General features: G+C 60.1%; 52 protein-coding genes and 2 pseudogenes (2 of these 54 running past the window's edge). 30 read left to right on the top strand and 24 right to left on the bottom strand.

Annotated elements, in window-relative coordinates; all coding sequences use genetic code 11:
• Positions 1 to 543: pseudogene (locus tag CKW17_RS30785) on the bottom strand (cache domain-containing protein) (its annotated part extends 480 nt beyond the left edge of the window); the annotation flags it as partial.
• Positions 544 to 837: 294 nt separating this feature from the next.
• On the opposite strand from CKW17_RS30785, the gene CKW17_RS17280 reads away from it, so the two are divergent.
• Positions 838 to 1092, top strand: a complete 255-nt coding sequence (locus tag CKW17_RS17280; RefSeq protein ID WP_003220802.1) for a hypothetical protein — start codon at positions 838 to 840, stop codon at positions 1090 to 1092.
• Positions 1093 to 1122: 30 nt separating this feature from the next.
• Entirely contained in the window at positions 1123 to 1692 is a 570-nt protein-coding gene (locus tag CKW17_RS17275) for a lipocalin family protein (protein WP_038359998.1), read from the top strand.
• A 112-nt stretch (positions 1693 to 1804) separates the two neighbouring features.
• Here the strand turns inward: CKW17_RS17275 and CKW17_RS17270 are convergent, their stop codons facing one another.
• On the bottom strand, positions 1805 to 3175 hold the full coding sequence (locus CKW17_RS17270; protein ID WP_095120751.1) for a formimidoylglutamate deiminase: 1371 nt from the start codon (positions 3173 to 3175) through the stop codon (positions 1805 to 1807).
• A 146-nt stretch (positions 3176 to 3321) separates the two neighbouring features.
• Here CKW17_RS17270 and hutC point away from each other — a divergent pair, with 146 nt between their 5' ends.
• From hutC to CKW17_RS17180, 18 genes are all read left to right on the top strand, one after another.
• Complete coding sequence (hutC, locus tag CKW17_RS17265) at positions 3322 to 4032, top strand: histidine utilization repressor (RefSeq protein ID WP_162130175.1); 711 nt, start codon at positions 3322 to 3324, stop codon at positions 4030 to 4032.
• Entirely contained in the window at positions 4029 to 4598 is a 570-nt protein-coding gene (locus CKW17_RS17260) for a HutD family protein (protein ID WP_095120750.1), read from the top strand. The genes hutC and CKW17_RS17260 overlap by 4 nt, the downstream gene beginning before the upstream one ends.
• Before the next feature lie 448 nt (positions 4599 to 5046).
• Positions 5047 to 6729: a urocanate hydratase gene (hutU, locus tag CKW17_RS17255; RefSeq protein WP_095047181.1), complete on the top strand. Its 1683-nt coding sequence runs from the start codon at positions 5047 to 5049 to the stop codon at positions 6727 to 6729.
• 152 nt (positions 6730 to 6881) lie between these two features.
• Positions 6882 to 8354 carry a cytosine permease gene (locus tag CKW17_RS17250; protein WP_095120749.1) on the top strand — a complete coding sequence of 491 codons (1473 nt, stop codon included), beginning with the start codon at positions 6882 to 6884 and terminating at the stop codon, positions 8352 to 8354.
• Between the two features lie 70 nt (positions 8355 to 8424).
• Positions 8425 to 9393, top strand: a complete 969-nt coding sequence (locus tag CKW17_RS17245; protein ID WP_095120748.1) for an ABC transporter substrate-binding protein — start codon at positions 8425 to 8427, stop codon at positions 9391 to 9393.
• Positions 9394 to 9476: 83 nt separating this feature from the next.
• Complete coding sequence (locus CKW17_RS17240; protein ID WP_007949591.1) at positions 9477 to 10328, top strand: proline/glycine betaine ABC transporter permease; 852 nt, start codon at positions 9477 to 9479, stop codon at positions 10326 to 10328.
• Entirely contained in the window at positions 10325 to 11155 is an 831-nt protein-coding gene (locus tag CKW17_RS17235; RefSeq protein WP_008080602.1) for a glycine betaine/L-proline ABC transporter ATP-binding protein, read from the top strand. Before CKW17_RS17240 ends, CKW17_RS17235 begins: the two co-directional genes overlap by 4 nt.
• 134 nt (positions 11156 to 11289) lie before the next feature.
• Positions 11290 to 12813 (top strand): histidine ammonia-lyase, encoded by a 1524-nt coding sequence (hutH, locus tag CKW17_RS17230; protein WP_095120747.1) that lies wholly within the window; start codon positions 11290 to 11292, stop codon positions 12811 to 12813.
• 118 nt (positions 12814 to 12931) lie between these two features.
• Positions 12932 to 14464: a histidine ammonia-lyase gene (gene hutH, locus CKW17_RS17225; protein WP_095120746.1), complete on the top strand. Its 1533-nt coding sequence runs from the start codon at positions 12932 to 12934 to the stop codon at positions 14462 to 14464.
• 362 nt (positions 14465 to 14826) lie between these two features.
• The gene (gene hutI / locus CKW17_RS17220) at positions 14827 to 16032 is read left to right on the top strand and encodes an imidazolonepropionase (RefSeq protein WP_095120745.1); all 1206 of its coding nucleotides are present in this window, start codon (positions 14827 to 14829) and stop codon (positions 16030 to 16032) included.
• A 10-nt stretch (positions 16033 to 16042) separates the two neighbouring features.
• On the top strand, positions 16043 to 16846 hold the full coding sequence (hutG, locus tag CKW17_RS17215) for an N-formylglutamate deformylase (RefSeq protein ID WP_095120744.1): 804 nt from the start codon (positions 16043 to 16045) through the stop codon (positions 16844 to 16846).
• 261 nt (positions 16847 to 17107) lie between these two features.
• Positions 17108 to 18079 (top strand): prolyl aminopeptidase, encoded by a 972-nt coding sequence (gene pip / locus CKW17_RS17210; protein WP_008080611.1) that lies wholly within the window; start codon positions 17108 to 17110, stop codon positions 18077 to 18079.
• Positions 18076 to 18513, top strand: a complete 438-nt coding sequence (gene dtd, locus CKW17_RS17205; RefSeq protein WP_095120743.1) for a D-aminoacyl-tRNA deacylase — start codon at positions 18076 to 18078, stop codon at positions 18511 to 18513. Before pip ends, dtd begins: the two co-directional genes overlap by 4 nt.
• A gap of 304 nt (positions 18514 to 18817) precedes the next feature.
• Positions 18818 to 20602: a glucan biosynthesis protein G gene (locus CKW17_RS17200; RefSeq protein WP_163004807.1), complete on the top strand. Its 1785-nt coding sequence runs from the start codon at positions 18818 to 18820 to the stop codon at positions 20600 to 20602.
• Complete coding sequence (gene mdoH, locus CKW17_RS17195; RefSeq protein ID WP_095120741.1) at positions 20595 to 23165, top strand: glucans biosynthesis glucosyltransferase MdoH; 2571 nt, start codon at positions 20595 to 20597, stop codon at positions 23163 to 23165. The genes CKW17_RS17200 and mdoH overlap by 8 nt, the downstream gene beginning before the upstream one ends.
• A gap of 376 nt (positions 23166 to 23541) precedes the next feature.
• Entirely contained in the window at positions 23542 to 24339 is a 798-nt protein-coding gene (locus tag CKW17_RS17190; RefSeq protein WP_034152980.1) for a transporter substrate-binding domain-containing protein, read from the top strand.
• Positions 24340 to 24477: 138 nt separating this feature from the next.
• Positions 24478 to 25437, top strand: a complete 960-nt coding sequence (locus tag CKW17_RS17185; RefSeq protein ID WP_095120740.1) for an amino acid ABC transporter permease — start codon at positions 24478 to 24480, stop codon at positions 25435 to 25437.
• On the top strand, positions 25430 to 26164 hold the full coding sequence (locus tag CKW17_RS17180) for an amino acid ABC transporter ATP-binding protein (protein ID WP_095120739.1): 735 nt from the start codon (positions 25430 to 25432) through the stop codon (positions 26162 to 26164). Before CKW17_RS17185 ends, CKW17_RS17180 begins: the two co-directional genes overlap by 8 nt.
• Positions 26165 to 26296: 132 nt before the next feature.
• Here CKW17_RS17180 and CKW17_RS30780 read toward each other — a convergent pair whose 3' ends face one another.
• The 11 genes and pseudogenes from CKW17_RS30780 to ubiE all read right to left on the bottom strand — a co-directional run bounded on the left by CKW17_RS30780 (position 26297) and on the right by ubiE (position 34521).
• Positions 26297 to 27010, bottom strand: a complete 714-nt coding sequence (locus CKW17_RS30780) for a methyl-accepting chemotaxis protein (protein ID WP_371850961.1) — start codon at positions 27008 to 27010, stop codon at positions 26297 to 26299.
• 141 nt (positions 27011 to 27151) lie between these two features.
• Positions 27152 to 28096: pseudogene (locus CKW17_RS30775) on the bottom strand (methyl-accepting chemotaxis protein); the annotation flags it as partial.
• 315 nt (positions 28097 to 28411) lie between these two features.
• Positions 28412 to 29119, bottom strand: a complete 708-nt coding sequence (locus CKW17_RS17170) for a 16S rRNA (uracil(1498)-N(3))-methyltransferase (RefSeq protein WP_095120737.1) — start codon at positions 29117 to 29119, stop codon at positions 28412 to 28414.
• Positions 29116 to 29907: a twin-arginine translocase subunit TatC gene (tatC, locus tag CKW17_RS17165; RefSeq protein WP_007909342.1), complete on the bottom strand. Its 792-nt coding sequence runs from the start codon at positions 29905 to 29907 to the stop codon at positions 29116 to 29118. Before tatC ends, CKW17_RS17170 begins: the two co-directional genes overlap by 4 nt.
• Positions 29904 to 30362: a Sec-independent protein translocase protein TatB gene (tatB, locus tag CKW17_RS17160; protein WP_095120736.1), complete on the bottom strand. Its 459-nt coding sequence runs from the start codon at positions 30360 to 30362 to the stop codon at positions 29904 to 29906. Before tatB ends, tatC begins: the two co-directional genes overlap by 4 nt.
• A gap of 10 nt (positions 30363 to 30372) precedes the next feature.
• Positions 30373 to 30654: a twin-arginine translocase TatA/TatE family subunit gene (locus CKW17_RS17155; RefSeq protein WP_003220847.1), complete on the bottom strand. Its 282-nt coding sequence runs from the start codon at positions 30652 to 30654 to the stop codon at positions 30373 to 30375.
• A 25-nt stretch (positions 30655 to 30679) separates the two neighbouring features.
• Positions 30680 to 31012, bottom strand: a complete 333-nt coding sequence (locus tag CKW17_RS17150; protein ID WP_003220849.1) for a phosphoribosyl-ATP diphosphatase — start codon at positions 31010 to 31012, stop codon at positions 30680 to 30682.
• A complete protein-coding gene (gene hisI, locus CKW17_RS17145) occupies positions 31005 to 31406 on the bottom strand; it encodes a phosphoribosyl-AMP cyclohydrolase (RefSeq protein ID WP_007909357.1) in 402 nt (133 codons plus the stop codon). The genes CKW17_RS17150 and hisI overlap by 8 nt, the downstream gene beginning before the upstream one ends.
• Before the next feature lie 120 nt (positions 31407 to 31526).
• Entirely contained in the window at positions 31527 to 33131 is a 1605-nt protein-coding gene (gene ubiB, locus CKW17_RS17140; RefSeq protein WP_095120735.1) for a ubiquinone biosynthesis regulatory protein kinase UbiB, read from the bottom strand.
• Positions 33128 to 33751 carry an SCP2 domain-containing protein gene (locus tag CKW17_RS17135; protein WP_007909360.1) on the bottom strand — a complete coding sequence of 208 codons (624 nt, stop codon included), beginning with the start codon at positions 33749 to 33751 and terminating at the stop codon, positions 33128 to 33130. The genes ubiB and CKW17_RS17135 overlap by 4 nt, the downstream gene beginning before the upstream one ends.
• A complete protein-coding gene (gene ubiE, locus CKW17_RS17130; RefSeq protein WP_008080626.1) occupies positions 33751 to 34521 on the bottom strand; it encodes a bifunctional demethylmenaquinone methyltransferase/2-methoxy-6-polyprenyl-1,4-benzoquinol methylase UbiE in 771 nt (256 codons plus the stop codon). The genes CKW17_RS17135 and ubiE overlap by 1 nt, the downstream gene beginning before the upstream one ends.
• Positions 34522 to 34675: 154 nt before the next feature.
• Here ubiE and CKW17_RS17125 point away from each other — a divergent pair, with 154 nt between their 5' ends.
• The 3 genes from CKW17_RS17125 to CKW17_RS17115 all read left to right on the top strand — a co-directional run bounded on the left by CKW17_RS17125 (position 34676) and on the right by CKW17_RS17115 (position 36542).
• The gene (locus CKW17_RS17125; RefSeq protein WP_077570393.1) at positions 34676 to 34951 is read left to right on the top strand and encodes a polyhydroxyalkanoic acid system family protein; all 276 of its coding nucleotides are present in this window, start codon (positions 34676 to 34678) and stop codon (positions 34949 to 34951) included.
• 234 nt (positions 34952 to 35185) lie between these two features.
• Positions 35186 to 35608 (top strand): phasin family protein, encoded by a 423-nt coding sequence (locus tag CKW17_RS17120; protein ID WP_095120734.1) that lies wholly within the window; start codon positions 35186 to 35188, stop codon positions 35606 to 35608.
• Between the two features lie 10 nt (positions 35609 to 35618).
• Positions 35619 to 36542 (top strand): phasin family protein, encoded by a 924-nt coding sequence (locus tag CKW17_RS17115; RefSeq protein WP_095120733.1) that lies wholly within the window; start codon positions 35619 to 35621, stop codon positions 36540 to 36542.
• A gap of 253 nt (positions 36543 to 36795) precedes the next feature.
• Here the strand turns inward: CKW17_RS17115 and CKW17_RS17110 are convergent, their stop codons facing one another.
• From CKW17_RS17110 to argS, 9 genes are all read right to left on the bottom strand, one after another.
• Positions 36796 to 37416, bottom strand: a complete 621-nt coding sequence (locus CKW17_RS17110) for a TetR/AcrR family transcriptional regulator (protein ID WP_038360043.1) — start codon at positions 37414 to 37416, stop codon at positions 36796 to 36798.
• A gap of 30 nt (positions 37417 to 37446) precedes the next feature.
• Positions 37447 to 39129 (bottom strand): class II poly(R)-hydroxyalkanoic acid synthase, encoded by a 1683-nt coding sequence (gene phaC / locus CKW17_RS17105; RefSeq protein WP_095120732.1) that lies wholly within the window; start codon positions 39127 to 39129, stop codon positions 37447 to 37449.
• Between the two features lie 139 nt (positions 39130 to 39268).
• The gene (phaZ, locus tag CKW17_RS17100; protein ID WP_034152967.1) at positions 39269 to 40123 is read right to left on the bottom strand and encodes a poly(3-hydroxyalkanoate) depolymerase; all 855 of its coding nucleotides are present in this window, start codon (positions 40121 to 40123) and stop codon (positions 39269 to 39271) included.
• Between the two features lie 94 nt (positions 40124 to 40217).
• Complete coding sequence (gene phaC / locus CKW17_RS17095; RefSeq protein ID WP_077570403.1) at positions 40218 to 41897, bottom strand: class II poly(R)-hydroxyalkanoic acid synthase; 1680 nt, start codon at positions 41895 to 41897, stop codon at positions 40218 to 40220.
• A 258-nt stretch (positions 41898 to 42155) separates the two neighbouring features.
• Positions 42156 to 42527: a gamma-butyrobetaine hydroxylase-like domain-containing protein gene (locus CKW17_RS17090; RefSeq protein ID WP_095120731.1), complete on the bottom strand. Its 372-nt coding sequence runs from the start codon at positions 42525 to 42527 to the stop codon at positions 42156 to 42158.
• A gap of 83 nt (positions 42528 to 42610) precedes the next feature.
• Positions 42611 to 43948: an ATP-dependent protease ATPase subunit HslU gene (gene hslU / locus CKW17_RS17085; RefSeq protein WP_095120730.1), complete on the bottom strand. Its 1338-nt coding sequence runs from the start codon at positions 43946 to 43948 to the stop codon at positions 42611 to 42613.
• A gap of 54 nt (positions 43949 to 44002) precedes the next feature.
• On the bottom strand, positions 44003 to 44533 hold the full coding sequence (gene hslV / locus CKW17_RS17080) for an ATP-dependent protease subunit HslV (RefSeq protein WP_016984593.1): 531 nt from the start codon (positions 44531 to 44533) through the stop codon (positions 44003 to 44005).
• Positions 44534 to 44766: 233 nt separating this feature from the next.
• On the bottom strand, positions 44767 to 45483 hold the full coding sequence (locus CKW17_RS17075) for an SPOR domain-containing protein (RefSeq protein ID WP_007909385.1): 717 nt from the start codon (positions 45481 to 45483) through the stop codon (positions 44767 to 44769).
• A gap of 1 nt (position 45484) precedes the next feature.
• Positions 45485 to 47221, bottom strand: a complete 1737-nt coding sequence (gene argS, locus CKW17_RS17070) for an arginine--tRNA ligase (protein WP_095120729.1) — start codon at positions 47219 to 47221, stop codon at positions 45485 to 45487.
• On the opposite strand from argS, the gene CKW17_RS30580 reads away from it, so the two are divergent.
• Positions 47220 to 47342: a hypothetical protein gene (locus CKW17_RS30580; protein WP_256579857.1), complete on the top strand. Its 123-nt coding sequence runs from the start codon at positions 47220 to 47222 to the stop codon at positions 47340 to 47342. The two genes, argS and CKW17_RS30580, sit on opposite strands and share 2 nt — an antisense overlap.
• 93 nt (positions 47343 to 47435) lie before the next feature.
• Here CKW17_RS30580 and CKW17_RS17065 read toward each other — a convergent pair whose 3' ends face one another.
• The gene (locus CKW17_RS17065) at positions 47436 to 49655 is read right to left on the bottom strand and encodes a primosomal protein N' (protein WP_095120728.1); all 2220 of its coding nucleotides are present in this window, start codon (positions 49653 to 49655) and stop codon (positions 47436 to 47438) included.
• A 287-nt stretch (positions 49656 to 49942) separates the two neighbouring features.
• Here CKW17_RS17065 and rpmE point away from each other — a divergent pair, with 287 nt between their 5' ends.
• The 3 genes from rpmE (at position 49943) to CKW17_RS17050 (ending at position 52437) form a co-directional block, all read left to right on the top strand.
• The gene (rpmE, locus tag CKW17_RS17060; protein WP_016984589.1) at positions 49943 to 50170 is read left to right on the top strand and encodes a 50S ribosomal protein L31; all 228 of its coding nucleotides are present in this window, start codon (positions 49943 to 49945) and stop codon (positions 50168 to 50170) included.
• Positions 50171 to 50184: 14 nt separating this feature from the next.
• Complete coding sequence (locus CKW17_RS17055; RefSeq protein WP_095120821.1) at positions 50185 to 50985, top strand: thermonuclease family protein; 801 nt, start codon at positions 50185 to 50187, stop codon at positions 50983 to 50985.
• A gap of 183 nt (positions 50986 to 51168) precedes the next feature.
• A complete protein-coding gene (locus CKW17_RS17050) occupies positions 51169 to 52437 on the top strand; it encodes a malic enzyme-like NAD(P)-binding protein (protein ID WP_095120727.1) in 1269 nt (422 codons plus the stop codon).
• 316 nt (positions 52438 to 52753) lie between these two features.
• On the opposite strand, the gene CKW17_RS17045 is transcribed toward CKW17_RS17050, so the two are convergent.
• On the bottom strand, positions 52754 to 55198 hold the full coding sequence (locus tag CKW17_RS17045; protein WP_371850960.1) for a penicillin-binding protein 1A: 2445 nt from the start codon (positions 55196 to 55198) through the stop codon (positions 52754 to 52756).
• Between the two features lie 219 nt (positions 55199 to 55417).
• On the opposite strand from CKW17_RS17045, the gene CKW17_RS17040 reads away from it, so the two are divergent.
• The 3 genes in view from CKW17_RS17040 to pilO are tightly spaced (each overlapping or abutting the next) and all read left to right on the top strand, a layout consistent with a single transcriptional unit that may run on beyond the window.
• On the top strand, positions 55418 to 56482 hold the full coding sequence (locus CKW17_RS17040; RefSeq protein ID WP_095120725.1) for a pilus assembly protein PilM: 1065 nt from the start codon (positions 55418 to 55420) through the stop codon (positions 56480 to 56482).
• Positions 56482 to 57048: a PilN domain-containing protein gene (locus tag CKW17_RS17035; RefSeq protein WP_095120724.1), complete on the top strand. Its 567-nt coding sequence runs from the start codon at positions 56482 to 56484 to the stop codon at positions 57046 to 57048. The genes CKW17_RS17040 and CKW17_RS17035 overlap by 1 nt, the downstream gene beginning before the upstream one ends.
• On the top strand, positions 57045 to 57050 hold the start of the coding sequence (gene pilO, locus CKW17_RS17030) for a type 4a pilus biogenesis protein PilO (RefSeq protein ID WP_095120723.1). Its footprint extends 618 nt past the window's final position; 6 of the gene's 624 nt are visible here — the first part of the coding sequence; it begins with the start codon at positions 57045 to 57047; its stop codon lies beyond the right edge, outside the window. The genes CKW17_RS17035 and pilO overlap by 4 nt, the downstream gene beginning before the upstream one ends.

Below are 57050 nucleotides of genomic sequence, written 5' to 3'. Positions count from 1 at the left end.
GTTGATGATCGCGCTGACACTGGTCAGGTCGATGTCGGCACCGGCGACGCCGAGCATTTGCCCTTGGCGCTGTACCGGCGTGGCGACGGTGATTACCAGTTTGCCCGAGGATGCGGCGATGTACGGTTCAGTGACGATGGTCTGTTGCGCGCTGTTCGCCGCTTTGTACCAGCCGCGTGCGCGTGGATCGTAATCCGGCGCGCGATTGCCGGCCGGCACCGAGAACATCACGCCGTCAGCACCGCCGAAATAGCTGAGCTGAAAATTGCCGGTGTAGGCGGGCAGGTCGATGATGCGTTTCAGGCTCGCCGGGGCGTTACCGTCGACGGCCACTTGCTGCGACAACGATTGCAGCAACTGAATGCGGCTTTCCAGCCAGGTCTGGATGTTACTGGTGGTCAGGCTGCCCAGCTCCTGCATCGAGGCTTCGGTGCTGCTGCTCAAGGCTTCGCGCTGTCGATAGTCGTTGAAGAAAATGAAACAGGCGAACGCAACGGCCACCACGAGGGCGGCAGCCAACAAGATCTTGTGGCTGAATTTCATGTTTCTGGTCATCGAATGAACTACCGCGAAGGGGCTGGTCAAGAAAGGGCGGCAATTTGCCACACTCGGGGGCTTTGCGCTGCTCTTATTTCGACCGCGGCGCGCCAAAGATTAGGCGTCTTTGGCGAAAGGCGACGAAATGCTCAATAGCCCTACAAAGTGTCTGATTTATCGGCAAATGCCAGACGGGCGGGCTAATAAATAGCCATTCCCCCACGGAACCAGATGAGGGTTTTCTCTTCTAAGCTTCTGGTTGGCACCATGCCATCCCCCCCTCGTTCCAGGAGTTACACCATGTCGCTGCGATCTATCGCCCTTCTGACGTTTTGCGTGCTGCTGGCCGCATGCAGCAAGGTCAATCAGGAAAACTATTCGAAGCTCTCGGCCGGGATGGCCAAGGCCGAAGTCGAGACCCTGCTGGGCAAACCGACTGATTGCTCGGGCGCGCTCGGTATGTCCAGTTGCACTTGGGGCGACAAGAACAGCTTTATCAGCGTGCAGTACGCCGGTGACAAAGTGCTGATGTTTTCCGGCCAAGGCCTGAAGTAAACCGGGGCTTCGCGCCCACGGAGAAGAAAAATGAAGCGGTTATTGCTGATCCTTTTCGCCGGCCTGGTACTGGCCGGCTGCGCCAGTTCCGGCGTCGACCCGTTGGCGCCGAAAACCGTCAACAGCGTCAATCTCAAGCGCTATCAAGGTACCTGGTACGAGTTGGCGCGCTTGCCGATGTACTTCCAGCGCCATTGCGCGCAATCCGAAGCCCATTACACCCTCAAGCCTGACGGCAATGTCGCGGTGCTCAATCGCTGCCTGACCCCGGACTGGCAGTGGGAAGAGGCCAAGGGCACAGCTTATCCACAGGTGCCGGGCAAGACTGACAAACTTTGGGTGGAATTCGATACCTGGTTTTCGCGCCTGATTCCGGGTGTAGCGAAAGGCGAGTATTGGGTGCTGTACGTCAGCGATGACTACAAGACCGCCATCGTCGGCGACCCGAGTCGCAAGTACATGTGGCTGCTGTCGCGGACACCGACCGTCAACGGTGTGGTGCGTGAAGAGCTGCTGAGCAAGGCGCGTCAGCAGGGCTATGACACCACGCGACTGATCTGGCGCGCGTCGGATCGGCAGATGGCCAAGACCTCGAACTAAAGAACAGCACAAAACCAATGTAGGAGTGAGCCTGCTCGCGATAGCGTTGTGTCAGAGCACAAATAAGTGACTGACACACTGCTATCGCGAGCAGGCTCACTCCTACATTTGGTTATGCGTCGCCCAGGAGGTCGCGCAGGACTTGGGTGAACGCTCGCGCACTGGCTTCTTCCCCGGCATGCCGGCCATCGCGCACCACCCACTGACCATTGACCAGCACATCGCGCACCTGACGATCGCCGCCGGCAAACAACCAGCGATTCAAAATCCCGTCGCCATTGGCCGTCGCCAGATACGGATCGTTGCCATCGAGCACAATCCAGTCCGCACGTTTGCCAACTTCCAGCGCCCCGATCGGCTGCCCCAGCGCCTGCGCACCGCCATCCAGCGCCGCGTCATACAGCGTGCGCCCGACCATCGGCTGATCTGCGCCATACAAACGGTTACGTCGCTGATCGCGCAGACGCTGGCCGTATTCCAGCCAACGCAATTCCTCCACCACGCTGAGCGACACATGGCTGTCGGAACCGATGCCCATGCGCCCACCCTGAGCGAGGAAATCCACCGCCGGAAAAATTCCGTCACCCAGATTCGCTTCAGTGGTCAGGCACAGCCCGGCAATGGCGCGACTCTTGGCCATCAGCGTGACTTCTTCCGGGTTGGCGTGGGTGGCGTGCACCAGACACCAGCGCTGATCGACCTCGGTATTTTCGTACAGCCATTGCAGCGGACGCCGACCGCTCCAGCTCAGGCAGTCATCGACTTCTTTTTGCTGTTCGGCGATGTGAATGTGAATCGGGCATTGCTTGTCGCTGGCCGCCAATACTTCGCTGATCTGCTGCGGCGTCACCGCACGCAACGAGTGGAAGCACAGGCCCAGTGATTGCGCCTCTTGCTGCGCCAACATTGGCTGCAAGCGGGATTGCAGATTCAGGTAGTTTTCGGTGCTGTTGATAAAGCGACGCTGGCCATCGTTGGGCGTCTGGCCGCCAAAACCGGAGTGGCTGTAGAGCACTGGCAGCAGGGTCAGGCCGATGCCGCTTTCACTCGCGGCCTGGCTGATGCGCAGCGCCAGTTCAGCCGGATCGGCATACGGCTGACCATTGCTGTCGTGATGCACGTAATGAAATTCGGCGACCGAGGTGTAACCGGCCTTGAGCATTTCGATGTACAGCTGACGGGCAATCACGCCGAGTTGATCGGGGCTGATTTTTCCGACGAGCCGGTACATCAGATCGCGCCAGGTCCAGAAGCTGTCGTTCGGGTTGCCGGCCACTTCGGCCAGACCCGCCATCGCCCGCTGGAAGGCGTGGGAGTGCAAGTTCGGCATGCCCGGCAGCAACGGACCGCTCAGCCGTTCGGCGCCATCTGCAGTGGAATCGGCCTGGATTCGGGTCAGCACGCCCTCGGCGCTGACCTCAAGACGTACATTGTTGGCCCATCCGTTAGGCAGCAGCGCGCGTTCGGCAAAGAAGGCGGACATGGTTCAGCACCCCATCGTGTGTTATTTGTATATACATATACAGACGTTTGCCTGCCCGGTAAACTCCGGCAAGCTAGCCACTTTCATCCAATGAACAGGGATCAACCGTGCCGACTCCGCCTCCAGTCTCCCCGTTGGCCGCGAACATGGGCGACAGTCCGGCGCCCTTGTACGCCCGCGTCAAACAGATGATCACCCAGCAGATCGACAGCGGAAACTGGCCGCCGCACTACCGCGTGCCGTCCGAAAGCGAGCTGGTCAATCAACTCGGCTTCAGCCGCATGACCATCAACCGCGCCCTGCGCGAGATGACTGCTGACGGCTTGTTGGTGCGCATGCAAGGCGTCGGCACGTTCGTCGCCGAACCGAAGAGCCAGTCCGCGCTGTTCGAAGTGCATAACATCGCCGACGAAATCGCTTCCCGTGGTCATCGCCACACCTGCCAGGTCATCACCCTCGAAGAAGAGGCCGCCGGTTCCGAACGCGCCTTGGCGCTGGACATGCGTGAAGGGCAGAAGGTGTTCCACTCGCTGATCGTGCATTACGAAAACGATATCCCGGTGCAAATCGAAGACCGTTTCGTCAACGCACTGGTCGCACCGGAATACCTCAAGCAGGATTTCACTCTGCAAACGCCTTACGCCTATCTCAATCAGGTGGCGCCGCTGACCGAGGGCGAGCACGTGGTTGAAGCGATCCTCGCCGAATCTTCCGAGTGCAAGTTGCTGCAGATTGAAAAGGGTGAGCCTTGCTTGCTGATTCGTCGCCGCACGTGGTCTGGGCGTCAGCCGGTGACCGCTGCACGTTTGATTCACCCAGGTTCTCGTCATCGTCTGGAAGGGCGGTTTCATAAATGAGTGCACTTAAGGTTTTACGCGCTGAAGGTTACCCGCGCATGCCGTGGAAAAATGGCGGTGGCAGCACTGAGGAAATCACTCGTGATGCGGGTGCCGGTCTGGACGGTTTCGGCTGGCGCCTGTCGATTGCCGACATCGCCGAGTCGGGCGGTTTTTCGACCTTCGCCGGTTACCAGCGGGTAATCACCGTGTTGCAGGGTGATGGCATGACCCTGTGCGTCGATGGCGACGATACGCGCGCGCTGTTACCGCTCGACCCGTTCGCCTTCAGTGGTGAAAGCCAGGTTTCGTGCACGCTGCTTGGTAGCGCGATTCGCGACTTCAATCTGATCTACGCGCCGCAGCGTTACAGCGCGCGCTTGCAGTGGCTGGATGGTGAGCAGCGGTTCTTCAGCTCGGCGGGGACGGTGTTGGTGTTCAGTGTCAGCGAGTTGCTGGAAGTCCGGATCGGTGACAGTGTTTCACAGCTGGGGCGACATGATTGTCTGCAACTGGACGGCAACAGCGGTCTGGTCGAAGTCTCCACCAATGCCGCTTGCTGCGTGATCGAGCTGACTGCGCGCTGATTCAATAATCTCAAAAGATCGCAGCCTTCGGCAGCGCCTACAGGGTGTATATCAATCCCACTGTAGGCGCTGCCGAAGGCTGCGATCTTTTGCTTTTAGGTGTTCCCAACCCACGCACCACTTTGTTACCGAACGCCCCAGCGTGGCGCAAAACCACGCTCACGTAACAAAGTCCCGTCACCCTGAATCATCTCTACGAAAAATTTCATCCACGCCCGAACCCTTGATTCAGGCGCCCTCCAGCCCTGTCCGCAATTTTTCTTGAACGACCCTCCAACAAGTTGGCCGCTTGATTGCATATGCTTGTATGTACAAGTAAAGACGTATGCGTATGAGTCGCTCGAGACTCTCCGCAGCGTCCACTGATTCGCTTGTCGCGCAGCGAAGCGCACAGGCTGCTTGCCCACTGCCAGGGTTGGTTTGAATTGATCGCTGAGGAGTCTTTTTCGTGACTGACAATAAGCCTACAAAGTTTCGCAACGTTGAGATCCGCGCTGCCCGCGGCAACAAGCTGACCGCCAAGAGCTGGCTGACCGAAGCGCCGCTGCGCATGCTGATGAACAACCTCGACCCGGAAGTCGCCGAGAACCCGAAAGAACTGGTGGTTTACGGGGGTATCGGTCGCGCTGCGCGTAACTGGGAGTGCTACGACAAGATCGTCGAAAGCCTGACCAATCTGAACGACGACGAGACCCTGCTGGTGCAATCCGGCAAGCCGGTCGGCGTGTTCAAGACGCACAGCAATGCCCCACGTGTACTGATCGCCAACTCCAACCTCGTCCCGCACTGGGCGAGCTGGGAGCACTTCAACGAACTGGACGCCAAAGGCCTGGCCATGTACGGCCAGATGACCGCCGGCAGCTGGATCTACATCGGCAGCCAGGGCATCGTCCAAGGCACCTACGAAACCTTCGTTGAGGCCGGTCGCCAGCACTACAACGATAATCTCACCGGCAAGTGGGTGTTGACCGCCGGGTTGGGTGGCATGGGCGGCGCACAACCGCTGGCGGCAACCCTGGCCGGCGCATGCTCGCTGAACATCGAATGCCAACAAGTGAGCATCGATTTCCGTCTGAAAAGCCGTTATGTCGACGAGCAAGCCAAAGACCTCGACGACGCGCTGGCGCGCATCGATAAATACACCAAGGAAGGCAAAGCGATCTCTATCGCCCTGCTGGGTAACGCCGCAGAAATCCTCCCGGAACTGGTCAAGCGTGGCGTACGCCCGGACATGGTCACAGACCAGACCAGCGCCCATGACCCGCTCAACGGTTACCTGCCTGCGGGCTGGACCTGGGACGAGTACCGCGCTCGCGCCAAGACCGAACCGGCCGCTGTGATCAAAGCCGCCAAGCAGTCGATGGCCGTGCACGTCAAAGCCATGCTGGAATTCCAGAAGCAAGGCATTCCGACCTTCGACTACGGCAACAACATCCGTCAGATGGCCCAGGAAGAAGGCGTCGAAAACGCCTTCGATTTCCCGGGTTTCGTACCGGCTTACATCCGTCCACTGTTCTGCCGTGGCATCGGCCCGTTCCGTTGGGCTGCATTGTCGGGTGATCCGCAAGACATCTACAAAACCGACGCCAAGGTCAAAGAGCTGATCCCGGACGACGCGCACCTGCACAACTGGCTGGACATGGCCCGCGAGCGCATCAGCTTCCAGGGTCTGCCGGCACGTATCTGCTGGGTCGGCCTGGGCCTGCGCGCCAAGCTCGGCCTGGCCTTCAACGAAATGGTCCGCAGCGGCGAGCTGTCGGCGCCGATCGTGATCGGTCGTGATCACCTCGACTCCGGCTCGGTCGCCAGCCCGAACCGTGAAACCGAATCGATGCAGGACGGTTCCGACGCCGTGTCCGACTGGCCACTGCTCAACGCGCTGCTAAACACCGCGAGCGGCGCGACCTGGGTTTCCCTGCACCACGGCGGCGGCGTCGGCATGGGCTTCTCGCAGCACTCGGGCATGGTGATTGTTTGCGATGGTACTGACGAAGCGGCCGAGCGCATTGCGCGCGTGCTGCACAACGACCCGGCTACCGGAGTCATGCGTCACGCCGATGCCGGTTACCAGATCGCCATCGACTGCGCCAAGGAACAGGGGCTGAACCTGCCGATGATTACCGGAAAGTAATGCTTTCCCCTGTAGGAGTGAGCCTGCTCGCGATGAGGCCGGCACAGTCAGCAAATTTGCTGACTGACACACCGCAATCGCGAGCAGGCTCACTCCTACAAAAGCAAAAGCCAAAAAGAACAAAACCCGGAACAATCCACAGAGGTTGAATCATGGCTGTCAACACCGATCGTGCAGGCAACAAACCGTTGATCGAAAGGCGTTCGATCGACTACATCCCGGAAGCGGAAAGACACGGTCGTCTGTTTAGCCAGTTCACCCTGTGGATGGGTGCCAACCTGCAAATCACGGCGATTGTCACCGGGGCGTTGGCCGTGGTGCTCGGTGGTGATGTGTTCTGGTCGTTGATCGGTCTGTTGATCGGTCAACTGCTCGGCGGTGGCGTGATGGCGCTGCACGCCGCGCAAGGGCCGAAACTCGGCCTGCCGCAGATGATCTCCAGCCGTGTGCAGTTCGGCGTTTATGGCGCGGCGATCCCGATCGTTTTGGTGTGCCTGATGTACCTGGGTTTCACCGCAACGGGGACCGTGCTTTCCGGCCAGGCGTTGGGCCAACTGTTTAATGTGAGCGACAGCGTTGGAATCCTGATTTTCGCTAGCGTAATCGTGGTAGTCACGGTGCTCGGTTATCGGGTGATCCACTGGATCGGCCGTGTCGCCAGCGTGATTGGCGTGATCGCTTTCGTGTTCCTGTTCTGGCGGCTGATGAGCCAGACCGATGTCGGTGCACTCCTGCAAATCCGTCATTTCAGCTGGAGCAGCTTCCTCCTCGCGGTGTCGCTCGCGGCCTCCTGGCAGATCGCGTTCGGCCCTTACGTGGCTGACTATTCCCGTTACTTGCCGAGCAACACCTCGGCGGTGAAAACCTTCTTCGCCGCCGGTGCCGGCTCGGTGGTCGGTGCGCAAGTGGCGATGATCCTCGGTGTGTTCGCCGCGGCTTCGGCCAACGGCCAGTTCGCCGGTCACGAAGTTGCCTACATCGTCGGCCTGGGCGGCACCGGTGCCACCGCTGCGCTGCTGTATTTCAGCATCGCGTTTGGCAAGGTGACCATCTCGACGCTGAACTCCTACGGCAGCTTCATGTGCATCGCGACCATCATCAGTGGTTTCAAGGGTCACCTGACCGTTACGCGTATGCAGCGTCTGGTGTTTGTGCTGGTGATCGTCGGTGCGGCGACCCTGATCGCGCTGCTCGGCCAGCATTCGTTCCTCGGTGCGTTCAAGTCTTTCATCCTGTTCCTGCTCGCCTTCTTCACACCCTGGAGCGCGATCAACCTGGTGGATTACTACTGCATCACCCGTGAGCGTTATGACGTGCCGGCACTGGCCGATCCGAACGGACGTTACGGTCGCTGGAACCTGCTCGGCATCAGCGTCTATGTGTTCGGTGTGCTGGTGCAGCTGCCGTTCATCTCCACCAAGTTCTACACCGGCCCGCTGGTGGCTGCCCTCGGTGACGTGGATATTTCCTGGATCATCGGTCTGGTGCTGCCGGCCGTCGTCTACTACGTGTGCGCGAAAAAATGGCACAGCGCGGTACCCGATCAACTGATTCTGCCGGTCGAGCAGAACAGCGTTGTACAACCTAAAACAAGCGGGGCCGGTCGCGCTGCGGCGCAGGCCTGATTTGGACGTGGACAGGGCTGGATGCCTCTTGACTGCCGTAAGCCAATTCATGATTAGGAGCGTCACAACAATGAAATCGAACAAGACCCTGCTGACCACATTGCTGTCCATGGGCCTGCTGGCCAGTGCCGGTGCGACGCAAGCCGCCGGCTGGTGCGAATCGGGAAAACCGGTGAAGTTCGCCGGGCTGAACTGGGAAAGCGGCATGCTGCTGACCGACGTGCTGCAAGTGGTGCTGGAGAAAGGTTACGACTGCAAGACCGACAGCCTGCCGGGTAACTCCATCACCATGGAAAACGCCCTGAGCAGCAACGATATTCAAGTGTTCGCCGAAGAGTGGGTCGGCCGCAGCGAGGTCTGGAACAAGGCCGAGAAGGCCGGCAAGGTCGTCGGTGTCGGCGCTCCAGTCGTCGGCGCGGTGGAAGGCTGGTACGTGCCGCGTTACGTGATCGAAGGCGACGCCAAGCGCAAGCTTGAGCCGAAAGCCCCGGACCTGAAAAACATCGCGGATCTGGGCAAATACGCCGCCGTGTTCAAGGACGCCGAAGAGCCGTCCAAGGGCCGTTTCTACAACTGCCCGGCCGGCTGGACCTGCGAACTCGATAACAGCGAAATGTTGAAAAGCTATGGCCTGGAAAGCAGTTACACCAATTTCCGCCCGGGCACCGGCCCGGCGCTGGATGCGGCAGTGCTGTCGAGCTACAAGCGTGGCGAGCCGATCCTGTTCTACTACTGGTCGCCAACCCCGCTGATGGGCCAGGTGGATCTGGTCAAGCTCGAAGAAAAACCGGGCGTCGACAAGACCGTAAGCATCAAGGTCGGCCTGTCGAAAACCTTCCACGACGAAGCCCCGGAACTGGTCGCCGTGCTGGAAAAGGTCAATCTGCCGATCGATCTGTTGAACCAGAATCTGGGCCGCATGGCCAAGGAACGTATCGAGTCGCCAAAACTGGCGAAAATCTTCCTCAAGGAACATCCTGAGGTCTGGCATGCGTGGGTCAGTGAAGACGCTGCCAGGAAAATCGACGCGGCGCTGTAGGTCGATACCTCCCGGTCAACCGTGAGGCTGGCCGGGAGATATGCCGTAAACGCTTGATTGAGATTTCTGATTGAGAGCCGCTTATGTTTCCCGAAAGCTTTACCTTTTCCATCGCCGACTGGGTCAACGGTTGGGTCGATTCGCTGGTCACCAACTACGGTGATGTGTTCCGCCACATCTCGGACACCCTGCTCTGGGCAATCGTCAACCTCGAAGGCCTGCTGCGTGCGGCACCGTGGTGGTTGATGCTGGCCATCGTCGGTGTGGTCGCCTGGCATGCCACGCGCAAAGTCGTGACCACGGCGGTCATCGTCGGTCTGTTGTTCCTGGTCGGCGCCGTTGGCTTGTGGGACAAGCTCATGCAGACCCTGGCGCTGATGATGGTCGCGACGATCATTTCGGTGCTGATCGGCATTCCGCTGGGGATTCTCTCGGCGCGCAGCAATCGCCTGCGTTCGGTGCTGATGCCGCTACTCGACATCATGCAAACCATGCCAAGTTTCGTATACCTGATCCCGGTGCTGATGCTGTTCGGTCTGGGCAAGGTCCCGGCGATTTTCGCCACGGTGATCTACGCCGCGCCACCGCTGATTCGCCTGACCGATCTGGGCATCCGCCAGGTTGACGGCGAAGTCATGGAAGCGATCAACGCGTTCGGCGCCAACCGCTGGCAGCAACTGTTCGGCGTGCAACTGCCGCTGGCGCTGCCGAGCATCATGGCCGGGATCAACCAGACCACCATGATGGCCCTGTCGATGGTGGTGATCGCCTCGATGATCGGTGCCCGTGGCCTCGGTGAAGATGTGTTGGTGGGGATTCAGACCCTCAACGTCGGACGTGGCCTCGAGGCCGGTCTGGCGATCGTGATTCTCGCAGTGGTCATCGACCGCATTACTCAGGCGTACGGTCGGCCACGGCATGAGGTGAGCAAATGAGCAACGCAACCGTGAGCAAGATCGAAGTCAAAAACGTCTTCAAGATTTTCGGCAACCGCGCCAAGGATGCGTTGGCCATGGTCGGCCAGGGCAAGACCAAGGATCAGGTGCTGAGCGAGACCGGTTGTGTGGTCGGCGTTAACGACCTGTCGCTGAGCATCGGCACTGGCGAGATCTTCGTGATCATGGGCCTGTCGGGTTCGGGTAAATCGACACTGGTGCGCCACTTCAACCGGCTGATTGACCCGACCAGCGGCGCGATCCTCGTCGACGGCGTGGACATCCTGCAATACGACATGGACGCCCTGCGCGAATTTCGCCGGCACAAGATCAGCATGGTGTTCCAGAGCTTCGGCCTGTTGCCGCACAAGAGCGTGCTCGACAACGTCGCCTACGGCTTGAAAGTGCGTGGCGAGAGCAAGCAAATGTGCGCGGAACGCGCGCTGCACTGGATCAACACCGTCGGCCTCAAAGGCTACGAAAACAAATACCCGCACCAGCTCTCCGGCGGCATGCGCCAGCGCGTCGGCCTGGCCCGCGCTTTGGCGGCAGACACCGACATCATCCTCATGGATGAGGCGTTCAGCGCCCTGGATCCGCTGATCCGCGCGGAGATGCAGGATCAGTTGCTGGAGCTGCAAAAGACTTTGCACAAGACCATTGTCTTCATTACCCACGACCTTGATGAGGCGGTGCGTATTGGTAACCGGATTGCGATTCTCAAGGATGGGAAGTTGATTCAGGTCGGCACGCCGCGCGAGATTCTGCATTCGCCGGCGGATGAGTATGTTGACCGGTTCGTACAGCGGCGTGCTGCGGTGGTTTAGAGAGATTTGTGTTGGCTGGGCTGGCCTCATCGCGAGCAGGCTCACTCCTACAGTTGGAATGCGTACCCCTGTAGGAGTGAGCCTGCTCGCGATAGCGTCGGTGATGCTGCATCAATGTTCGGATGAGGTTAATGATGTCCCAGGCTGAAAAAATCGTTATCACCGGCGCCCCCCTGCGTTGGCAGGACGTGGTCGCCGTCGCCCGTCACGGCGCGCATCTCGAGCTGTCCAGCGACACCTGGGCGCGCATCGAAAATGCGCAAGCCATCGTCCAGCGCATCGTCGAAAGCGGCGAGCGCGCCTATGGCGTCAACACCGGCCTGGGCGGTTTGTCCAACGTTTCCCTGAAAGACGAACAACTCAGCCAACTCTCGCGCAACACCTTGCTCAGCCATGCCTGCGGCGTCGGTCCGGTACTCGCCGACGAGCAGACCCGCGCGATCATCTGCGCGGCGATCCACAACTACAGCCACGGCAAATCCGGCATCCATCGCCGGGTCGTCGAAGCGCTGCTGGCGCTGCTCAATCGCGGCATTACCCCGCAAGTGCCGTCGCAAGGTTCGGTGGGTTATCTGACGCACATGGCACACATCGGCATCGCGCTGCTCGGCGTCGGCAATGTCAGCTATCGCGGCCAGATCACTTCGGCGCAACAGGCGCTGGCCGAGGAAGGCCTGCAACCCGTGCAACTCGGCGCGAAGGACGGTTTGTGCCTGGTCAACGGCACGCCGTGCATGACCGGCCTCAGCTGTCTGGCGATTGCCGACGCAACACGATTGGTCCAATGGGCCGACGTCATCGGCGCGATGAGTTTCGAAGCCCAGCGCGGCCAGATCGATGCGTTCGATGCGGAAATCATCGCGCTGAAACCGCACCCGGGCATGCAGCAGGTCGGCATCAATCTGCGCGCCTTGCTCGATGGCAGTGAAGTGATTGCGTCGAGCAAAGGCATTCGCACTCAGGATGCGCTGAGCATCCGTTCGATCCCGCAAGTTCACGGCGCCGCGCGCGATCAGCTCGATCATGCAATCAAGCAGGTCGAGGCCGAACTCAACGGCTGCACTGATAACCCATTGTTGCTAGGCACGCCGGACAACTTCCGGGTGATGTCGCAAGCCAACCCGCACGGCCAATCGGTGGCGATGGCGGCGGATCTGCTGGCGATTGCCATGGCCGAAATCGGCTCGATCGCCGAGCGTCGCCTTGATCGTTTGGTCAACCCGCACGTCAGCGGTCTGCCGGCGTTTCTGGTGGCCAATCCCGGGGTGAACTCGGGGATGATGATCGTCCAATACGTCGCCGCGTCGCTGTGTGCGGAAAACCGCCAATTGGCGCAACCGGCGGTGCTCGACAACTACATCACCTCGGGCCTGCAGGAAGACCACTTGAGCATGGGCACTAACGCCGCTCTTAAGCTGCATCGTGCGCTGGAAAACTGCACGCAGATTCTCGCCATCGAATATCTGCTGGCGGCGCAGGCGTTTGAGTTCCTCAAGGAACAACGCTTCGGCGTGGGCACTGACCGCGCGTGGCGACTGCTGCGTGAAACGGTTCCTGCCTACGACCAGGATCGCTGGCTGGCGCCGGATATCGCCGCCGCCGCGAGCGTGTTGAAAAAGCCGAATCTGCTGCACAACGTTCTATCGAATTTGCACTGAAAAACTACCCTGCCAGCGTGCCAAGGCGCCGGATGCCCACAAGGCTGAAAGCGACGGATAACGGAATGCTCCGGAGCGAATGGCAAGTTAATAACAAACTCTCAAAAGGAGCATTTAAATGACTGCGCTGAACCTGATTCCCGGCCAACTGAGCCTGGCCCAACTGCGTGACGTCTACCAGAACCCGGTCAAGCTGACTCTCGACAACAGCGCATCGCAGCAGATCGAAGCCAGCGTTGCCTGCGTCGAGCAGATCCTCGCCGAGAATCGCACCGCTTACGGCATCAACACCGGTTTCGGCCTGCTGGCCTCGACGCGCATCGCCAGCGAAGACCTGGAAAACCTGCAGCGCTCGCTGGTGCTGTCTCACGCTGCCGGCGTTGGTCAGCCGATCAGCGATGATTTGGTGCGCTTGATCATGGTGCTCAAGGTCAACAGCCTCAGCCGTGGTTTCTCCGGCATTCGCCGTGTGGTGATCGATGCGCTGATTGCGCTGATCAATGCCGAGGTCTATCCGCACATTCCGCTGAAAGGTTCGGTGGGCGCTTCGGGCGATTTGGCGCCGTTGGCGCACATGTCGCTGGTGCTGCTGGGCGAGGGCAAGGCGCGCTACAAGGGCGAGTGGATGGAAGCTGTCGAGGCGCTGAAAGTGGCCGGCCTGACGCCGCTGACGCTGGCGGCGAAAGAAGGTCTGGCGCTGCTCAACGGTACTCAGGTTTCCACCGCGTTCGCGCTGCGCGGTCTGTTTGAAGGTGAAGACTTGTTCGCGGGCGCACTGGCGCTGGGCGGTCTGACCGTTGAAGCAGTATTGGGCTCGCGTTCGCCGTTCGACGCGCGCATTCACGCGGCGCGTGGCCAGAAAGGGCAGATCGACGCGGCTGCTGCTTATCGTGATCTGCTCGGTGAGCGCAGCGAAGTCTCCGACTCGCACCAGAACTGCGAAAAGGTCCAGGATCCGTATTCGCTGCGTTGCCAGCCGCAAGTGATGGGCGCGTGTCTGACCCAGTTCCGTCAAGCCGCTGAAGTGCTGGCCGTTGAAGCCAACGCGGTTTCCGATAACCCATTGGTATTTGCTGCTGAAGGCGATGTGATTTCCGGCGGCAACTTCCACGCTGAACCGGTGGCCATGGCTGCTGACAACATGGCCCTGGCCATCGCCGAGATCGGCTCGCTGAGCGAACGCCGCATCTCGCTGATGATGGACAAGCACATGTCGCAGCTGCCGCCGTTCCTCGTTGCCAATGGCGGCGTGAATTCCGGTTTCATGATCGCTCAGGTGACAGCAGCGGCGCTGGCCAGCGAGAACAAGGCGTTGTCGCATCCGCATTCGGTGGACAGTCTGCCGACGTCGGCCAACCAGGAAGACCACGTGTCGATGGCTCCTGCGGCGGGCAAGCGTTTGTGGGAAATGGCCGAAAACACCCGCGGCATTCTCGCGGTGGAATGGCTCGCGGCGGTGCAAGGACTGGACCTGCGTAACGGTCTGAAGACCTCGGCGAAGCTGGAGCAGGCCCGGGCGATTCTGCGTAAGGAAGTGCCGTTTTATGAGAAGGATCGGTTTTTTGCTCCGGACATCAATGCGGCGACTGAACTGTTGGCTTCGCGGTGTTTGACTGAGCTGGTTTCGGCGAAGCTTTTGCCTAGTTTGTAAGTGGGTATTCAGGGGTGAGCTTTGTTGTTAGTGAAATCGATCCCCCTCACCCCAGCCCTCTCCCCCAGGGGGGAGAGGGGGAAGGGAGCCGATCTTCAGGGTTTTCAAAGCCTGAGTTCGGCTCAGAATTTTCAGGTCGATGTACCTCGACAGAACAACCCGCTCAGTTCTTTTTCTTCCGTGTGAGAGAGAGTGAAAGGGAGCCGGTCTCGGTGAGCTTCAAGGCCTGAGTTCGGCACAGAAATTCCAGGTCGGCGTACCTCGACAGAACAACCCGGTCAGTCCCCTCTCCCTCCGGGAGAGGGCTAGGGTGAGGGGCTTTTCAGGGTCGCCCACCAAACCAACCCCAACGGAGGCCAACAGTGAAAACCCTCTGGCAACACTGCCACGTCGCAACCATGGCGCAAGGCGTCTACTCGATCATCGAAGATGCGGCCATCGTGACGTCCGGTGCGCTCATTGAGTGGATCGGCCCGCGCAATCAACTGCCATCCGGCGAATACCCGGCGGTCAACGACCTGCAAGGCGCTTGGGTCACCCCCGGCCTGATCGACTGCCACACCCACACGGTGTTCGGCGGTAACCGCAGCGGCGAATTTGAAAAACGTCTGCAAGGCGTCAGTTACGCGGAAATCGCGGCGGCGGGCGGCGGCATCGCCAGCACCGTGCGTGCGACGCGCGAAGCCACCGAAGACGAGCTGTTCATCAGCGCCGCCAAACGTCTGAAAAGCCTGATGCGCGACGGCGTGACCACAGTCGAGATGAAATCCGGCTACGGTCTCGATCTGGTCAACGAACGCAAGATCCTCCGCGTGATTCGTCGCCTGGAAAAAGAGCTGCCGATCAGCGTGCGCAGCACCTGCCTGGCCGCCCACGCGTTGCCACCGGAATACAAAGATCGCGCCGACGACTACATCGACCTGATCTGCACTCAGATGCTGCCAGCGCTGGCCGCCGAAGGACTGGTCGACGCCGTGGACGCGTTCTGCGAATACCTGGCGTTCTCTCCTGAGCAAGTCGAGCGCGTGTTCATCGCCGCACAAAAACTCGGTCTGCCAGTCAAACTGCATGCCGAACAACTGTCGTCGCTGCACGGCTCCAGCCTCGCCGCGCGCTACAAGGCGCTGTCTGCGGATCACCTGGAATTCATGGACGAAGCGGACGCCATCGCCATGGCCGAAGCCGACACCGTCGCGGTGCTGCTGCCGGGTGCGTTCTATTTTCTGCGTGAAACCCAGTTGCCGCCTATGGACGCCCTGCGCAAGCACAAGGTGAAAATCGCCATCGCCAGCGACCTCAACCCGGGCACCTCGCCGGCACTGTCATTGCGGCTGATGTTGAACATGGCCTGCACCTGCTTCCGCATGACTCCGGAAGAAGCCTTGGCCGGGGCGACGATTCATGCCGCGCAGGCGTTGGGCATGGCTGACACCCACGGATCGCTGGAAGTCGGCAAGGTCGCGGATTTCGTTGCCTGGCATATCGATCGCCCGGCGGATCTGGCCTATTGGCTCGGCGGTGATCTGGACAAACGCGTCGTGCGTCACGGCGTCGAATCAAGTCTGTAGGAGGGCGGTTGTGGATAAGGTTCTGAACTTCAAACAAGGGCGCGTGCCGCTGCTGATCAGCATGCCGCATGCCGGGGTGCGGTTGACGCCTGCGGTGGACTCCGGGTTGATCCCCGATGCGAAAAGCCTGCCGGACACCGACTGGCACATCCCGCAGCTTTACGATTTTGCTGAAGAACTGGGCGCGAGCACTCTGGCTGCCGAGTACTCGCGGTTCGTCATCGACTTGAACCGTCCGTCCGACGACAAACCGCTGTATACCGGTGCCACAACCGGTTTATATCCGGCGACGCTGTTCGATGGCATTCCGTTGTTCCGCGAAGGGCACGAACCATCGAAAGAAGAGCGCGCGACTTATCTGGAGCAGATCTGGACGCCGTATCACCGCACGCTGCAAGAAGAGCTGGCGCGATTGAAGGCCGAGTTCGGGTACGCGCTGCTGTTCGATGCGCACTCGATCCGTTCGATCATCCCGCACCTGTTCGACGGCAAACTGCCGGACTTCAACCTCGGTACCTTCAACGGCGCCAGTTGTGATCCGCAGCTCGCTACGCAACTGGAAGCGATTTGCGCACGCCACGGCAATTACAGCCACGTGCTCAACGGCCGCTTCAAGGGCGGCCACATCACCCGCCATTACGGCAACCCGGCGCAGAACATCCACGCGGTGCAACTGGAGTTGTGCCAGAGCACCTACATGGAAGAGTTCGAACCGTTCCGCTATCGCGCCGATCTGGCCGAGCCGACGCGGGTGGTACTCAAAGAATTGCTGCAGGGTTTCCTCTCCTGGGGCCAAAAGCACCACGCGCAATAACGCCATACATCTAACCCCTGTAGGAGTGAGCCTGCTCGCGATAGCGGTGTGTCAGTTACTGAAGTGTTACCTGACCCAACGCTATCGCGAGCAGGCTCACTCCTACAGGTTTTGTATGCGGACCCACTCGCTCTGGTAAATGGCTGACAAGCGGTGACATCGCAGAGGCATGCTCATTGACGTAAATCGGGTTTATGATGCCCAACGGCAGAATAATAGAAGTCCCCCCAGGGATGACCTCGACCCCTTACGGAGCGCGCAATGCAGACTTTGTTTCCGCAGATCAAACCTCACGCCCGGCACGATCTGGCTGTCGATGACACCCATACGCTGTACGTCGACGAAAGCGGCTCACCGGAGGGTTTGCCGGTTGTGTTCATTCATGGCGGCCCCGGCGCTGGTTGCGACGCGCAGAGCCGTCGCTATTTCGATCCGAATCTTTACCGTATTGTCACTTTCGACCAGCGCGGCTGCGGTCGCTCCACCCCGCATGCGAGCCTGGAAAACAACACCACCTGGGATCTGGTCGCCGACCTTGAGCGCATCCGCAAACACTTGGGCATCGATAAATGGGTGCTGTTTGGCGGCTCGTGGGGTTCGACCCTGGCGCTGGCTTACGCACAAACCCACCCTGAGCGTGTGCACGGGCTGATCCTGCGTGGGATCTTTCTCTGCCGCCCGCAGGAAATCGAGTGGTTCTATCAGGCCGGTGCCAGCCGACTGTTCCCCGATTACTGGCAGGACTACATCGCGCCGATTCCGCTGGACGAGCGCGACGATCTGCTCAGCGCCTTCCACAAGCGCCTGACCGGCAACGACCAGATCGCCCAGATGCACGCCGCCAAAGCCTGGTCGACCTGGGAAGGGCGCACCGCGACCCTGCGGCCGAACCCGCTGGTGGTCGATCGCTTCTCCGAGCCGCAGCGCGCGCTGTCGATCGCGCGGATCGAATGCCACTACTTCACCAACAACGCCTTCCTTGAGCCGAACCAACTGATTCGCGACATGGGCAAGATCGCTCATCTGCCGGGCGTGATCATTCACGGTCGTTACGATGTGATCTGCCCGCTCGACAATGCCTGGGAACTGCATCAAGCCTGGCCGAACAGCGAACTGCAGGTAATCCGTGATGCCGGCCACGCGGCCTCTGAACCGGGCATCACCGATGCACTGGTGCGTGCGGCGGGCAACATGGCGCGGCGCCTGCTCGACCTGCCGCCCGAAGAAGCATGAAAGGGCTTTTACAGCGCGTAAGCGCAGCAAGAGTCGAAGTCTCGGGTGAGGTGGTTGGCGCTGTTGATCATGGTTTGTTGGTGCTGGTAGCGGTGGAACCCGACGACACGCGTGCCAGCGCCGACAAACTTCTGCATAAGCTGCTTAACTATCGGGTATTCAGTGATGCGGAGGGCAAGATGAACTTGTCCCTCGCCGATGTCGGTGGCGGGTTGCTGCTGGTCTCGCAGTTCACCCTCGCGGCCGACACCAAAAGCGGGTTGCGCCCGAGCTTTTCGACGGCCGCGCCTCCAGCCTTGGGCGAGGAATTGTTCGACTATCTATTGAGCAGTGCGAAACAGGTGCATGGCACTGTGGCATCAGGTAGATTCGGCGCCGATATGCAGGTGCATTTGGTCAACGATGGCCCGGTTACCTTTTTGTTACAGACCTGAATGCGCTTGAAACACCTTTTTGGGAAATTTCGACTGTTTTTAGGGTGTTTTCGCGATAAATACTTTGTTACCCCTGATGCGTTGTCATGCGGGCTACTAGATAATCGCGCGCACTGGGATCAGCGTTCGCTGATCCATTTTCACTTAGGTAGAGACTTGTCCGGATCCGATTGGGGAATCATTTTGCCCCTGCGGAGTCGGAACAATGCTCGCCAACCTGGCATATAGATAGCTAGCCGTTGGTTTTTTGATCTGTTTTCGGCGAGGGTTGCTCGTGATTGTTAGTCCCTGTAATGCAGCAAAAATGTCTGCCAAACGCATGCGAAGTGCCCTGGTAGCGGGTTCGGCGCTCCTGTGCCTGCTCAGCGCCGGTCAGCTTTGGGCGTTCAATCTTGACGATGTATCGGCGAAAGCTAAAGAACTGGCCGGGCAGAAGTTCGAAGCCCCGCGCAGCAATCTGCCGAACGAATTCCGCGACATGAAGTTCGCGGACTATCAGAAAATCCGCTTCCTCACCGAAAAGGCTGAGTGGGCTGATCAGAAGACCCCGTTCAAACTGTCCTTCTATCACCAGGGTATGCACTTCGATACGCCGGTGAAAATCAACGAAATCACAGCGAACACCGTCGAAGAGATCAAATACGATCCGACGCGCTTCGATTTCGGCGACCTCAAATTCGATCCGAAAGCCACCGAACAACTGGGCTACGCCGGTTTCCGTGTGCTGTACCCGATCAACAAGGCCGACAAACAAGACGAAATCATGACCATGCTCGGCGCGAGTTACTTCCGCGTTGTCGGCAAGGGCCACACCTACGGCCTCTCGGCGCGTGGTCTGGCGATTGATACCGCGCTGCCGTCGGGCGAAGAATTCCCGCGTTTCCGCGAGTTCTGGATTCAACAGCCGAAGCCGGGCGACAAGCACCTGGTGATCTTCGCGCTGCTCGATTCGCCGCGCGCCACCGGTGCCTACCGTCTGATCCTGCGTCCGGGCAGCGACACCATTGTCGACGTCAAAGCGCAGATGTTCCTGCGTGACAAGGTCGGCAAACTGGGCATCGCGCCACTGACCAGCATGTTCCTGTTCGGCGCCAACCAGCCGTCGAAAGTCCTCAACTACCGTCGTGAACTGCACGACTCCAGCGGTCTGTCGATCCATGCCGGTAACGGCGAGTGGATCTGGCGTCCACTGAACAACCCGAAACACCTGGCCGTGAGCAACTTCAGCATCGAGAACCCGCGTGGTTTCGGTCTGCTGCAACGTGGCCGTGACTTCAGCCACTACGAAGACCTCGACGACCGCTACGACAAGCGCCCAAGCGCCTGGATCGAGCCGAAGGGCGAGTGGGGCAAAGGCACCGTTGATCTGGTAGAAATTCCGACCGCCGACGAAACCAACGACAACATCGTTGCGTTCTGGAGCCCGGAAAAAATGCCGGAGCCGGGTCAGCCGCTGGACTTCGCTTACCGCATGCACTGGACCATGGACGAAGCGGCGATTCACGCGCCGGACAGCGCCTGGGTTTCGCAGACTCTGCGTTCGACCGGTGACGTCAAGCAATCGAACCTGATCCGTCAGCCGGATGGCAGCGTTGCCTACCTGGTCGACTTCGAAGGTCCATCGCTGGCCGCCCTGGCACCGGATGCCGACGTGCGCAGTCAGGTCAGTGTCGGCGACAACGCCGAACTGGTTGAGAACAGCGTGCGCTACAACCCGGAAACCAAGGGCTGGCGCTTGACCCTGCGGATGAAGATCAAGGACGCGAGCAAGTCGACCGAGATGCGTGCCGCCCTGGTGCAGCCAATCGTCACGGCTGATCTGGCCAAGTCTTCGGTGCCGGCGTCCAACTCGTCCGTTGCCAAGGCCGACAAGGTTGCCGCCAAGCAACAAGAGAAAATCGACAAGGAAGCCAAAGCCGCCGAGGCCAAACAGGCCGACGCCAAGCCAGCTGCAGATGCCAAGGACAAGGCCAACAAAGACGCCAAGCAGCCTGTTGCTGCCGACGCGGCCCCAGCCACACCGGAATCGGCACCGACTGAAGAAGTCCTGACCGAGACCTGGAGCTATCAGTTGCCTGCCGATGAGTAACTCTCAAGTACAGCCAGAGACTCTGTCCGAGTATCTGGCGCATCTGCCGATGACCGACGAGCAGCGCGCGGAACTCGCGGGCTGCCAGTCGTTCAGCGAGCTGCATGAACGCCTGTCGTCTTCAACGTTCGACGCTCCTGCCGAGGCCGCCCAGGCTTCGGTGGGCAAGCGCCTGACCCTGAGCACCGCCGAAGAGCTGGAAGACGCGGAGATGCTGGTGCTCGACGCCAGCGGTCGCGTCAGCATGAAGGCAACGCCGCCGATCCGTCGGACCAAGGTCGTGCCGGAGCCGTGGCGCACCAATATTCTGGTGCGTGGCTGGCGCCGTATGACCGGCCGCACCAACCCGCCACAACCGCCGAAAGACGAAAACGTCCTGCCGGCCGCGCGCTGGCGCACCGTCGGTTCGATCCGTCGCTACATTCTGTTGCTGCTGATGCTTGGCCAGACCATCGTTGCCGGCTGGTACATGAAAGGCATCATGCCGTACCAGGGCTGGTCGTTCGTCGATCTCGAAGAAGTCCTGCACCAGCCGCTGCTGCAAACCGCTACGCAAGTGCTGCCGTATGCGCTGCAAACCAGCATCCTGATTCTGTTCGGGATTCTGTTCTGCTGGGTATCGGCCGGTTTCTGGACGGCGTTGATGGGCTTCCTCGAGTTGCTCACCGGTCACGATAAATACCGTATCTCCGGCAAAAGCGCCGGCAACGAGCCGATTGCCAAAGACGCGCGTACCGCGTTGGTGATGCCGATCTGCAACGAAGACGTACCGCGCGTGTTCGCCGGTCTGCGCGCGACGTTCGAATCGGTGGCTGCCACCGGTGATCTGGATCGTTTCGACTTCTTCGTTCTCAGCGACAGTAACGACACCGACATCTGCGTCGCCGAACAGCAGGCCTGGCTGGACGTCTGCCGCGAAGCCAAAGGTTTCGGCAAGATCTTCTATCGCCGCCGTCGCCGTCGTGTGAAACGCAAAAGCGGCAACCTTGACGACTTCTGCCGTCGCTGGGGCGGTGACTATAAATACATGGTCGTGCTCGACGCCGACTCGGTGATGAGCGGTGAGTGCCTGACCAGTCTGGTGCGCTTGATGGAAGCCACGCCGGACGCCGGGATCATCCAGACCGCGCCGCGTGCGTCGGGCATGGACACCCTGTATGCGCGCATGCAGCAGTTCGCGACCCGTGTTTACGGCCCGCTGTTTACCGCCGGTCTGCACTTCTGGCAGTTGGGTGAATCCCACTACTGGGGTCACAACGCAATCATCCGCATGAAGCCGTTTATCGACCACTGCGCCTTGGCGCCGTTGCCGGGTAAAGGTGCGTTCTCCGGTGCGATTCTGTCTCACGACTTCGTTGAAGCCGCGCTGATGCGCCGTGCCGGTTGGGGCGTGTGGATCGCCTACGACTTGCCGGGCAGCTACGAAGAATTGCCGCCGAACCTGCTCGACGAACTCAAGCGTGACCGTCGCTGGTGCCACGGCAACCTGATGAACTTCCGTCTGTTCCTGGTCAAAGGCATGCACCCGGTGCACCGCGCGGTGTTCCTCACCGGCGTGATGTCGTACCTGTCGGCGCCGTTGTGGTTCTTCTTCCTGGTGTTGTCGACCGCGCTGCTGGCGGTGAACACGCTGATGGAGCCGCAGTACTTCCTCGAACCGCGTCAGCTCTATCCGCTGTGGCCACAATGGCACCCGGACAAGGCGATCGCGCTGTTCTCGACGACCATCGTGCTGCTGTTCCTGCCGAAACTGTTGAGCATCATCCTGATCTGGGCCAAGGGCGCGAAAGAGTTCGGCGGCAAGTTCAAAGTGACCCTGTCGATGCTGCTGGAGATGTTGTTCTCCATGCTGCTGGCGCCGGTGCGAATGATTTTCCACACGCGTTTCGTCCTCGCCGCGTTCCTCGGCTGGGCCGCGACCTGGAACTCGCCGCAGCGTGACGACGACTCGACGCCATGGAGCGAAGCGGTCAAACGCCACGGTCCGCAGACCCTGTTGGGCTTCTGCTGGGCGCTGCTGGTGATCTGGCTGAACCCGAGCTTCCTCTGGTGGCTGGTGCCGATCGTCGGTTCGCTGATGTTGTCGATCCCGGTGTCGGTGATTTCCAGCCGCGTTGGCCTGGGCCTGAAGTCCCGTGACGAGAGCCTGTTCCTCATTCCTGAGGAATACAATCCGCCACAGGCGCTGCTGGCGACCGATCAGTACACCCACGAAAACCGTTACCACGCCCTCAACGACGGCTTTGTCCGCGCGGTGGTCGATCCACAGCAGAACGCTTTGGCGTGCTCGCTGGCGACCTCCCGTCACGGTCAGGCCGAGCCGATCGAGTGGTTGCGTCAGGAGCGTGTGCGTCACGCGATCAAGGTTGGCCCGGCCGGGCTGAACAATCATGATCGTCTGCAACTGCTAAGCGACCCTGTTGCTCTGGCACGTCTGCATGAGCAGGTTTGGGCCGAAGGTCACGCTGAGTGGCTGGATGCCTGGCGAGCTTCGGTGAAAGCTGATCCGCATGCGCCGTTGCTGCCGCTGCGACCGGTGAGCTTGCAGGCTCAGCCGGCCTGATGAGAAAACCCCGCTGATTCAGCGGGGTTTTTTTATGGCGCCGAAAACCCCCTCACCCTAGCCCTCTCCCAGAGGGAGAGGGGACTGACCGAGTTGGATGTTCGAGATACGCCGACCTGATCTTTCTGCGTTGAATCCATAATCGACTCGATTTTTCAGGTCGGCGTATAGCTTGAGACACCTCGGTCGGCTCCCTCTCCCTCGGGGAGAGGGCTGGGGTGAGGGTCAGCTCTTGATTGTTAAACAAATCGTCCATTAAACCTTGTGCAAAAAAACGAGTGCGTTAGCATCCGTCCCCGAATTGGCGCACCCGGGCTTTTTTGCCCGTCACTGTTGGTTTTCGCGCCGCAAACGCAATGGTTTTGGGGACTTGAAGATGAAGAAGTATCTGTCGATGCTGCTGGTCGGCGTCACGGCACTGGTTGCAGTCAATGCGGCGCAGGCCGGCGCAATCGATGACGCGGTCAAGCGCGGCACGCTGAAAGTCGGTATGGATCCGACCTACATGCCGTTCGAAATGACCAACAAGCGCGGCGAAATCATTGGCTTTGAAGTCGACATCCTCAAAGCCATGTCCAAGGCCATGGGCGTCAAGCTGGAGCTGGTTTCCACCGGTTACGACGGCATCATCCCGGCGTTGATGACTGACAAGTTCGACATGATCGGCAGCGGCATGACCCTGACTCAGGAACGCAACCTGCGCCTGAACTTCAGCGAACCGTTCATCGTGGTCGGCCAGACCCTGCTGATCCGCAAGGAGCTGGAAGGCACCATCAAGTCCTACAAAGACCTGAACACTGCCGACTACCGTATCACCTCCAAACTCGGCACCACCGGCGAAATGGTCGCCAAGAAGCTCATCTCCAAAGCCAAGTACCACGGCTACGACAACGAGCAGGAAGCCGTGCTCGACGTGGTCAATGGTAAGGCTGACGCCTTTATCTATGACGCCCCGTACAACGTCGTTGCGGTGACCAAGGTCGGCGCCGGCAAACTGGTGTTCCTCGACAAACCGTTCACCTACGAGCCTTTGGCGTTTGGTCTGAAGAAGGGTGACTACGACAGCCTCAACTTCATCAACAACTTCCTGCACCAGATCCACGAAGACGGCACCTACGATCGCATCCATGACAAGTGGTTCAAGAGCACCGAGTGGCTCAAGGACATGGAATAACGCGTATCCGCTGATCGTTCCCACGCTCTGCGTGGGAACGCATCCTGTGACGCTCCGCGTCACGATCAGGCAGGGACGCAGAGCGTCCCGAGCGGCATTCCCACGCAGAGCGTGGGAACGATCATCCGAGAACCTGCAATGAAACAGAAAAAAGCCCAATGGCCCTGGCACGTCCTCACCGTGCTGGTGCTGGTCGGCCTGGCGGGCGCGTTGTATTACGCGACGTCGCTGATGTCCTACGAATGGCGCTGGAACCGTGTGCCGCAGTACTTCGCCTATCAGGCCGAGGAAACCCAGCGTGCCACCGACATCTCCACCGTCACCGAACTGGTGCGCAAGGGCAGCAGCGCGCAAGTCACCCTGCGCAACGACGCCGGTGACGAGCAGCACCTGACTGTCGACGAGAACAGCCTGCAATTCGCTCAGGGCGACGATGTCGCTGAAGGTGATGTCGTGGGTGTCACTCGACATTGGGCGGCAGGGCCGCTGTTGTGGGGGCTATGGACAACGCTTTGGCTGTCAGTCGTTTCCGGTGTCCTGGGTTTGCTGATCGGTCTGGTCACTGGTCTGTGCCGGCTGTCGAACAACCCGACCCTGCGCGACCTCTCGACGATCTACGTCGAACTGGTGCGCGGCACGCCGCTGCTGGTGCAGATTTTCATTTTCTATTTCTTCATCGGCACGGTGATGAACCTGTCCCGCGAATTCGCCGGGATCGCCGCGCTGTCGCTGTTCACTGGCGCCTACGTGGCCGAGATCATCCGTTCCGGCGTGCAGTCGATCGCCCGTGGCCAGAACGAAGCGGCGCGCTCGCTCGGTCTGAGTGCTGGTCAATCGATGCGCCACGTAGTGCTGCCGCAAGCGTTCAAGCGCGTGCTGCCGCCATTGGCCGGGCAGTTCATCAGTCTGGTCAAGGACACCTCGCTGGTGTCGGTGATTGCCATCACCGAGCTGCTGAAAAGCGGCCGTGAAGTCATCACCACGTCGTTCTCGCCGTTCGAGATTCTGTTCTGCGTCGCCGGCCTGTACCTGTTGATCAACCTGCCGCTGTCGAAAATCGCCAGCCGGCTTGAGCGGAGGCTCGCGCAAAGTGATTGAAGTCCGCGATCTGGTAAAAGTCTTCGACACCCGTGGGCAAGTGGTGCGTGCGGTGGATAACGTCAGCACCACAGTGGCCAAGGGCGAAGTGCTGGTGGTCATCGGCCCGTCCGGTTCCGGCAAGTCGACCTTCCTGCGTTGCCTCAATGGCCTGGAAGAATTCGATTCCGGTTCGGTGAGCATCGACGGCCTGCAACTGGCCGACCCGAAAACCGACGTCAACGCCTACCGCCGCGAAGTCGGCATGGTGTTTCAGCATTTCAACTTGTTCCCGCACATGACCGTGCTGGAAAACCTCTGTCTGGCACAGAAAGTCGTGCGCAAGCGCGGCAAAAAAGAGCGCGAAGCCAAGGCGATGGAATTGCTGCAAAAGGTCGGTATTGCACAGAAGGCCAACGAATTTCCGTCACGCCTGTCCGGCGGTCAGCAACAGCGCGTGGCGATTGCCCGGGCGCTGGCGATGGAGCCGAAGGTCATGTTGTTCGATGAGCCAACCTCGGCGCTCGATCCGGAAATGGTCGGCGAAGTACTGGACGTGATGAAGAACCTGGCCGTGGAAGGCATGACCATGGTTTGCGTGACCCACGAGATGGGCTTTGCCCGGGAAGTGGCGGATCGAGTGTTGTTCTTCGATCACGGCAAATTGCTGGAAGATGCCGCGCCCGCGGAATTCTTCGATGCACCGAAAGACCCGAGGGCTCAGGCCTTCCTGCGCCAGGTCCTGTAATTTCAGCGTCTCCCAGGACGCCTTCGCGAGCAGGCTCGCTCCCACAGTTGACCGAGTTGTCCAATGTGGGAGCGAGCCTGCTCGCGAATGGCATCACCTCGGTTCACAGCGAACCGAGGCCGATGAATCACCTCAAACCTTGAATCGACCGACCAGCATCTGCAGATGCGTCCCCAACCGTGCCAGCTCAACGCTGGACGCCGCGGTTTCTTCACTCGCCGCCGACGTCTGATCCGAGACATCCCTAACATTCAGCACGCTACGGTTGATCTCTTCCGCCACCGCACTCTGCTGCTCGGCCGCTGCCGCAATCTGTTGGTTCATCGCCTGAATCGCCGACACGGTGCGCGTAATGCTTTCCAGCGAACCGCCCGCGCGACGGGTCAACTCAACACTGCTGTCGGTCAGGGTGCGGCTGTTGTCCATGATCGTCGCCACTTGCTGAGTACCGTTTTGCAGCCCGACGATCAGCTCTTCGATCTCTTCGGTGGACTTCTGCGTGCGCTGGGCGAGGCTGCGTACTTCATCGGCCACCACAGCGAAACCACGTCCGGCTTCACCGGCACGCGCAGCCTCGATGGCAGCGTTGAGGGCCAGCAGGTTGGTTTGCTGGGCCACGGACTTGATCACGTCGAGGACGCTGCCGATCTTGTCGCTTTCACGCTTGAGCTCGCCCATGGCCTCGGTCGAGTGACCGACTTCAACGGCCAGGCGCTCGATCTGTGCGATCGCTTCGCCCACCACTTTGTCGCCTTCGCGAGCCTGTTGGTCAGCGGCAACGGCGGCTTCGGAAGCTTCTTCGGCGTTACGCGCGACTTCCTGCACGGTGGCGGCCATTTCGTTCATGGCGGTGGCGACCTGATCGGTCTCGATCTTCTGATTGTTGACCCCGGCGCTGGTCTGCTCGGTCACCGCCGAGAGTTCTTCGGCAGCACTGGCGATCTGGGTGACACCATCGCTGATGCCGCCCACCAGTTCACGCAGGCCTTGGGTCATGCTCTGCATCGAGCGTTGCAGTTGGCCCAGCTCATCGCGGCGCAGAGACACCAGATTGTGGGTCAGGTCGCCAGCGGCCACGCGCTCGGCGACTTTCAGGGTCTGGTTCAGCGGGATGATGATCTGGCGGGTGATCGCCCAAGCGGCGAGCAGACCGAACGCCACGGCCAGCGCGGTGGCGATCAGCAGCAGGTTCTTGGCGCGTGCGGCGTCAGTGTCGCGAACCACGGTCTGCGATTCGGTCAGTTTCTTGCTGACGGCGATCAAAATGTCGCCCTGAGCAGACATGTTGGCCAGTGCTGCAGCGTTTTTTACTTGAGAATCACGGAATTGCGCCACGGCTGCACGGTAAGCCTTAAGCGAGTCGGTGGCTTGCTGCAGGTTGGCGATATGCTGATCTGGGACGCGGGACGGCAGGCTTTCGAGGTTTTTCAGGGCATTGTCGATCGCGGTCAGGGCTGGTTGCTCGGCATCGGCCTTGCCGCTGTAGGTGTAACCGCGCACCTGATATCGCGCTTGCTGCAGCAGTTTGCTCAGTTCGATCACCGCGTTGTATTGCGCGACGCTGTCGCCTTGCAGTAGTGCGCTCTCGACCTCGCCGACCTTGGACACGGCATTGTCAGCATTGGCGCCTAGTTTGCTGCGTGCGTCTTCACGTTGCACGGTGGCCTGTGTCATTTCGCCGAAGGCACGCTTGTATTCGGCCACGGCCGCCAATTGTTGATCGACCATCGCCACATCGGACGGCTGCTCGATCATGCCGCGTGCCGATTGCAGGCCGCTTTCGAGTTTGCTCAGGAATTCGTTAACCGTGCCCGGCCCCTGCTCGCCGCGACGCATGTCGTAGTCCATGCGCGCGAGGCGCAGGTCCTTGGTCAGCTCATTGAGGCTGGAGATAAAGCCGAGTTTGTCACCACGGCTGATGATGCCGCTCATGCCGGTCCAGCCGGTGAAGGTGATCAACAGTGTCAGCAACAGCACCAGGCCGAAACCGATTCCCAGCTTGCGTTTGACGCTGACGTTTCCAAGACTCTCGGCTAACCAACGGTACATGCGACGACTCCCCGACCACTAATTGGACTTATGGAGAGGGTATCGGCCGAGTGATGGCAATCTGTAACACCATTTATCCGCCGGACCGCACGGTATCAATGTAGGAGCTGCCGAAGGCTACGATCTTTTGATCTTGCTTCTAAAACAACATCAAAAGATCGCAGCCTTCGGCAGCTCCTACAGGGGAGCGGTGTTTGGTTAGAAGAGCCGGGCGAGCAGGGCGGTGACGGCGGTTTCGACGCGCAGGATGCGTTCGCCCAGTTGCACCGGTTGCAGGCCGGACTTGGCCAGCAGATCGATTTCGTAGGGAATCCAGCCGCCTTCAGGGCCGATGGCCAGCGTCACTGGTTCGCTGAGCGCGCGTGGGCACGGTGGATAGTTACCGGGATGGCCGACCAAACCGAGGGTGCCTTCGGTAATCGCCGGCAGCCGATCCTCAACAAACGGCTTGAAGCGCTTTTCGATGATGATTTCCGGCAGCACGGTATCGCGCGCCTGTTCGAGGCCGAGGATCAAATTTTCGCGAATCGCCTCAGGCTCAAGAAACGGCGTCTGCCAGAAACTCTTCTCGACCCGATAGCTGTTGACCAGAATTACCTTCGACACGCCCATGGTCGCCACGGTTTGAAACACCCGGCGGAGCATTTTCGGACGCGGCAGCGCCAGCACGAGAGTCAACGGCAGTTTGGCCGGTGGCGGCTGATCGAGAGTGACGCGCAGCTCGGCTTCACCCGCTTCCAGTCGCAGCAGCTCAGCCGAACCCATCAGCCCGTTGATCCGGCCAACACGCAGGCTGTCACCGACTTCCGAACGGTGAACTTCCTGCATATGGGTCAGGCGTCGATCACGCAGCACTACGCGGTCGGCCGCAATGAAATCGGCCTCTTCGAGCAACAGCAGGTTCATGCCTGGGTCGCTGGCGGCTGGTCGTTGTGGTCGTCGGCCGGGTTCTCGTCCGGACGTTCGCGCTTGCTGATCAAGCCACCGAACAGAATGCCGATTTCAAACAGCATCCACATCGGCACAGCCAGCAGGGTCTGCGAGAAGATGTCCGGCGGCGTCAGGATCATGCCGACCACGAAGCAGCCGATGATCACGTACGGGCGGATTTTCTTCAGGTAGGCGACGTCAACGACGCCGATCCACACCAGCAGCACCACGGCCACCGGGATCTCGAACGCCACGCCGAAGGCGAAGAACAGCGTCATGACGAAATCGAGGTAACTGGCGATGTCGGTCATCATTTCCACGCCGGCCGGGGTGGCTGCAGCGAAGAATTTGAAGATCAGCGGGAACACGAAGTAATAGGCGAACGCCATGCCGGTATAGAACAGCAGAATGCTCGACACCAGCAGCGGCACTGCAATGCGTTTCTCATGCTTGTACAGGCCCGGCGCGATAAAACCCCAGATCTGATGCAGGATCACCGGGATCGCGAGGAACAGCGAAACCATCATCGTCAGCTTCAGTGGCGTCAGGAACGGCGACGACACGTCAGTGGCGATCATCGTCGCGCCGACTGGCAGGTACTGGCGCAGCGGCGTCGAGACGAAGGTGTAGATCTGCTGGGTGAAGGCGAACAGCCCGGCGAAGATGATGAAGATTGCCGCCACGCAACGCAGCAGACGGGTGCGCAACTCGGTGAGGTGCGAAACCAGCGGCATGTGCTGGTCGTTTTCGGGGAGATCGCTCATGGGGCTCGCGGCGGCAAAGTGGTGTCGTGTGGCGCTGGTGTGATCGGCGCGGCGTTTGGCGCAACGTGTTCAACAGATTGTTCCACAGCGGCTGGCGCCGGCTCTGTCGGTGTTACAACGGCAGCGGGTGCCGGTGCTGGCGTAACAGGCGCGGTCGGCGCATGAATCGTCTGCTGACCCACATGCTCAACCGGCGTCGGTTCCTGTTGAACCGGGCTGAAAATCTTCCGCGCTTCTTGCTCCAGCGACAGAATGTGCTCGTTGTGCAGTTGCCGACGGATCTCGTCGGCACCGATTTCACGTTCAACTTCCTGTTTGATCGCGTTGAAGCTGCGCTTCAGCCGACCGACCCACAGGCCAGCAGTGCGCGCAGCGCCCGGCAGACGCTCGGGGCCCAGCACCAGCAGGGCGACGAGGCCGACGAGCAGCAGTTCAGAGAAGCTGATACCAAACATTAGTCAGTGCTCACACGTCTTTGCGGATCGGCTCTTCGACTTTCTGCGCCTGCACGTCGATGGTGTGCGGCGGGTTGGCCTGAGCGGTGGCTTGCGGCTGCACCGGTGGCACTGGCTGCGCAGGCGTCACGGTAGGATCAGCGGCCGGTTTCTCGTCGTCGTTCATGGCTTTGCGAAAGCCCTTGATCGACTCGCCGACGTCGGTGCCGAGGTTTTTCAGTTTCTTGGTGCCGAACACCAGCACCACGACAACCAGAATGACGATCCAGTGTTTCCAGTCAAAAATGCCCATGTTGCTGTTCCTCTCGAAAAATTGTTCAGGCGGACGGACGCGAGGCTTTCTCGACGTGTCCGGACAAGCCAAAGCGGCGATCCAGTTCATCCAGCACAGCCTGCGGATGCTGTCCCAGTTGGGCGAGCATGACCATGCTGTGGAACCACAGGTCGGCGGTCTCGTAGATCACATCGCTGCAGTCGCCGCTGATCGCGGCATCCTTGGCGGCAATAATGGTTTCGACCGACTCTTCGCCGACTTTCTCCAGAATCTTGTTCAAACCCTTGTGATACAGACTGGCCACATACGAGCTGTCGGCGGCTGCGCCTTTGCGCTCTTCAAGTACCTGAGCGAGGCGGGTCAGGGTGTCACTCATGTTTGTGTCCTGCGGAATAGATTGCGTGCGGGTCTTTCAGAACCGGGTCGACTGTCTTCCAGTCGCCGTTTTCGAAGACGCGGTAAAAGCAGCTTTGACGGCCGGTATGGCAAGCGATGTCGCCGATCTGTTCAACCATCAGGATGATTACGTCAGCATCACAGTCCAGACGCATCTCATGCAGCGTCTGCACATGGCCGGACTCTTCGCCCTTGCGCCACAGCTTGCCACGGGAACGTGACCAGTAGATTGCACGGTTTTCCGCAGCGGTCAGTTCGAGCGCCTCGCGGTTCATCCAGGCCATCATCAGCACGCGTCCGGTCTTGTGATCCTGGGCAATCGCCGGCACCAGGCCATCAGCGTCCCACTTGATCTCGTCCAGCCAGTTTTTCATCTTCAATTCCCGAAACGCAGCTACAAGCTTTGAGCTTCAAGCTGCAAGTAAAAGCAGATTGCGGTGTTCCAGTATCGTCAGGCTTGCAGCTCGCAGCTTATAACTTGCAGCTGATTCGTGCTATCGGCGAACGACCAGATACAAGCCGACTGCCACCATGATTCCCGCCGGCCAATGCCCCAATTCGTGCAATGGGCCACCGATGGCGAGGATCACCCCGCCGGCCAGATGCGCGCAACCGAGCAGGCGCAGGAACCAGTCATCCTTGCGTTTATGCCATGGCGGCGGTGGGTCGTAGGCGTGCGGCTGGGACATGCGTTCGAGCAGATCGCGGGCCATATTCGCCAGGTGCGGCAGTTGCTCGAACTGGCTCTGCACGTTGCTCAGCAAGGCTTTCGGGCTGACGCGCTCGCGCATCCAGCGTTCGAGGAATGGCTGCGCGGTGTTCCACAGATCCAGATCCGGATACAGCTGACGGCCAAGACCTTCGATGTTCAGCAAGGTCTTTTGCAGCAGCACCAGTTGCGGCTGCACTTCCATGTTGAAGCGCCGCGCGGTCTGGAACAGGCGCATCAGCACCTGGCCAAATGAAATATCTTTTAACGGTTTTTCGAAGATCGGTTCGCACACGGTACGGATCGCCGCTTCGAATTCGTTGAGTTTGGTTTCCGCCGGCACCCAGCCCGAGTCGATGTGCAGTTGCGCCACACGACGGTAGTCACGCTTGAAGAACGCGAACAGGTTGCGCGCCAGATAATCCTGATCTTCCGGGGTCAGGCTGCCGACGATGCCGCAGTCGATCGCGATGTATTGCGGGCTCCACGGATTGACGGTGCTGACGAAGATGTTGCCTGGGTGCATGTCGGCGTGGAAGAAACTGTCGCGGAACACTTGGGTGAAGAAAATCTCCACACCGCGTTCGGCGAGCATTTTCATGTCGGTGCGCTGATCGGCGAGGGTCGCCAGATCGGTGACCTGAATACCGTAGATGCGCTCCATCACCAGCACTTTCGGCCGGCACCAGTCCCAGTAGACCTGCGGCACGTAGAGCAGCGGCGAACCTTCGAAGTTGCGCTTCAACTGGCTGGCGTTGGCCGCCTCGCGCAGCAGATCGAGCTCGTCGTAGATGGTTTTTTCGTAGTCCTGGACCACGTCGACCGGGTGCAGCAGACGCGCGTCGGCCGAGACCTTTTCGGCGGCGCGGGCGAGGATGAACAGCCACGCCAGATCCTGCGCGATGATCGGCTTCAGACCCGGGCGGATCACCTTGACCACGACTTCTTCGCCGGTTTTCAACTGCGCGGCATGCACCTGCGCCACCGAAGCCGAAGCCAGCGGTTCGACGTCGAAACGGCTGAACACGTCGCTGATTTTTTTGCCCAGCTGTTCTTCGATCAGCTTGATCGACAGCTGCGAATCGAACGGCGGCACGCGGTCCTGCAACAACATCAGCTCATCGGCGATGTCTTCCGGCAGCAGGTCGCGGCGGGTCGAAAGAATCTGCCCGAACTTGATGAAGATCGGCCCGAGATCCTGCAACGCCAGACGCAGACGCGCGCCCCGGCTCAGGTCCAGCGGCTTGCGCGGGAACCAGCGCCACGGCAGCACATAGCGCAGCGCCAGGAGAAACCAGGGCAGCGGCAGATCGAACAGCAGGTCATCGAGGCGGTAGCGGATCACGACAGACTGGATGCGCAGCAGACGGCGGACGGCGAGCAGCTTCATGCGTTATCGCTTGGGTCGAGGGATCGGGAAAGGCGCTCGAAACGCGCCTCGAGACGTTCCAGATCAAGTTTGATCCGGTCCAGTTCGCTGAACCGCGCTTCGGCTTCGCGCTGCCCGACGAGGGTGCGCGATTCTTCGGCGAGGTATTCGGCGAGGTTCTGGTTGAGGCTGGCAAATCCTTGTTGATACCAGCGCGCGCGGCTGCGCAGATGGCCACCGACCAGTTGCGTGGCGACCGGGCCGAGCCAGCGCGAGAGTTCGTACTCCCAGTCCAGCTCAAGGTCCTGCAGCACACCGGCCAGCTCCAGCAGCACGCCGCTGTCGCCATCGAGTTCGACTTCCGGGGCGTGCAACACCGCGGTCTTGTCTTTGCTCACGGCCAGTTTGATCAGGCTCGAGGCCGGCGCACGCAGGGTGCAGTCGACGCCGGTTTCCCAGTGCGAGGCCAGCATCAAACCTTCGTCGCTCGGCAGGATGAACAGTTGCAGCGCCGGGCTGCGGCAGTCGACGGCAATCACCTTGCCGGTCAAATGCGCCAGCCGCGGCAGCGCCGTGCTGTCGAGACGCAGCACCCGGTTGAGGCCGAGTTCAACGCTGGCGAGCAGCCCGGTGAGCAACATCAGGGCTTGATGCCGCGGTGCAGGGCGACGATGCCTGCGGTCATGTTGTGATAGGTCACGCGGTCGAAACCGGCGTCGACCATCATCGACTTCAGGGTTTCCTGATTCGGGTGCATGCGGATCGATTCGGCCAGGTAGCGATAGCTTTCCGAGTCGTTGGTGATCAGCTTGCCCATCAGCGGCATGAAGGCGAACGAGTAAGCGTCGTAGGCTTTCGACATCAGCGCGTTGGTCGGCTTGGAGAATTCCAGCACCAGCAAACGACCGCCGGGCTTGAGCACGCGCAGCATCGAGCGCAGGGCGTCTTCTTTGTGCGTCACGTTGCGCAGGCCGAAGGCGATGGTCACGCAATCGAAATGATTGTCCGGGAACGGCAGTTTTTCCGCGTCCGCCTGAACGAACTCGACGTTGCCGGCGACACCCAGATCGAGCAGGCGATCACGGCCGACCTTGAGCATCGATTCGTTGATGTCGGCCAGCACCACTTGGCCGGTCGGGCCGACCAGGTGCGAGAATTTTTTGGTCAGGTCACCAGTACCGCCGGCGATGTCCAGCACGCGGTTACCGCTGCGCACGCCCGAGAGTTCGATCGCGAAACGCTTCCACAGACGGTGCATGCCGCCCGACAGAAGGTCATTCATCAGGTCGTACTTGGCGGCTACCGAGTGGAAAACCTCAGCGACTTTTTCCGCTTTCTGGCTTTCCGGAACGTTTTTGAAGCCGAAGTGAGTGGTGGGTTCGGCATCGCTGCCTTTGCGCTGATCAGTCATATCGCTGTCACCAAAAGAGAATGCGCGACATTCTAATCCCCAAGCCATGCTTTGTCTTGGAATGGCTAAAGGTAAGATGGGCAACCTTCGGGACGATTTGCCGCAGCGGCGGTCAAGATTTACTGAGACCTATTCATAAAGCAGGAGTCATTCAATGGCCAAAATCACTGTTGAGCGTGCCCACAACCTGGGCAAGGAAGCCGCCCGCGAGAAGGCCGACAAACTGGCGCAAAAACTCTCCGAACAATATGGCCTGGAGCCGCAATGGTCCGGCGACACCCTGAACCTCAAGCGCTCGGGCGTGAAAGGCGCAGTGCATGTGGCGGACGATTCGATCAAGGTCGACGTGGAACTGGGCATCATGATGTCGGCCATGAGCGGCATGATCAAAGCCGAGATCGAGAAGGCCCTCGATAAAGCCTTGGTCTGAAACACGATCCCTTGTAGGAGTGAGCCTGCTCGCGATAGCGGTCTGTCAGTCGACATCATTTTTTGACTGATACACCGCTATCGCGAGCAGGCTCACTCCTACATTTATTTTGTGGTGCACCCGAGCTTTTATGTCAGTTGTTAGGGTGCCGTTTCTAATTTTTCTGCCTACTTTGTGCCTGAGCCCGACACTTTCCCGGGCAGTTCCTCAAACCTTCTGCGCGTGAGGTGCACCATGGCCAAAGTAATTTTGAAGAAAAAAATCGACGCTTCGACTTCTGCTCTGAGCGACGTCAAATCCTATGCCCGCAAGATCTGGCTGGCAGGCCTGGGTGCCTACGCCAAGGTCGGCCAAGAGGGCAGCGACTACTTTCAAGAGTTGATCAAGACTGGTCAAACTGTTGAAAAGAAAGGCAAAAAAGCCGTCACCGAAAAACTCGAAGCGGCCAACGCCGAGATCGATGAAGCCAAGAGCGAAGTGAGTTCTTTCAAAGGTCGTGTCGAAGTTCAACTCGACAAGGTCGAGAAGGCATTCGACTCCCGCGTAGCAAGCGCCTTGAATCGTATCGGCATTCCGTCTAAACATGACGTTGAGACACTCTCTGCTAAGCTCGATGAGCTGACGGCATTGCTCGAACGCGTCGCGCGTAAATCTTAAGGAGAACGGGATGGCTGGTAAAAAGAACACCGATAAAGAAGGCAGCTCGTGGATCGGGAAAGTCGAAGACTACTCCCGCAAAATCTGGCTGGCTGGTTTAGGCGTGTACTCGAAGATCGACACTGACGGCAGCAAGCTCTTCGATACATTGGTCAAAGACGGCGAGAAAGCCGAGAAGCTCACCAAGTCCGCAGTCGGCAAAAAAGTCGATGCCGCCAAGGACTCTGCTTCCTCGGCCAAGTCGCGCATCAGCGGCGTGAAAGATCGCGCACTGGGCAAGTGGGACGAGCTGGAAGGGGCTTTCGACAAGCGCCTGAACAGCGCGATCTCGCGCCTCGGTGTACCGAGCCGCAATGAGGTCAAGGCACTCAACAGCAAGGTCGACACACTGACCAAACAGATCGAAAAACTCACCGGTCTGAAGGCTCAACCTGTGGCGGCGAAAACCGCTGCGGCAAAACCGGCAGCGAAAACTGCGGCGGCCAAACCAGCGGCAAAATCCGCTGCCAAGCCTCTGGCAAAAGCGGCAGCTAAACCTGCTGCAAAAGCCGCGGCCAAGCCTGCAGCAAAAACCGCAGCGGCCAAGCCAGCTGCTAAAGCTGCAGCCAAACCGGTTGCTGCCAAAGCCGCCGCCAAACCGGCAGCAAAACCTGCGGCCAAAACTGCAGCGAAACCAGCCGCCAAGCCAGCCGCGAAAACCGCTGCCGCCAAACCGGCTGCCAAGCCAGCAGCCAAACCGGCTGCGGCGAAAAAACCGGCAGTGAAAAAACCGGCCGCGCCGAAAGCCGCAGCGCCGAAGCCAGCAGCACCTGCTGCCGCCAAGCCGGCCACCCCGGCAGCTCCGGTGAGCGCGTCGAACTCCGCCGCGGCACCGACTCCGGTGGCTACCCCGACTGCTGCATCGACGCCGTCGACGCCAACCAGTCAGTCCTGATTCTTCAGGGCAAAAAAAAACGCCCGGCCTGTGAAGGTCGGGCGTTTTTGTATCTGAATTCCAACAGCCCCTCACCCTAGCCCTCTCCCAGAGGGAGAGGGGACCGAACGAGGTGTCTCACGCTATACGCCGACCTGAAAGACCTTATCGATTATGGATTCGGTAACGCACTGTCAGGTCGGCGTACTTCTACAGCATCCCCCAATCAGTCCCCTCTCCCTCTGGGAGAGGGTTAGGGTGAGGGGCTTTTGATTCAGTCATGGTCTTCAAGATACTGAAGAGCCATCCGCTCCGTGGCGACTTTAACCGGCGGCAGCAAGTGCGGCGCCACCAGCATCATGATCTGGTACACGACCAAACGAACCTCACCCTCACGATCCAGAATCCGCTGATAATCCAGCGAAAACAGCAACGTCATGGTGATCTGCTCCACCAACTGCCCCAACGCCTGCGTATCACTGACCAACTGCCCCGCAGCCTTCAATCGCGCGAGCAACGACGCCAGCGTGCGCTTCAGCGCATTGAGCAAATGTCGAATGCCCTTGGCCAGTTTCGGCAGCCGCCCCGCCAGGTTCGACAGGTCCTGAAACAGGAAGCGGTACTGCGCCAGCCGCTCGACGATCAAATGCAAAAACAGCCAGTAATCCTCCGGCGCCAATTCCACATCCGACGGCGGATCGAGCAGTGGCGCCAGTTCATTCTGGAAGCGTTCGAACAACCCGAGAATCAGCGGTTCCTTGCCGTGGAAGTGGTAGTAGAGGTTGCCCGGGCTGATGCCCATTTCGTTGGCGACCTCCATGGTGGAGACGTTCGGCTCGCCCTTTTCGTTGAACAATTGCAGAGCACATTCGAGAATCCGGTCGCGGGTTTTCATCCAGTCTTCTTAGAAAAGTTCGGTTAAGCGTCAGCGCACACGCACGTAAGTACCGGGCGCTGCCTCCATCGGTGGATAGTTCGGGTTGCCAAGGGTGAACGAGGTTTCGTGCTGGGCGCCGGAGCGCTGTTGAATCCATTCCAGCCACTGCGGCCACCAACTGCCATCGACGTGCTTGCCGTCGTAATACCAGGCGCGCGGGTCGCTGCTCATCTTGCCGTTTTCGACGTACGCGGCTTTCGCGTTGCTTGGTGGGTTGAGGATGCTCTGCACATGGCCGCTGTTGGACAGCACGAAACGCCGCTCGCCACCGAGTAGCAGGGTCGAGCGATACACCGCATCCCACGGGGTGATGTGGTCGTTCATGCCGGCGACGCTGAAGCTGTCGACAGTGACTTTCTGCAGATCGATGGGCGTGCCGCAAACCTCCAGACCACCCGGATGGGTCAGTGGGTTGTGCTTGAAGAAGTCCAGCAGGTCACCGTGAAATGCCGCCGGCAGGCGGGTGTTGTCGTTGTTCCAGTAGAGGATGTCGAAGGCCGGTGGCTCTTTGCCCAACAGGTAGTTGTTGACGAAGTAGCTCCAGATCAAATCATTGGGGCGCATCCAGGCGAAGATCCTGGCCATGTCGCGACCGTCGAGCACGCCTTTCTGATAGGAACGGCGCTTGGCGGCTTCGAGGGTTTGTTCGTCGGCGAACAGCGTGGCCGGGGTTTCGATCTGGCTGTCGAGCAGGCTGACCAGATAGGTCGCGCTGGAGACCCGGCGCAGTTGCCGCTTGGCCTGCAAATGGCCTTGCAGGGCGGCGATGGTCAGGCCGCCGGCGCAGGCGCCCATCAGGTTGACCTCGCGGGCGCCGGTGATCGCCCGGCAGATGTTCATCGCTTCTTCCACCGCTTCGACGTAGGTCGACAGGCCCCATTCGCGATGGCGTACATCCGGGTTGCGCCAACTGATCATGAACGTTTGCAGGCCATTCTTCAGTGCGTACTGGACGAAGCTGTTGTGTGGGCTGAGGTCGAAAATGTAGTACTTGTTGATTTGCGGTGGCACCACCAGCAGCGGCTTGGCGTACTGCTTTTCGCTCATCGGTTTGTACTGGATCAGCTCCAGCATCTCGTTGCGAAATACCACCGAACCGGTGGTGGTGGCGACGGTCTTGCCGACCTCGAAAGCCTGTTTGGTCACTTGGCGCGGCAGGCCATCGTTGTGCAGCAAGTCATCGAACAAATGGCTGAGGCCGCGCACCAGGCTGTGCCCGCCGGAGTTGAACAGCTCCTTGACCGCCAGCGGATTGAGCAGGGTGTTGGACGGCGCCACGGCGTCGTTGAGCAGGGTGAAGGCGAAGTGCGCACGGGCGCGATCGTCCGGGCTCATGTTGCTTTCATCGATCCAGCTTTTGACCTGCTTCTGCCAGGCCAGATAGGCCTGCAGGCTGCGCCGGTAAAACGGATTGAGGCTCCATGCCGGATCGGCGAAACGGCTGTCGTTGGGATTGGTCGGGTGCAGGGTTTCGCCGAGCAGCACGCGGCCCAATTGACCGCCGAGTTTCAACGCGTGCTTCGCACTGTGAAACGGATTGCGCAGGCCATGGGCGGCGACGCTGCGCAAGGTCGAGATCAGGTCCCGGCCACGCAGGCCGGTGATCGCACTTTGTGCGTTGATGAACACGGCGGGGCTGGGCACTACGCCCGTCGCTGGTTTGTCGCGCATGACTCAACACTCCTTCGTCTTCAGGTCAAAAACAAACTCACCGAACCAGAACACCATAGACGCTGTTGCGGGTTGCTGCCTGCGCGGCGTCCTGCCGCGCACTCTTTGCCAAAGGCCTGCATAAAGCCTGCCGCCGGGGTTAACCGCCCAGCGGTGTCGGATGCGGGTGCATCACCGCGCGCTGACGTTCCTCCTGGAGGAATTTCATGATGATCGGCGCCACCGCTTCAGCGCGAGTAATCAGGAACAGATGACCGTCGTCGATGATGTGCAGTTGGGCGTTGGGAATACGCCAGGCGAGCATGCGCATGTTAATCAGCGGGATCAGCGGATCGTCATCGCCGGCCAGCACCAGTGTCGGCTGATGGATCTTGTGCAGCCAATGAATACTCGTCCAGCCAAGGCCAGCGAAAAGTTGCCAGTAATAGCCCAGCTTGCCTGCCGAACGGACTTTAGCCGCGTGGCTGGCGGCCAGGGTCGGATCGCGGCGGAACGAGCCGCCGTAGATCAGCGGGGCGATACGGATCACGTGGGAAGGCTGAATGTAGCGCCGCGGACTGGCCATCATCCACAGCACTTTCGGTTTGCCCGGCACCATCACCGCACCGGCCGCGGTCGCCGCCAGCACCAGTTTCTTGCAGCGCTCGGGGTAGTCGTAGGCGAACTGCTGCGCGAGCGCGCCACCCCACGACACGCCAATGACGTTGACCTGACCGTAGTCGAGGTAATCGAGCATCCGCGACGTCAGCTTGGCCAAGCCGGGAAAGCGATATGGCCGGTTCGGCGTCGAGGAACCGCCGACACCGGGCACGTCGAAGGCGATCACTTCCAGATCCGGGTCCAGCGCCGCGACAAACGGAAACACCAGCTCCAGGTTGGCGCCGATGCCGTTGAAAATCAGCAAGGGCGTCAAGTGAGGCTTGCCGGGGCGTACCGCCGTGCGGAGGGTCTGGCCATCCAGATCGACGGTACGGAATATGAACGGTTGCGGCATGCTTCAGGCCCTTCGGGTTAGAGTGGAGCAGCTACAAGCCGCAAGCTTCAAGCAGAACCTGCTCAGCTTGCGGCTTGTAGCTTGTGGCTTGCCGCTATCTTTCATGTACATAAGTGCCCGGCGAGGCTTCACCCGCCGGATACGCCTTGTTGCCCAGTTTCAGCGGGGCCTTTTTCAGGTTGCCCGAGCGCTCGGCCTGCCACGTCTGCCAGTACAGCCACCAGGAGTCGGTGTGCTTGGTCGAGTTCTCTTGCCATTCATCGGCATTGGCAGCCACTTCTTCGCTGGTCATGTAACGCGATTTCGGGTTGCCTGGCGGATTCAGGATGCTCTGGATATGGCCGCTGCTCGACAACACGAATTCCACCTTGCCACCGAACAACTGCGCCGACTTGTAGCAGGACTTCCACGGCGTGATGTGGTCGTTGGTGCCGGCCAGCGAGAAGATGTCGGCCGTGACCTGCTTGAGGTCGATCGGCGTGCCGCACACTTCCAGTGCATTCGGGCGGATCAGTGGGTTGTTTTTGAACATCTCGATCAGGTCGCCGTGGAACGCGGCTGGCAACCGGGTGGTGTCGTTGTTCCAGAACAGGATGTCGAACACCGGAGGCTCGTTGCCGAGCAGGTAGTTGTTGACCCAGTAGTTCCAGATCAGGTCGTTGGGACGCATCCAGGCGAAGACCTTGGCCATGTCTTTGCCTTCGAGCACGCCGGCCTGATACGAGTGGCGCTTGGCGGTCTCCAGGGTCTGCTCGTCGACGAACAGGGCGACGTCGCTGTCCAGCGTCGTGTCGAGCACGCTGACCAGCAGCGTGAGGGCGTTGACCTTCTTCTCGCCGATCGCCGCGTAGTGGCCGAGCAGGGCGGTGCAGGTGATGCCGCCGGAGCAGGCGCCGAGCATGTTCACGTCTTTGCTGCCGGTGATCGCGGTGACCACGTCGACCGCTTCTTTCAGTGCGTCGATATAAGTCGACAGGCCCCACTCGCGCTGGGCCTTGGTCGGGTTGCGCCAGCTGACGATGAACGTCTGCACGTTATTGCGCAGGCAGAAGCGCGCCAGACTCTTGTCCGGGCTCAAATCGAATACGTAGAACTTGTTGATCTGCGGCGGCACCACCAGCAATGGACGCTCGTGGACTTGCTCGGTGATCGGCTTGTACTGGATCAGCTCCAGCACGTCGTTGCGAAACACCACCGCGCCTTCGGTGACACCGAGGCTCTTGCCGACCTCGAACGCGCCCATGTTTACCTGGCTCGGCATGCCGCCGTTGTGTACCAGATCCTTGGCCAGATGCGAGAGGCCATCGAGCAGGCTTTTGCCGCCGGTTTCAAAAAAGCGTTTTACCGCGGCCGGGTTGGCAGCAGTGTTGGTCGGGGCCATGGCTTCGGTCATCAGGTTGATGACGAAGTGGCCGCGGGCAATGTCCTTGGGTGACAGGCTGCTGTCATCGATCCAGGCATGGAGTTCCTTGCGCCACGCCAGGTAAGTTTGCAGATAGCGTTTGTAGAGCGGGTTCTGGCTCCACGCAGGATCAGCGAAGCGACGGTCATCGCCTGCCGGTTGCAGTTCGGATTTGCCGAACAACACGTTCTTCAGTTCGAGGCCGAAATGGGTGACGTGCTTGACGCTATGGATCGGTTGTCTGATGGCCTGTTTCAGCACCATACGAGCAGAGGCCAGCAGATCCTTTCCGCGTAGCCCAACGACGGGATTAAGCCCCAGGGTGTTTTCCGAGGCTTGGTACTTCAGGTCATCGTTATTCTTGTTACTCATCTACGACGCTCCATTGTCCTGAGACGAGTACCCGGTTTTCTGCTGTGCAGTTCCACAGCCAATGCCAGGTACTACTGCTCGGGTGACCGTTAATTCTGCATAGCTGCTTTACAGTCGTAGAGCATTGCAGGGAACTTGCCAGCTCCATTGGTTACCCGAGTTTAATTTTTTTCGCAAGCAGGCCGATCCTCGGCCACACAGCAGAGCATTCAAACAGATGAATTTAGAAAATGCCCTCTAATGAGCGCAAGGCTCGGGCTAGAGCATCAGCTTGACGATGGACTCGTTCGGGTCGCGGGTTTTTCCGGCAGCTTTGAGCTCGGCCAGATAATCGGCCCAGAGTGCGTCATGACGTCGCCCCAGCTCGTAGAGATAATCCCAGGTGAACAAGCCGCTGTCGTGACCGTCGTCGAAGGTCAGTTTCAGTGCGTAGTGACCGGCCGGTTCCAGCTTGCTCAGACCGACGTTGAGCTTGCCGAATTGCAGGATCGGTTTGCCGTGGCCCTGGACCTCGGCGGAGGGGGAATGCACGCGCAGGAATTCGGCGGGCAGGGTGTATTCCTCGCCGGACGCGTAGGTGAGCGTCAGGGTTTTCGAGGCTTTGTGCAGTTTGATGTCGGTGGGAATCATAAAAACAGCCCTGAGCTACAAGCAACAAGCTGCAAGCTTAACTCAGCCCGCAGCTTGTCGCTTGCAGCTCGGAGCTTGCCGCTCTACAGAATATAGCGGGACAGGTCTTCGTTCTGCGCCAATTCGCCGAGGTGGCTGTTGACGTATTCGGCGTCGATCAGAATCGGCTGCTCATCGTGGGTGCTGGCCAGATCGCCGGCGCTGAACGACACCTCTTCCAGCAGACGCTCAAGCAGCGTGTGCAGACGACGGGCACCGATGTTCTCGGTCTTCTCGTTGACCTGCCAGGCGATCTCCGCCAGACGCTTGATGCCTTCCGGCTGGAACTGGATGTTCAGACCTTCGGTTTTCAGCAGCGCGCAATATTGCTCGGTGAGCGAGGCATGCGGTTCGCTGAGGATACGTTCGAAGTCCGACGGGCTCAGCGCTTTGAGTTCGACGCGGATCGGCAGACGACCTTGCAGCTCCGGCACCAGATCGCTCGGCTTGCTCAGGTGGAACGCGCCGGATGCGATGAACAGGATGTGGTCGGTCTTGACCATGCCCAGTTTGGTGTTGACGGTGCAGCCTTCGATCAGCGGTAGCAGGTCGCGCTGTACACCTTCACGGGAGACATCGGCGCCGCCGACGTTGCCACGCTTGGCGACTTTGTCGATTTCGTCGATGAACACGATACCGTGCTGTTCAACCGCTTCCAGCGCTTTGGCCTTCAGCTCTTCTTCGTTGACCAGACGCCCGGCTTCTTCGTCGCGCACCAGCTTCAGCGCTTCTTTGACCTTGAGCTTGCGCGCTTTCTTTTTGCCCTTGCCCATGTTGGCGAACAAGGACTGCAACTGGTTGGTCATCTCTTCCATGCCAGGCGGCGTGGCGATTTCGATGCCGGCGACTTCAGCGACTTCGATCTCGATTTCCTTGTCATCCAGCTGACCTTCGCGCAGGCGCTTGCGGAACAGCTGGCGAGTGTTGGAATCGCTGCTCGGCGCTTCTTCATTGCTGAAGCCCATGCGCGCCGGCGGCAGCAATGCGTCGAGGATACGATCCTCGGCAGCGTCTTCAGCGCGATGGCGAACGCGGGTCATTTCCTGCTCGCGGAGCATCTTGATCGCGGCGTCGGCCAGATCACGGATGATCGATTCGACGTCACGGCCAACGTAGCCGACTTCGGTGAACTTGGTCGCTTCGACTTTGATGAACGGCGCGTTGGCCAGTTTCGCCAGACGACGGGCGATTTCGGTTTTACCGACACCGGTCGGGCCGATCATCAGGATGTTCTTCGGGGTCACTTCAACGCGCAGCTCTTCAGGCAGCTGCATGCGGCGCCAGCGGTTGCGCAGGGCAATCGCGACGGCGCGCTTGGCATCGTCCTGGCCGATGATGTGGCGGTTGAGTTCGTGGACGATTTCGCGGGGAGTCATGGACATAGTAATTGACGGTCCTCAAGCAGAAACAAGCCGTGGCACAGGGCCGCGTCAGGCTTATTCAGCGAGATCCTGCTCCTCAATGGTCTGAGTGTGGTTGGTGAATACACAGATGTCGCCGGCGATGCCGAGGGCGGTTTCGACGATTTCACGGGCCGACAGGTCGGTCTTTTTCAACAGGGCACTGGCCGCAGCCTGCGCGTAACCGCCGCCGGAACCCATGGCGATCAGGCCATCTTCGGGTTCGACCACGTCACCGTTGCCAGTGATGATCAACGAGGCGTCCTTGTTGGCGACAGCGAGCATGGCTTCCAAGCGGCTCAGGGAGCGGTCGGTGCGCCATTCTTTGGCGAGTTCGACAGCGGCGCGCACCAGGTGGCCCTGATGTTTTTCAAGCTGGCCTTCGAAACGTTCGAAGAGGGTAAAGGCGTCAGCGGTGGCACCGGCAAAACCGGCGATGACCTGGCCGTGGTACAGGCGACGGACTTTTTTCGCGTTGCCTTTCATCACGGTATTGCCGAGAGAAACCTGGCCGTCGCCGCCCATGACGACTTTGCCGTGACGGCGGACTGAAACGATGGTGGTCAAGGGAAGAGTCTCCACACAGCGGGGCGAAAGTGCCTTATGCCCATTCATATGGGGGTGCTGGAGAGGATTTCAACCGGGGAGGGTGCGCAGGGACGAACGGCGGGTGGTTGATTGATCGTTCCCACGCTCTGCGTGGGAATGCAGCCCGGGACGCTCCGCGTCCCTTAACCGCTGGGACGCAGAGCGTCCCTTGATGCGTTCCCACGCAGAGCGTGGGAACGATCGCTCGCGGGTCAGCGGCTCTGGCGTTGTTGTAACAACAGGTTGCTGAAGCCGGCGCCGGCCAGTTGTTTCTGTGCCGTGGTCAGCTGTTCACGGTTGCTGAACGGCCCGACCAATACGCGATACCAGGTTTCATCCTTCACCGTGCCCGACTCAACCGCTACGGCCTGGCCGAGCAGAATGATCTGCGCACGCACCTTGTCGGCATCGGTTTCCTTGCGGAACGAACCGGCCTGCAAGAAGAACTTGGTCACCGGCGCGGCTTTGCTCACCGGCGGTGCTGGCGGCGGGGTAATCCCGGCCAACGCTGCCTGAGCGCGCGCGGTGTCGATCTTCGCCGCTTCCGCCGGGGTCACCGGCGTGGTCGGGATGGCCGGCACTTGTGGCGTCGGCAAAGTCTTCTCTGGCACGGCGTCCGGCGGCACGATCACTTCCGATTCCGGCAGCAAGGTGTAGAAGTCGTACTTCGGCTTCACCGGTTGCGTCGGGCTCGGCGGGGTCTTGTTGGCCTCGGCGATCTTCGATGCTTTCTGCTGTTGTGCCTGTTCGACCTTCTCACGCTTGACCGTGTCGCTGCCCTTGCCCGGCTCGAGCTTCATCAGGAATACGATGAACGCGCCGACCGTCAGGCCGATGGCCATCCACAGCCAGCCCGGAATCGGTTGCTTCGCAGGAGCTTGGTAACGGCTGGCGCCACGCTTGGGTGCAGGTTTTTTCTTGGCAGCCAACTTACATACGCTCCAGAGTTTCCAGACCCAACAGCTCCAGGCCTTGCTTGAGGGTGCGACCGGTCAGCGCGGCCAGACGCAGACGGCTCTGCATCTGGGCCGGGGTCTCGGCGGCGAGGATCGGGCAGTTCTCGTAGAAGCTGGAGAACAGACCGGCAACGTCGTACAGATAAGTGCAGAGAATGTGCGGCGTGCCTTTGTCGGACACGTTGTTCAGCACTTCGCCGAACTGCGCCAGTTTCGCCGCCAGCTCTTGCTCATGTGCGGCTTCCAGGACGATCTGGCCATCGACTTCGCTGAAGTCCTTGCCCAGTTTGCGGAACACACCGGCGACGCGGGTGTAGGCGTACAGCAGGTACGGCGCGGTGTTGCCTTCGAAGTTCAGCATCAGGTCGAAGTTGAAGCTGTAGTCGCTGGTGCGGTGCTTCGACAGGTCGGCGTACTTCACCGCGCCGATGCCGACGACTTTGGCGATGTTGCGTAGTTCGTCTTCGGCCAGTTCCGGGTTCTTCTCTTTCACCAGGTTGTAGGCGCGTTCCTGCGCTTCGGTCAGCAGATCGATCAGCTTCACGGTGCCGCCGTCACGGGTCTTGAACGGACGGCCGTCGGCGCCGTTCATGGTGCCGAAGCCCATGTGCTCCATTTCCATCGGATGGGTGACGAACCCAGCCTTGCGCGCCACGGCGAACACTTGCTGGAAGTGCAGAGCCTGACGCTGGTCAACGAAGTACAGCGCACGATCAGCTTTCAGCTTGCCGCTGCGGTAGCGCACGGCGGCCAAGTCAGTGGTGGCATAGAGGTAACCGCCGTCAGCCTTGACGATGATCACCGGCAGCGGGTCGCCGTCGGCGTTCTTGAACTCGTCGAGGAACACGCACTGCGCGCCGTTGCTCTCGACCAACATGCCAGCGGCTTTCAAGTCGTTTACAACGTTGATCAGGTCGTCGTTGTAGGCGCTTTCGCCCATCACGTCGGCCATGGTCAGTTTGACGTTGAGCAGTTCGTAGATCTTCTGGCAGTGCGACAGCGAGATGTCCTTGAACTTGGTCCACAGCGCCAGGCACTCGGCATCACCGGCCTGCAGCTTGACCACCAGACCACGGGCGCGGTCGGCAAACTCTGCGGATTCATCGAAACGCTGTTTGGCGGCGCGGTAGAAGTTTTCCAGGTCAGACAGCTCGTCGCTGGTGATCGGGTTTTCCTGCAAATAAGCCATCAGCATGCCGAACTGGGTACCCCAGTCGCCAACGTGGTTCTGACGGATCACTTCGTCGCCGAGGAATTCGAGTACGCGGGCCACGCCGTCGCCGATGATCGTCGAGCGCAAGTGGCCGACGTGCATTTCTTTGGCCAGGTTCGGTGCCGACAGGTCGACCACGGTACGTTGCGCCGGGCCGGCCTTGCGTACGCCAACATGGGCATCAGCCAATGCAGCGTCGAGACGCGAGGCCAAAGCCTGGGTGTTCTGGAAGAAGTTGATGAAGCCCGGGCCAGCGATTTCGGCCTTGGTGACGTTCTCGTCAGCCGGCAGTGCGGCGATGATTTTTTCCGCCAGATCGCGCGGCTTCATGCCCGCAGGCTTGGCCAGCATCATCGCGATGTTGCTGGCGAAGTCGCCGTGAGTCTTGTCACGGGCGTTCTCCACCTGAATCGCCGGCGACAGGCCTTCAGGCAACACACCTTCGTTGACGAGTTGGGTGAGGGCTTGTTGGATCAGCTGGCGAATGGTGTCTTTCATGGTCTTCTCTTTCGACCGCAAGCGCGGCGGGCGCATCGATGCGCGGGTGGAAAAACTGGGCATTATCCGTTGCGAAGACGGGCTTGCCAACCTTAGCAGGCAGCTTATGGATATGTGGTGACATTCAGATCAAAAGATCGCAGCCTTCGGCAGCTCCTACACGGGGATACGCATTTTCCTGTAGGAGCTGCCGAAGGCTGCGATCTTTTGATCTTCAATATAAATCTACAGGGTCGACATCCAGCGACCAGCGCACCGCCCGCCCGCTCGGCATTTGCTCCAGCACCAGCAACCAGCTCGCCAGCAACCGGTGCAACGGTGCTCGCGCCGTCGCCTGCAACAAAAGCTGCGCACGATAACGCCCCGCCCGCCGCTCCATCGGCGCTGGCACCGGCCCAAGCAATTCAATCCCGCTCAGATTCTGTTCGGCCAGCAAGCGCTCGGCCTCGCTGCACGCCTCATCTAAAAAGCCTTCCGCTTGCCCCGGTTTGTGCGCTTCGGCACGCAACAACGCCAGATGCGCAAACGGTGGCAGCCCGGCTGCCCGGCGCTCGCTCAAGGCCTGCTCGGCAAAGGCGGAATAGCCTTGTTCGGTGAGCTGCACCAATAAAGGATGGTCGGCGAGGTGCGTCTGAATGATCACCTTGCCCGGCTCTTCCGCTCGCCCGGCCCGCCCGGCTACCTGCACGATCAACTGCGCCATGCGCTCGCTGGCGCGGAAGTCGCCGGAGAACAGGCCGCCGTCGGCATCCAGAATCGAAACCAGTGTCACTCGTGGAAAATGGTGCCCTTTGGCCAACATCTGTGTGCCGACCAGAATGCACGGCTGGCCTTTCTGAATCGTTGCGAACAACTGATTCATCGCGTCCTTGCGCGAGGTGCTGTCACGGTCGACGCGCAGCACCGGGTAGTCGGGGAATAGAATCGCCAGCCGTTCTTCGGCACGTTCAGTACCCGCGCCGACCGGGCGCAGATCGACCTTGTTGCACTTCGGGCACTGGCGCGGCGTGCGCTCGACGTAGCCACAGTGGTGGCAGCGCAACTCTCCGTAGCGCTGGTGCACGGTCATTCGTGCATCGCAGCGCGAGCACTCGGACATCCAGCCGCAATCATGACAAAGCAGCGTCGGGGCAAAGCCGCGGCGGTTGAGGAACACCAACACCTGTTGCCCATTCGCCAGCGTCTGACCGATGGCTTGCTGCATCGGCCCGGAAATACCGCTGTCCAGTGGACGGCTTTTCACGTCCAGACGCAGGAACCGCGGCTGCTTGGCGCCGCCGGCACGTTCATTCAGGCGTAGGAGACCGTAACGGCCGGTGTAGGCGTTGTGCAGACTTTCCAGCGATGGCGTGGCGGAGCCGAGCACGATCGGGATGTTTTCCTGCCGCGCACGCACCAGCGCCAGATCGCGGGCGTGGTAGCGCAAACCTTCCTGCTGTTTATAAGAACCGTCGTGCTCTTCATCGATGATGATCAGCCCGGGGTTTTTCATCGGCGTGAACAGCGCCGAGCGGGTGCCGATAATAATGTCGGCCTCGCCATCGCGGGCGGCGAGCCAGGCATCGAGGCGCTCGCGGTCATTGACCGCCGAGTGCAGCAGGGCGATGCGCGCATTGAAGCGCTGCTCGAAACGCGCCAGGGTCTGCGGGCCGAGGTTGATCTCCGGGATCAGTACCAAGGCCTGCTTACCGGCTTCGAGGGTTTCGCGAATCAGTTGCAAATAGACTTCGGTCTTGCCGCTGCCGGTGACGCCGGCCAGCAGGAATGCGTGATAACTGTCGAAACCGGCGCGGATCGCCTCGTATGCGGCGCGTTGTTCGGTGTTGAGCGGTAATTCCGGTTGCGCCAGCCAATGTTCGTGGCGCGCGCCTGGGGCATGGCGGCGGATTTCCACTTGCACCAGACCTTTGGCCAGCAGCAGATCGAGACTGTCTTTGCTCAACATCAGTTTGCTCAGCAACTGATGGGCGACGCCGTGCGGATGCTGAGCCAGAGTTGCCAATGCCTCACGCTGGCGCGGGGCGCGGGCAATGCGCGGGTCATCAAGGCTGGCGCCGGGGGCGGCTGACCAGAAGCGCTCTTGCCGAGCCTCGGCCAGTTCGCCCTGACGCAGTAGCACCGGCAACGCCCAGCTCAAGGTGTCGCCGAGGCTGTGTTGATAATACTGCGAGGTCCACAGGCACAGCTTGAACAGCGCCGGTGGCAGCGGCGGCGTGGCATCGAGCAGGGCCAGCGCCGGTTTGAGTTTTTCCACCGGCACTTCGCTGGTGTCGGTGACCTCGACCAGAATCCCGATCATCTCGCGCCGACCGAACGGTACCCGCAGGCGCATGCCCGGCTGCAATTGCTCGCGCAGCACGCCGGCCGGCGCACGATAGTCGAACAGGCGGCGCAAGGGTGAAGGCAGGGCGAGGCGCAGAATGGCGTCGGGCACGCGGGGGGATCTCTATAAACAGGCGGTAGGGCTAGGCACATAACCTTGTAGGAGTGAGCCTGCTCGCGATAGCGGTGTGTCATTCAGCATTTATTTCGTCTGACACACCGCTATCGCGAGCAGGCTCACTCCTACAAGGGAATCGCGTAATGGGCCGGGAGCCTAGCAGACGGTCGGTCTCGGTGACAGCTTGCGTGTTTGAAAAGGTCTGGTAGAATCCGCGGCCTAATTACGTGCGGTATTCAACAATAGTGTTGGGTGGCGGCACGCTAGCTGAGGAAGACACCATGAAAGCTGATATTCACCCGAATTACCCAGTCATCGCTGTTACCTGCAGCTGTGGCAACAAGTTCGAAACCCGTTCGACTTTCGGCAAAGCTCTGCCAATCGACGTTTGCAACGAATGCCACCCGTTCTACACCGGTAAGCAGAAGACTCTGGACACTGGCGGCCGCGTTCAGCGCTTCGCAGACCGTTTCGGTGCTTTCGGCAAGAAACCTGCTGCTGCAGAGTAAGGTTGAAGGGCCCGGTGGGCTTTTCCTCGTTGCTGAAAAAGGCGTCCCTCGCGGGCGCCTTTTTTGTGTCTGCGATTTGGCTGTCCGGGGCGCAAGCCTTCTGCCCGGCACCTGCGGGGCTGACCAGCGTCACGGTGCAGCGCGTGGTCGATGGCGACACGCTGCGCCTGAGCGATGGTCGCAGCGTACGCATGATCGGCCTCAACACGCCTGAACTGGGCAAGCAGGGCCGCAGCGACGAACCCTTCGCCGTGGCGGCACGCAAACGCCTGCAAGCGCTGGTCGATGCCAGCGGCGGACGTGTCGGTTTGCGCCCCGGCAAGCAAGCCAAAGACCATTACGGGCGTACGCTCGCGCATATTTACAGCGCCAGCGGCGCCAATCTCGAAGCGCAAATGCTCGCCGATGGCCTCGGTTTTCAGGTCGCGGTGGCGCCGAATGTCGATCTTGTTGCCTGTCAGCAAGCCGCCGAACGCAGCGCGCGAAACACCGGGCATGGCCTTTGGCGGCAGTCGCCTGTACTGAAAGCGGAGCAGATCCAGCGCTCGGGTTTCGCCGTGATCAGTGGGCGTGTGAGCAAGGTTCAGCGCAATCGCGGCGGAATCTGGATCGAGTTGCAGGATGCGCTTGTATTGCGCGTTGCACCCAATCTGGTCGGACAATTCGACAATGCCCGTTTGCAGGCGCTGAAAGGCAAGCAGATCGAGGCTCGCGGCTGGATCGTTGATCGTTCGCGGCGCGGTGGATTGCAATCCGGTCAGTCACGCTGGCTACTTCCGCTGACCGATCCATCGATGTTGCAAACGCCGCGCTAAAGAAAAATTGTAGACATTTTTTATGTCGATTGTGAACAGTCCAGCCCTTGTGCGCCGTGGCTCTTGGCCCAAAGTCGTAGGGCAGGGCGCTTGACAGGGGTGACCGCTCAGTCTTGTGGGGACTTTGCGAGGCGCGTATCCTCGCTGACCAGTCTGTCCAACAGTAAAAAGCGGAATGCCAAAATGTCTGATCTGAAAACTGCCGCTCTCGAATATCATGCCAATCCTCGTCCAGGGAAGCTGAGTGTCGAGCTCACCAAGGCCACTGCTACCGCTCGCGACTTGTCGCTGGCCTACAGCCCCGGCGTAGCTGAACCAGTGCGTGAGATCGCTCGCGATCCTGAACTGGCCTACAAATACACCGGCAAGGGCAACCTGGTTGCAGTCATTTCCGATGGCACCGCGATTCTCGGTCTGGGCAACCTCGGCCCATTGGCTTCCAAGCCAGTGATGGAAGGTAAAGGCGTACTGTTCAAGCGCTTCGCCGGCATCGACGTTTTCGACATCGAAGTCGACTCCGAAAGCCCGCAAGCCTTCATCGACACCGTAAAACGCATCTCCATCACCTTCGGTGGCATCAACCTGGAAGACATCAAGGCACCCGAGTGCTTTGAGATCGAACGTGCTCTGATCGAGCAGTGCGACATTCCGGTATTCCACGATGACCAGCACGGCACCGCGATCGTGACCGCTGCGGGCATGATCAACGCCCTGGAAATCGCTGGCAAAACCCTGCCAGAAGCGAAAATCGTCTGCCTGGGCGCCGGCGCTGCCGCCATCTCCTGCATGAAATTGCTGGTGAGCATGGGCGCACGCATCGAAAACATCTTCATGGTTGACCGTACCGGCGTGATCCACTCCGGCCGTGACGACCTGAACCAGTACAAAGCAGTATTCGCTCACGCCACCGACAAGCGCAGCCTGGCTGACGCACTGGCAGGCGCTGACGTGTTCGTCGGTCTGTCCGGCCCGAACCTGCTGAGCGCTGAAGGCCTGCTGTCGATGGCACCAAACCCGATCGTGTTCGCTTGCTCGAACCCGGATCCGGAAATCTCCCCGGAGCTGGCGCACGCTACCCGTAGCGATGTGATCATGGCCACCGGCCGTTCGGACTACCCGAACCAGGTCAACAACGTACTGGGCTTCCCGTTCATCTTCCGTGGTGCCCTGGACGTTCGCGCCAAGCGCATCAACGAAGAAATGAAAGTGGCTGCGGCCAACGCCCTGCGTGAACTGGCCAAGCTGCCTGTTCCACAGGACGTGTGCGATGCCTACGGCGGTGCTCCGCTGGAATTCGGCCGTGAGTACATCATTCCGAAGCCAATGGACAAGCGCCTGATCACCCTGATCTCCGACGCTGTGGCCAAAGCCGCGATCGAGACTGGTGTGGCGACCCTGCCGTATCCGAAGAACTACCCGCTGAAAAGCGTGGATGACGTGTTCAACGGCTAAGTCGTTGTAGCGCTTCAAACAGAAGCCCCGGCTCGTGAGAGTCGGGGCTTTTTATTGCCTGAGGATCAGCCCCTCACCCTAACCCTCTCCCTGAGGGAGAGGGGACTGATTGGGGGATGCTCGGGAGTTGCACCGACCTGAACATGCCGTGCCGAATCCATAATCGACACCATACTTTCAGGTCGATGTAGGAAGCCAGACAACTCGGTCAGTCCCCTCTCCCTCCGGGAGAGGGTTAGGGTGAGGGGCTCTTGATCTTCAGCCATAAAAAAGCCCCGCACTTCTCACGAAGGCGGGGCTTTTCAATGCCGCTGGATCAGAACAAATCGATCGGCGCCTGTTCATCCGCCGGCAGCGGGCTGCCCGGCGCCGTGCCATTGCCCAGCTCATTCACCGACGGCGGCGTGTCTTCTGCCTTGAACAGCTCGAAGTACGCGCCCGGTGTGCTCGGCGTCGCCGCACGACCACTGACCGGATCCACGCGCAGGCTCAACAAACCTTCCGGCTCAGGCTGAACATGCGGCGGCTTGTCCTTCAGCGCGGCCGACATGTAGTTCATCCAGATCGGCAGCGCCACGGTGCCACCGAACTCGCGACGACCGAGACTCTCCGGCTGGTCGAAGCCGGTCCACACCGTGGTCACGTAATCGGCGTTGTAACCGGAGAACCACGCGTCTTTCGATTCGTTGGTGGTACCGGTTTTACCGGCGATATCGCTGCGGCCCATGGCCAGCGCGCGACGGCCGGTGCCGAGCTTGATCACGTCCTGCAACATGCTGTTGAGGATGTACGTTGTGCGGCCATCGACAATTCGCTCGGCCACGGCTGGCGCTTGCGGTACGGCAGCGTTGCCCGGCGCTTCACCCGGAACCGGCGCGGCATTGACCGTGAACGACTCAGTGCTCGGCGCAGCGATACCGTCCGTCGCCGAACCACCCTGAGGCACGGTCGGCGGGTTGGCGACGAACAACGTGTCGCCATTGCGGCTTTCGATCTTGTCGATGATGTACGGGGTGATCTTGTAACCGCCGTTGGCGAACGTACTCCAACCGGTGGCGATCTCCATCGGCGTCAGCGTTGCGGTGCCCAGCGCCAGCGACAGGTTTGGCGGCAGATCCTGCTTGTTGAAACCGAAACGGGTGATGTAGTCGATGGTCTTGCCCACGCCCATCGCTTGCAGCAAGCGGATCGACACCAGGTTGCGCGACTTGTACAGCGCCTCACGCAAGCGGATCGGGCCTAGGAAGGTGTTGGTGTCGTTCTTCGGGCGCCAGACCTTGTCCAGGTACTCGTCGACGAACACGATCGGCGCATCGTTGACCAGCGTGGCAGCGGTGTAGCCGCTGTCCAGCGCGGCGCTGTAGACGAACGGTTTGAAGCTCGAACCCGGCTGACGCTTGGCCTGCATCGCGCGGTTGTAGTTGCTCTGTTCGAAGGCGAAACCGCCGACCAGCGAGCGAATCGCGCCGTTCTGCGGATCCAGCGACACCAGTGCACCTTGTGCCTGCGGGATCTGGCTGAACTTCAGCGAATTGTCTTTCTGACGCTGCACGCGAACCAGATCGCCGACCGCCGCGACATCCGACGGCTGACGCGGGTTGGCGCCCATGCTGTTGGTATTGAGGAACGGACGCGCCCATTTCATGGTGTCCCAGGCGACGTGCTCTTCGCCAGTGCGGGTCAGCACTTGCAGGCCGTTTTTGTCGACCTGAGTGACGATGGCTGGCTCGAGGCTGCTGATGGTGCGTTGTTTGGTCAGCTCACTGGCCCAGGCTTCGCGCGTCTTGCCTGGCAGGCGCGACTCGGGGCCGCGGTAGCCGTGACGCTGGTCGTAGGTCATCAAACCTTCGTGCAGTGCTGTATTGGCCATTTCCTGCAGATTGCTCGGCACCGTGGTGGTGACGCGGAAACCTTCCGTATAGGCATCGCTGCCGTAGCGGCCGACCATTTCGGCACGGGCCATTTCGGCGATGTACGGCGCGTTCACTTCCGGGGTCGGCACGTGATAGCTGGCGTTCAGCGGCTCATTGATGGCGGCGGTGTAATCCGCCTCGCTGATCTTGCCGAGCTTGTACATGCGCCCGAGGATCCAGTCGCGACGCTCTTTGCTGCGCGCCGGGTTGGCCAGCGGGTTGAAGCGCGACGGCGCTTTCGGCAGGCCGGCGATCATCGCCATCTGCGCCAGGCTGACATCGCGGATCGACTTGCCGTAATACACCTGCGCCGCCGCTTCGATGCCGTAGGCGCGGTTGCCCAGATAGATCTTGTTCACGTACAGCTCAAGGATTTCGTCCTTGGTCAGCTGCCGCTCGATCTGCAGGGCCAGAAGAATTTCGGTGGTTTTGCGCGAGAAGCTGCGTTCGCTGGTCAGGAAGAAGTTCTTCGCCACCTGCATGGTGATGGTGCTGCCGCCGGACTGAATGTGTCCGCTTTTGACCAGTTGGGTCGCGGCGCGCATCAGGCTGCTCGGATCGACGCCGTAGTGGTTGGCGAAATTGTCGTCTTCAGCACTTAGTAACGCATTAATGAAATTGGGTGGAATGTCGGCGAAACGGATCGGAGTCCGGCGCATTTCGCCAAATTCTGCGATCAACTTGTTGTCGCTGGAGTAAACCCGCAATGGAATCTGCAACTGAATGCTTCGCAGAGCCTCCACAGACGGCAAACCCGGACTAAGGTAAAGAAACGCGCCGCTGAGACCTAAAAGCAGTCCGCAGAAAACGGCGACGATGGACCAACCGAAAAATTTCAGCAGACGAATCAAGGCGTTTGGACATCCAGGGCAAAGAATGAATTTGGCGACGGGGTTCCGGCTACACACAGAACAGCCCGCGCTTGCAGTAAAAAGCGGAAAAAAACGCTGGGCATTATAAGCACTTTTCTGCTGGGGGCGTCATTTGCGCTTCTGTCAAGACGGGGTGAAGGAACGCAATGCGTATTACAGAGTCCGTAACTCACGGAAAGTCATAGGGAATTGGTAGTGCTGGGACTCTTCAATAAAAAGGCCAATACGTTACTGGGGATCGACATCAGTTCCACGTCAGTGAAGCTGCTGGAACTGAGCCGTCAGGGTGACCGCTACCGGGTCGAGGCATACGCGGTAGAGCCATTGCCGGTCAATGCCGTGGTCGAAAAGAACATCGCCGAGCTTGAAGGCGTCGGTCAGGCCCTGAGCCGCGTGCTGGTCAAGGCGCGTACCGGGCTCAAGAGCGTGGCGGTGGCAGTGGCCGGTTCCGCCGTGATCACCAAGGTCATCGAAATGGACGCCGGGCTGTCCGACGATGAACTGGAAAACCAGCTCAAGATCGAAGCCGACCAATACATTCCCTACCCGCTGGACGAAGTCGCCATCGACTTTGAAGTCCAGGGCGTATCACCGCGCAATCCCGAGCGGGTCAACGTGTTGCTCGCCGCCTGTCGCAAGGAAAACGTCGAAGTCCGTGAAGCGGCGCTGGCTCTCGCCGGGCTGACCGCGCGGGTGGTCGATGTCGAGGCTTATGCGCTGGAGCGTTCGTTCGGCTTGCTGGCAACGCAACTGGCGGCCTCTCAGGAGCGCTTGACCGTGGCAGTGGTCGACATCGGCGCGACCATGACCACCCTCAGCGTCCTGCACAACGGCAAGATCATCTACACCCGCGAGCAACTGTTCGGGGGGCGGCAATTGACCGAAGAAATCCAGCGGCGTTATGGCCTGACCCTCGAGCAGGCGGGGCTGGCGAAAAAGCAGGGTGGTCTGCCCGATGATTACATCACTGAGGTCTTGCAGCCGTTCCGTGAGGCGCTGGTGCAGCAGGTCTCACGCTCATTGCAGTTCTTCTTCGCCTCCGGGCAATACAACGCGGTCGATCACATTCTGCTCGCCGGTGGCACGGCGTCAGTGCCTGGGCTGGACCGGTTGATCGAGCAACGCCTGAACACGCCGACGCAAGTGGCCAACCCGTTTTCCAATATGGCCTTGAGCAGCAAGGTCAACGCCGGTGCGCTGGCCAGCGATGCGCCGGCGCTGATGATTGCCTGCGGGCTCGCGCTCAGGAGTTTCGACTGATGGCGCGGATCAACCTCTTACCCTGGCGCGAGGAGCGTCGCGAAGAACGGCGCAAGCGCTTCCTGCTGGCCTTGATCGGCGTGGTGGTCGGCTCGGTCGGCGCGGTGCTCATTGCCGACCAGATCATCAGTGCGGCGATTACGCGGCAAGTGGCGCGCAATGATTACATCGGCAAGCAGATCGCTGTGGTCGACGAGCGGATCAAACAGATCAGCGATCTCAAGGCCCGGCGTCAGCAACTGGTCGAGCGCATGCGCATCATCCAGGACTTGCAGGGCAACCGGCAGATCAGCGGCCGAATCTTCGATCAATTGGCACGCACACTGCCTGACGGGGTGTATTTCACCGATGTGAAGATGGCCGGCAAAACCCTGTCGATCAGTGGCGCCGCAGAGTCCAACAACCGCGTCTCGGACCTGATGCGCAATCTGGAGGCGTCGGACTGGTTTGATGCGCCGAGTCTCAACGAAGTCAAGGCGACGACCGCTGGCCAGGTGGACCAGACCAACACGTTTGAACTGACCGTACGGCAGACCCAGCCGCAAGCTGTGGAGGACGACCAATGAAA

This window comes from Pseudomonas sp. Irchel s3f10, from assembly GCF_900187515.1.
Taxonomy (GTDB): Bacteria; Pseudomonadota; Gammaproteobacteria; order Pseudomonadales; family Pseudomonadaceae; genus Aquipseudomonas; species Aquipseudomonas tensinigenes.
This window is presented reverse-complemented; position numbering and strand designations above follow the sequence as displayed.

Bases quoted from the DNA above. Each gene is read 5' to 3' on its own strand.
- CKW17_RS17280 (WP_003220802.1), top strand. From the start codon at position 838: ATGTCGCTGCGATCTATCGCCCTTCTGACGTTTTGCGTGCTGCTGGCC.
- CKW17_RS17275 (WP_038359998.1), top strand. From the start codon at position 1,123: ATGAAGCGGTTATTGCTGATCCTTTTCGCCGGCCTGGTACTGGCCGGC.
- CKW17_RS17270 (WP_095120751.1), bottom strand. From the start codon at position 3,175: ATGTCCGCCTTCTTTGCCGAACGCGCGCTGCTGCCTAACGGATGGGCC.
- hutC (WP_162130175.1), top strand. From the start codon at position 3,322: ATGGGCGACAGTCCGGCGCCCTTGTACGCCCGCGTCAAACAGATGATC.
- CKW17_RS17260 (WP_095120750.1), top strand. From the start codon at position 4,029: ATGAGTGCACTTAAGGTTTTACGCGCTGAAGGTTACCCGCGCATGCCG.
- CKW17_RS17250 (WP_095120749.1), top strand. From the start codon at position 6,882: ATGGCTGTCAACACCGATCGTGCAGGCAACAAACCGTTGATCGAAAGG.
- CKW17_RS17245 (WP_095120748.1), top strand. From the start codon at position 8,425: ATGAAATCGAACAAGACCCTGCTGACCACATTGCTGTCCATGGGCCTG.
- CKW17_RS17240 (WP_007949591.1), top strand. From the start codon at position 9,477: ATGTTTCCCGAAAGCTTTACCTTTTCCATCGCCGACTGGGTCAACGGT.
- CKW17_RS17235 (WP_008080602.1), top strand. From the start codon at position 10,325: ATGAGCAACGCAACCGTGAGCAAGATCGAAGTCAAAAACGTCTTCAAG.
- hutH (WP_095120747.1), top strand. From the start codon at position 11,290: ATGTCCCAGGCTGAAAAAATCGTTATCACCGGCGCCCCCCTGCGTTGG.
- hutH (WP_095120746.1), top strand. From the start codon at position 12,932: ATGACTGCGCTGAACCTGATTCCCGGCCAACTGAGCCTGGCCCAACTG.
- pip (WP_008080611.1), top strand. From the start codon at position 17,108: ATGCAGACTTTGTTTCCGCAGATCAAACCTCACGCCCGGCACGATCTG.
- dtd (WP_095120743.1), top strand. From the start codon at position 18,076: ATGAAAGGGCTTTTACAGCGCGTAAGCGCAGCAAGAGTCGAAGTCTCG.
- CKW17_RS17200 (WP_163004807.1), top strand. From the start codon at position 18,818: ATGTCTGCCAAACGCATGCGAAGTGCCCTGGTAGCGGGTTCGGCGCTC.
- mdoH (WP_095120741.1), top strand. From the start codon at position 20,595: ATGAGTAACTCTCAAGTACAGCCAGAGACTCTGTCCGAGTATCTGGCG.
- CKW17_RS17190 (WP_034152980.1), top strand. From the start codon at position 23,542: ATGAAGAAGTATCTGTCGATGCTGCTGGTCGGCGTCACGGCACTGGTT.
- CKW17_RS17185 (WP_095120740.1), top strand. From the start codon at position 24,478: ATGAAACAGAAAAAAGCCCAATGGCCCTGGCACGTCCTCACCGTGCTG.
- CKW17_RS30780 (WP_371850961.1), bottom strand. From the start codon at position 27,010: ATGAACGAAATGGCCGCCACCGTGCAGGAAGTCGCGCGTAACGCCGAA.
- CKW17_RS17170 (WP_095120737.1), bottom strand. From the start codon at position 29,119: ATGAACCTGCTGTTGCTCGAAGAGGCCGATTTCATTGCGGCCGACCGC.
- tatC (WP_007909342.1), bottom strand. From the start codon at position 29,907: ATGAGCGATCTCCCCGAAAACGACCAGCACATGCCGCTGGTTTCGCAC.
- tatB (WP_095120736.1), bottom strand. From the start codon at position 30,362: ATGTTTGGTATCAGCTTCTCTGAACTGCTGCTCGTCGGCCTCGTCGCC.
- CKW17_RS17155 (WP_003220847.1), bottom strand. From the start codon at position 30,654: ATGGGCATTTTTGACTGGAAACACTGGATCGTCATTCTGGTTGTCGTG.
- CKW17_RS17150 (WP_003220849.1), bottom strand. From the start codon at position 31,012: ATGAGTGACACCCTGACCCGCCTCGCTCAGGTACTTGAAGAGCGCAAA.
- hisI (WP_007909357.1), bottom strand. From the start codon at position 31,406: ATGAAAAACTGGCTGGACGAGATCAAGTGGGACGCTGATGGCCTGGTG.
- ubiB (WP_095120735.1), bottom strand. From the start codon at position 33,131: ATGAAGCTGCTCGCCGTCCGCCGTCTGCTGCGCATCCAGTCTGTCGTG.
- CKW17_RS17135 (WP_007909360.1), bottom strand. From the start codon at position 33,751: ATGTTGCTCACCGGGCTGCTCGCCAGCGTTGAACTCGGCCTCAACCGG.
- ubiE (WP_008080626.1), bottom strand. From the start codon at position 34,521: ATGACTGATCAGCGCAAAGGCAGCGATGCCGAACCCACCACTCACTTC.
- CKW17_RS17125 (WP_077570393.1), top strand. From the start codon at position 34,676: ATGGCCAAAATCACTGTTGAGCGTGCCCACAACCTGGGCAAGGAAGCC.
- CKW17_RS17120 (WP_095120734.1), top strand. From the start codon at position 35,186: ATGGCCAAAGTAATTTTGAAGAAAAAAATCGACGCTTCGACTTCTGCT.
- CKW17_RS17115 (WP_095120733.1), top strand. From the start codon at position 35,619: ATGGCTGGTAAAAAGAACACCGATAAAGAAGGCAGCTCGTGGATCGGG.
- CKW17_RS17110 (WP_038360043.1), bottom strand. From the start codon at position 37,416: ATGAAAACCCGCGACCGGATTCTCGAATGTGCTCTGCAATTGTTCAAC.
- phaC (WP_095120732.1), bottom strand. From the start codon at position 39,129: ATGCGCGACAAACCAGCGACGGGCGTAGTGCCCAGCCCCGCCGTGTTC.
- phaZ (WP_034152967.1), bottom strand. From the start codon at position 40,123: ATGCCGCAACCGTTCATATTCCGTACCGTCGATCTGGATGGCCAGACC.
- phaC (WP_077570403.1), bottom strand. From the start codon at position 41,897: ATGAGTAACAAGAATAACGATGACCTGAAGTACCAAGCCTCGGAAAAC.
- CKW17_RS17090 (WP_095120731.1), bottom strand. From the start codon at position 42,527: ATGATTCCCACCGACATCAAACTGCACAAAGCCTCGAAAACCCTGACG.
- hslU (WP_095120730.1), bottom strand. From the start codon at position 43,948: ATGTCCATGACTCCCCGCGAAATCGTCCACGAACTCAACCGCCACATC.
- CKW17_RS30580 (WP_256579857.1), top strand. From the start codon at position 47,220: ATGGTCTTCTCTTTCGACCGCAAGCGCGGCGGGCGCATCGATGCGCGG.
- argS (WP_095120729.1), bottom strand. From the start codon at position 47,221: ATGAAAGACACCATTCGCCAGCTGATCCAACAAGCCCTCACCCAACTC.
- rpmE (WP_016984589.1), top strand. From the start codon at position 49,943: ATGAAAGCTGATATTCACCCGAATTACCCAGTCATCGCTGTTACCTGC.
- CKW17_RS17050 (WP_095120727.1), top strand. From the start codon at position 51,169: ATGTCTGATCTGAAAACTGCCGCTCTCGAATATCATGCCAATCCTCGT.
- CKW17_RS17035 (WP_095120724.1), top strand. From the start codon at position 56,482: ATGGCGCGGATCAACCTCTTACCCTGGCGCGAGGAGCGTCGCGAAGAA.